Source organism: Pseudoalteromonas sp. S2893, assembly GCF_005887105.1.
Taxonomy (GTDB): domain Bacteria; phylum Pseudomonadota; class Gammaproteobacteria; order Enterobacterales; family Alteromonadaceae; genus Pseudoalteromonas; species Pseudoalteromonas atlantica.
This window is the reverse complement of sequence record NZ_PNCY01000005.1, coordinates 172,344-213,233: the sequence shown is the minus strand read 5'-3', so window position 1 is coordinate 213,233 and position 40,890 is coordinate 172,344. Positions and strand designations below refer to the sequence as shown.

Sequence of the window (40,890 nt, the reverse complement as noted above, 5' to 3'; positions counted from 1 at the left end):
TCGGTTCTATTTACTGTATCGGCGAAAGTGCAGCCATTGTTGTGCGCGGAACAGTTAGCGATGTTGAAGATGGCCAAACAGTTACGGTTACTATTAGCGATGGTGTTAACCCACCGATTGAAGTGCAAGCCATTGTACAAAATGGTGAATACGTCACAGACTTGATTGATGCAAGCGCATTAAATGACGGCACGCTTACAGTTACATCAAGCGTATCAGATATCGCCGGAAATCCGGCCAATGCACAAGATACAGTTGAGCTTGATAATACCGCTTCGATAGATTTATCTTTACTTGATTCAGATCAGGTAATTAATAGTTCAGAGCAAGGCAATGTAGTTTTAACTGGTACAACTATTGATGTAGAGCAAGGGCAGCAAGTAACACTTACGCTTACCGACAGCAGTAATGTTTCCAAAGTAATAACTGTAAGTGTTAGCGAAGATGGAACGTGGGAAGTTACTACAGATCAAATAGCTGATTTAGCCGAAGGTCAAATTAACGCTGCTGTTTCGGTTACTGATTCAGCAGGAAATCCAGCCAATTCAGCCCTTACCTTTACAAAAGATACTCAAAGTAGTGTCACGTTAAACATTGCACAAACAGATGATGGTGTAATAAATGGCAGCACTGAAAACTCACAAATTACAATTACAGGCGACGTAGAAAATATCGAAAACGGCCAAGCTATTAGCGTAATAGTATCTGATGGGGTTAACCCAGATCTAGAGCTAAATGGTACCGTTATTGACGGCCAGTATAGTTTTGAAAATGTAGATATATCTAGTTTAAACAATGGCACGATTACAGCCACAGCCACAGTATCAGATTTAGCGGGTAACACAGCAAGTGCAAATGACAGCGTTATTTTGGACCAGTTGGCAAGTGTAACTGTAGCTATTAACGACACAGCTGATAACGTAATTAATGGTAACGATGAAAATACTGCAGTGAGCATTACCGGTAATGTAGCTAATATCGAAAATGGCCAAATTGTAACGGTTATAGTGAGCGATGCAAACAACAGCGAAACCTTTACTGCAGAGGTTATTGATGGTGCTTATACAATTACTAATGCAGATTTATCAGCACTTAATGATGGGACATTAACTGCTACTGCAAGCGTAACAGATATTGCGGGAAATACCGCAACCAGCAGTGATACTGCAGAGCATGACAAACTAGCAAGTACCACAGTTGCTGTTGCAACATCAGATGAGGTGGTGAATGCCGCAGAGCAAAGCAGTGTAGTAATTAGTGGTACCGTTACTGACGTTGAAGCTACGCGAGAAGTTACCATTACATTTAGTGACGGTATAAATCTAGTTACAACTACGGTTGACGTAGATAGTGATGGTAATTGGCAAATAAACCCAAGCGATATAAGTGCTCTTGCAGATGGTGAAATTGAAGTAAGCGTTAGTGTTTTTGATAATGCAGGAAACGAAGCTGTTAACAGTACGGCTTTTACTAAAGACACTAAAGCAACAACCACACTTGACCTTGCTGATGATGTGATAAATGCAGCCGAAGATGAGGCTGTTGCAATAAGTGGTACGGTAACGGACGTAGAAACAACTAGCAATGTAACGGTTACCTTTACTGATCAAAATGGTAATACAGAAGTAATTGAAAATATTCCGCTTGATAGCAATGGTAACTGGTCTATTTTAGCTGCCGATATTAGTGCATTAGCTGATGGTGAAATAACAGCAAGCGTGAGCGTATTTGATAATGCAGGCAATGAAGCCGTCAATAGTGCTCTATTTACCAAAGATACCCAAGCAACTACCTCGTTTGAGCTTAACGACACACTCATCAATGCGGCTGAAGATGAAACGGTTGCATTAAGTGGCAAAGTTGATGATGTTGAATCTACAAATCGAGTTACGGTTACCTTTACCGATAGTAACGCAAATGTAGTGACTGTTGAAAATATTGAGCTTGATAATGAAGGGAATTGGCAGGTTACAGCCGCGGATATTAGTGAATTAGCTGACGGTGAAGTAACAGCCTGTGTTAGTGTATTTGACAATGCAGGTAACGAAGCACTAAACAGTGCAACACTGGTAAAAGATACCCAAGCAACGATCAGCGTGAATGTAGGCGATGACGCTTTTATTAATGCACAAGAGCAAGCTACAGCAAAAGTTGCAGGCACAATAAGTGGCGTAGAGGCTGGGCAAGACGTTGATGTTGTATTAAGAGATAGTAATGGTGATGAACTGCTATCAGCCACAGTTACAATTGATGAGCAAGGTAACTGGGAGCTAGATAGCCCAATTTTACGCTTTTTATCAGATGGTGATTACACCGTTGATGTAACGACACAAGATATAGCGGGCAACGAGGCAACAAACAGCCTTGATTTCACAAAAGATACGCAAGCCAGTACAACGCTCGTGCTAGAAGACTCAGTAATAAACGCAGCAGAAGATGAAGCGGTAAGCGTAAGTGGTGTGGTTGATGATGTAGAGTCAACCAACAGCATAACGGTTACCTTTACGGATAAAGATGATAAAGAAGTCACTGTTGAAAACGTAACAATTAATGCAGACGGCACGTGGCAAGTGAGCGACGAAGATATAAGCTCACTTGCAGATGGCGACGTTACAGTAAGTGTGAGTGTATTTGATAACGCAGGTAACGAAGCGGTAAATACAGCCACGTTGACAAAAGATACGGTTGCGAATGTAACGGTAGATATTGTTGATACAGACGATGGCGTTATTAATGGCAATGGTGAAAATACCAACGTTACTATAAACGGCACTGCCGTAGGCGTAGAAAATGGGCAAACGGTCACCGTAGTAGTGAGTGATGGCACAAACAGTGAAACCTTCAGCGCAATAGTAACTGATGAAGCCTACACAATCACAGGTGCAGACGTATCAGCACTTAACAACGGCACCTTAACAGCCACAGCCACAGTGAGTGACATTGCAGGTAACATAGCTAGCGATACAGACACCGCAACTCACGATAAAACAGCCGTTACTAGCATAGAAGTAGCGACGGGCGATGACACAGTTATAAATACTGCAGAGCAAGAAAACGTAGTAGTAAGCGGTGTAATAGAAGAAGCAGATACAAGCCAAACTGCCACGGTTGTCTTTACCGATGTGAACGGAGACAAAGTTACTGTTGAAAACGTAGCTATTGATGCAGATGGTGAATGGCAAATAGCGGCTACGGATATTTCAACGCTAGCAGATGGTGAAATTACAGCAAGTGTTAGCGCATTAGATGTTGAAGGCAATTTAGCCACAAACGAAACCAGCTTTACTAAAGACACCACAGTTGCCGTAACGGTAGATATAAACGATACGAGCGACAACGTAATAAACGGCAATGGTGAAAACGTAAGCGTTGAAATTACAGGAACTACAACCGGCGTTGAAGATAACCAAACAGTCACGGTGGTTGTAAAGGATGCAGCGGGTAATGAGCGCAGCTTTGAAGCGACGGTTATTAATAATGCCTACACGATTACCGGTGCTGATTTATCAGGGCTAGATGACGGTACATTAACAGCCACAGCCACCGTAAGTGATGTTGCAGGCAATACCGCAACCGATACAGACACAGCCATTCACGATAAAACCGCAGCAACCACCATTGAAATGGCAGCAGGCGATGACGTTGTTAATACTGATGAGCAGGGTAATGTTGTAGTAAGCGGTGTAATAGAAGAGGCTGATGAAAATCAAACCGCCACGGTGGTCTTTACCGATGTAAATGGTGACAAAGTCACAGTCGAAAATGTAGTTATTAATGCCGCGGGTGAGTGGGTAATTAATGCCACTGATATATCAGAACTTGCTGATGGAGAGATTACCGCAGAAGTGAGCGCACTTGATATTGAGGGCAATTTAGCGACTAATTCAACAACTTTCACTAAAGACACCACCATTAATATTGATATTGATACTGGTGAAAGCGGCATTAACAGTAGATCATTTAAAGACGGTGAAGTAACCACGTTAAATGGTACAACCGATGCTGAACCAGGTTCTATCGTTACACTTACGATTTTTGATGGCACTACTAGTGAAATAGTGACTGCAGCAGTAGCAAATGGTGGAATTTGGACTGTTAACGGTATAGATGTATCTGAGCTTGATGATACACAGTCGTGGACTATTACAGCAACCGTTACCGATTCTGCAGGAAACACAGCGCAAGATATCGCACCCACATTAGATGCGCTTGATAGCCAAACATTAAACGAAAGTAATACTGCAAATGGCGGCACAAGCTCAGCGACTAGTTCAATAGAAATAGATAACGCTGACCTTACATTAAGTACAAACCAATCTGGCCTTGAAGGCTTAACGGTAGACGGCAGCCCTGTTTCGGTTACCTTAGCAAATGATGGTTTATCGTTAGAAGTTAAAGACTCTCAAGGCAACTTAGTGTTAAGTGTGGCGCTTGCTGGCGGTGAGCTTACTACCACGTTACACGCCCCCATTGATCATGAAAGTGAAAGTTTACTAACAGATATTTTTGTCGATGCGTTGCAAACAGATGCCGATGGCACAACCGAACTTGTCGTTGTACCAACATCCGTTACGATTACCGACTCAGCCCCACAAAGCAGTGACGACAGCTTTACAGTCACCGAAGCAGACACTGATGCCGGTAGAGTATCAACAGGTAGCTTAGTCACTAACGACAGTGTAGTAGAGGGCGAGCCAACCGTTACAAGCGTTACATTTAATGGCACTGACTATGTTGACATAACAGCCGATACACCTGCAATAATAGACACCGATGAAGGCACGTTAACGGTTAACAGTGATGGCACTTGGAGCTTTAACGCACTAGATAATCGTGATTCAACCCCTTCACCACAGTTTACTATTGAATACACAATAGCAGATCGCGACGGTGTAGGTAGCTCTACCAGTACAGCTACATTTACAGTACAAGATGGCAGTGCGGGCAGTTTTACTAACCAAGCAACCACCTACACTGAAAGTGACTACGGCGTTATTACCACGAATAACAAAAACTTTGATGTTGTGGCAGGCTCTGATGCATTAGTTGCCGATTCAATCACCTTTGATGACACTATTTCAAGTTTAGATTCGCTTAACTTAACAAGTTCAGGCTCTGCTATTACCTTTGTTTTAAGTGAAGACGGAAAAACAATTACAGGCTCAGCTAATGGCAGCGAAGTTATTCGCTTTAGCGTAAGTGCAACGCAAGATGCAAATGGCAAAGATTTAGATGCTAAGGTTCAAACAACAGTAAGCTTACCCCTTGATAACCCTAATGGAGAGAATATTGATTTTGCGCTTTCTATTAATGGGGAGGACAGTGATGGTACAGCAATCAGTGGTGCGGGTAATGTAACCATAACCGTTCAAGATGGCGGAGGGCCTCAGGTTGAAGATACCTCAGAAACACCTATTAGTATTGACGAAAGTGGTTTAGACCCCGCTAATAACACCACCGTATCTCAGCAAGGTACCGTGAGCACAACAGTTGGCAGTGACACAATAACATCGCTAGCATTCTCTAGTGATTCACAACCAAATTTAACTGCCGGTGGTGTCGCGCTTGTATACACTTTAAGTGATGATGGAAGAACGATAACGGCAAATACTGGCGAAGGTACAGAAACAATTTTTGTAGCGACGTTACCCGACATTAATGGCACGAGTAATCAAAACTTAACATACGAGTTTACGCTTTACCGTCCATTTGACAACACAATAGAAGGTACCGGCGTACCATTGCAAGTCGAAGTGATAGATAATGATGGGGACAGTAATACGACCACATTAAACATTACCGTTAATGATGGCGGGGCAGAGCATACTCAAAATGATATTACTTTAAATGTTTCTGAAACACCTAACAGCGTGGCTGACAATAACGAAGATGGAGATGGCCAAGCAAATACTGATACTGATACCTCATTTACAGTAACAGCAGGTCTTGATGATGTAGTGGACATGCAAGTTAGTATTACTGATGGGGCAGCGGTGCTTGATAGTAATGGTAATCAGCTAACGCAAACTACGCTCGATGAGAACGGTAATGCTGTCACCACAAATATTGTTTGGCAAGTTAATAGCGACGGTACCGCACAAGGTATTTTAGAAGGCACTTCAACCGAGGTCTTTAAAATCACTTTACCAGATGTGAATGTTGATGCACAAACCTCTGCCACCTATGCTATTTCATTCGAAATTTCAGGTGCAATAGATCACACAGGTGATACCACAGATGCACCGCAAATAGTGATTCCAGTGTACACAGAAGATACCGATGGTTCACAAGTTACAAGTAATGTTACGGTAACATTAAACGACGGTACCGACCCTGTAATAGCTAACTCAGCTACAAGTGTTGATGAAGCTAACCTTAGAGGTAATGACTCAATAACGGCAACAGGGCAAATTAGTGTTACCCAAGGCTCTGACGAGATTATTGAGATTAAGCTTGTAGATGACTTTATAACAACCTTTAACAACGAAGGTTACGTTACTGCAGATGGAAATAATGCAATTACATTAAACGATAAAAACGCTGATGGCTGGTATATCGCTACAGCAAATGGCGAAGATGTTTTACGCGTTAAATTTAATCCTGATGGCTCTTACACTTACGAGCAATTTACAGCAATAGAACATCCTGATGCTAACGGAGCCAATACGAAGGATATTAGTTTTGATGTAACAGCCGTTGATGCTGATGGCGATACAAATAACGCGTCAGTAACTATTTCAATAACAGATGATACACCAACAATTGATGCAAACCCTGTTGAAGTCAATTTAGTCGAGGGGCAAAGCACGACTATTGATTTATTAGATACAAACAGCAATGACTTTGTAGGCAATGATAATAACCCAGGCGCTGATGGTGCCAAACTGTCTTCATTTAATTACGGTGGTACTGAATATACTGCGTTTGATTCAGGCAGTGATACCAACGGTAGCTATAAAGAAGTGGCTCTGCAAGATGAAAATGGTAACGATACTCAAGGTACATTGAGAGTATACGAAAGTGGTAAAGTGGTATTTGATACATCTGCATTTGATCAAACAGCAAGTGTTGATTTTAATGAACAAATTACTTACAACGTCATAGATAACGATGGTGATGAAGTGACAGGTTCGATTATCGAACTGACCACTAGTGATGCTGAAGGTTCGATGAGCGTAACAGCACAAAATATCCGTGAAGATGCAACTGATGATAATGGCATTGTAAACTCAGCGCGTAGCCAAATCACAATAAGTATTGACCGGGGAGACATAGATCAAAACGAAACAGTGAGTGAAATTAGAATAGAAGTTGCCTCTTTACAAGGCGGTGAACTTTACCTCAATGACGCTTTAGCAACGGATAACGCTAACGTTTCGATTGTTGATGGCTACTATGTATTCACTGGCGATACGATTACAATTAACGCTGATGATACAGTGACAATAAGTGACTTATTTTTTCAACCTGCGCAAAATAGTTCAGATGAAACCCAATCTGTAACTGTAAATATAGAGGCGACAATTGGAATCGGCAGTGCCTCTAGAGAGTTGTCGGCTAGTGATACTCTTGCCGTTGAGTCAGTGGCCGACACCCCTGACTGGGATGACACAAACGATTACAGTTACACAACAGCAGAAGATACCGAAGCTACTATTAATATTGGCGCTTCACTGCAAGATACAGATGGATCAGAAACACTCACTTATATAATTAATAATATACAAGAGGGCTTAATTGTTAGTGCCGATGGCCGTGAACTATCAAACGGTGATGAAATAACCGCAGCAGAGGCGCAAAGCTTAACTGTAGTTGGCGAAGAGCACGTAGCAGGTACGTTTACATTTGATATTACTGCAGTTGCTACTGAAGCTGAAAATGATGATAGTGCATCATCAAACGCGCAAACGGTAACGGTTGAAATAACTCCTGTTGCTGATGAACCTCGCTTATTTGTGCGAAACCAAACCGTAGATGAAGATGCGCTCACCCCAGCTATCGATTTATTTAGTGGTTTACTTGTAGATGAAGATGGCTCAGAAACACTGCGTTTTGAAGTTGAATTACCAGAAGGTTTTGAGCTCGTAGATGAAAATGGAAATGTATTAACTCAAGATACAGATGGAAATTGGCTAGTAAGTGATACAGAGCTGCAAGCAGGGAACATATTTTTAAAACAAAAAGAAGATGCCAGCCGTGCAACCGATGCTACCTTCGATATTACGGTTACAGCTATTGCAACAGAAACCAGCACCGGTGAAGAAGCACGTACACAGCCAGATACTCTACAATTAACTGTTATAGGTAAAATAGATCCGCCAGAGCTAGATGAAGAAAATAGCAATGATAACTGGGCATTTGCAGAGGTAGATGAAAACAACTTTACGCTGCAAAACACCCAAGGTACGGAAGATACTAACCTACGTTTAGACTTTTTAATTGTGACCTCTGATGTGGATCAGTCAGAAGCAATTAGCTTAGTTATTTCTGATTTACCAGACTCGGTAATGCTAGTTGATGTAAACGGCGACCCAGCAGATTTACCAATTGTTGGTACTGATGCTAACGGCAAGCCAATGTACAGCTTAACGGCTGCAGAGATGGAAAATTACTATTTAGCGCCTGTTGATGACTTTAGTGGTGAAGTTAACTTTAATATTAAAGTAGTTCCAACAGAAGCTGATGGTGATACTAATGATTACAACATTGCTGTAACCACAAACTTTAACCCAACAATCGACAATAATACGCAAAGCCTAGCAACAACGTCTGAGGGTAATGAAGATACACGTATTGCACTTAACTTTAATCCCGATTTAATCGACAGTGATGGATCAGAAACAATAACAGGTGCCGTAATTACAGGCATACCAGCAAACACTACCTTGTATGTTGATGGCGACGAAGTGAGTGTAGGTAGCGGGTATGATTTAGCTGATTTAATTAATGACGAATACCCAACGCTTGAGGATGTTTTAGCCAGCGATAGAGTGCGTTTACTGCCTGATGAGGATTTCTCAGGCACGCTTACTGTTGATGTACTTTATACCGTGACCGATACATCTGATGTAGGCAGTGTGAGCGAAGACATTAGTAGTCAAGTTACAGTAACCGTAAACGGGCAAGTTGATACCCAAAGCAGTGCCGAGCGCGATAACAGTGGTGCTGTTACCCGCCTTGAAGCAACCGATGAAACAATAACGAGCTCAAGCAGAACAATGAGCTTATCAGGTGCTGTTAGCTTTACAGAAGAAGATATTGATGGCTCTGAGGTTATTACTCATATAGAAATAATACTCCCTGATGGCGTAAATATAGAGGTGATTCATCCAAATGGGGCGTACCCAGATGGCTCTGGCCGTTGGATTATACCTATTGATGCAGGTACAAGTGACACAGTACAAGATGTAATTAGTGACTTACTTGCTGATGTGACCTTAGAAGCGCAAAACTCTACGGGTGATATAGATGTTACTGTTAAAGCGCGCGTAGCCGATGGCAGTCACGCCGTATTATTAAGTGACAACTTTACTGTTAACTTTAGTGTAACAGGTGAAGGGAGCAGCTCAGAAGCTTCTGAAGTAGGGCAATTACAAATTTCGGTGGTTGATGCAGTAGAAGATGAGGTTGTTGATTTTACAGGCCATATTAATACCAGCTTGACTGATGATGAAAACGACACCGTGACTGTTTACATAAGCGCAGACAGCTTACCTGAAGGCCTTATTATTGAAGGTGACGGTGTTATCGCAATCCCTGGGGATGATGGTGAAGTTGCTGAGTATATTATTCCTGAAGAGTCGCTTGGCAACTTAAGCTTTACCAGTGCAGGCGATGACTACTCAGGGCAATTAATCATTCCGGTAACCATTATTGCAGTAGATGATGATAGTGGTGATGAGTATATTGATGACACTCAATCTTTAGAAATAGATGTAACCCCTGTCGCCGACGGTGGTGAGTTTAGCGCGGCTATTAACAAAATTAAAGAAGATAACCGCACCACAGCGCTTGGCTTAACGTTAGCATTAACCGATTTAAACCAAGTGGATGATGATTCAAACCCTCAGCAAAATGGGGGAGTTGAAAAGGTCGATTTCAGTCAGCCTATTACTATTACTTTACCGGACGGTGTGGGGCTATATGACCCTAATAATATGTTTACCGACAACGGCGATAACACATACACCTATAACGGGACAGAAGCAGAGTTTGCCGCTGCGCTTGCAGGTATTGGCGTTGAGCCAATTGAGGACCAATCAGGAACTGATATTGATATTCAAATAACGGCAACCATAGTTGATACCGCACAATTAAGTACAGGTACAGCTACAGCTACAACGCAAGTTACTAATACAATTAGTATTGCAGTAGAGGCGGTAACCGATGAAGCCGTATTAACAGTAGCAGATGCACAAGGGAGCGAAGATGCCGATATAGCATTAGCAGGCTTAAGCGCGCTTCTAAAAGATGATGACGGCTCTGAAACTATATCAATTACTATTTCGGGCGTACCAAAAGATGCCGTACTAAAAGACGCTGATGGTAATTTACTTGTTAATAACGGTAAAGACGGTGGCACCTTTAATGGTGAAGACACCACAAGCTGGACCGTAACTGCAGAGCAATTAGCTGGTTTAATTATTGTACCGCCGCTTGATTTTAGTGGTGAGTTTGAATTAACCCTAAATGCGCTAACACAAGACGAATCACCTGGTGAAATTGTACAAACCTCAGCCTCGTTTATGGTTGTAGTAAACCCAGAAGCCGACGCATTGGATTTTTCTAAGCAGCCGTTTGAAAGCTACGACGGGCAAGAAGATGACACTATAACTATTGACCTTGAAGCATTTAGTGAAGAGGCTGATGGCTCAGAGACAATTCAGTTAACGGTTAATATAGCAGCCGATTCGGACAGTAGTGCTCTTGAGTATATTGACGGCGAAGCGTTTATTACTATTGGGAGTGAAACTGTATTCTTTACCAGTGATGGTAATGGCGGCTTTAGCGCAACAATTACAAGCGATAGCAGTTCAATAGAAAACTTTGACTTTAATGCCGGTGGTCTTGCGTTTGGTACATTGAACATGAGTGTCGATGTAGCAACAGTTGATAGCGCAGAAATTAATGGCGAAACAGTAACAAGTGTGGGTGATACACAATCATCAGAGTTTATTATTGAGTTAGAGCCTCAAGCTGATGCGCCTGTATGGACTGCCGCAAATGATGTTACAAGTAATTCAACCAACAATATTGCCCTAAACTTAGATGCAGACTTGCAAAACCCTGCAGCAGATGAAACCGGCTATATTGAAATTACCGGCTTACCTGATGGATACAGCTTTAACTTTGGAGAAAAAGTAGGTGATACGTGGACCGTTGATATTGCTGATATTGAAGCTCTCGAAATTATTGACGCCGATGCAGGTGATAGCTTCACGCTAACGCTCAATGCATTCGCTACACTCGATGGTGAAACGCAACAAGCGGCTACAGAGGAAGTGAATGTAACTATTTCTGAGTCGGCTACAAGTAACTCAGCGCGTACAGCAAGTGCCAGTGGTGCTGATTATAGTGAAATGTCTGGTAGTGGCGACACTGCACATGATGAGACTATTGCGAGTATGACTAGTGGTGATGAAAACGTATGAAGCTAATCCTTAACCGGGAACAAATGTTGGCACTCGGTAAGCATATTGCCGATGCCTTGCATTTGCGTCATCAAAGCGACAACTTGTTACTTGGTTTACCAAGTAATGAGTTTTCGGCGCATCATTTAGAGCAAGCATTAAGTAACATTAACGTAAGTGCTCAACTACAAACTACGCCTAAACATTATGCTTATCCCGCTTTGGTACTCGATAAAGATGGTTTTTTCTGGCTTTTTGAAAACAGCGGTAAAAGTTCGTTTAGCTCACAAGATGATGCAAATCCCAAGCAGTTAACAGACATAGATATAGAGCTTATATGGTACTTATCGCACGATAATGTAACCGATGAGCGCTCTGAAAAACTCCACACCCGTATTCCAAGCTGGCTAAGGCCTGCGTGGGATCAGGTAAAGCCATTTTATAACTCATTATTATTGGCCTCACTAACTGTGAATTTGCTCGCTTTAGTGGTGCCATTGTTTACCATGAATGTGTATGACCGTGTTGTGCCAAATGCAGCTATGGATACGTTATGGGTGTTAGCAACGGGTGCAACAATAGCGATTGTATTTGACTGGCTTTTAAAACAAGCGCGAGGGCATTTGACTGATGCCGCAGGCAGGCAAATAGATTTACGTATTAGCAGTATGTTGTACGCTAAAGTACTCGGTATGAGGCTAGAGCAGCGCCCAGCTTCTTCTGGTGCTTATGCAAAGCAAGTACAAGATTTTGATAGCGTGAGGGAATTTATCACCTCTGCAACCTTGGTCTCTGTTATTGATTTACCCTTTACCTTATTGTTTTTAGCTTTAATTTTTTGGCTTGGGGGATTAATTGTACTTATTCCTGTAGCCGTGCTTAGTATTGTTATTATTACAAGTGTTGTACTCCAAGCTAGATTAAATGAAAGCGTAGAGCAGGCATCTAAGCTATCTACCCAGCGTCAAGCGTATCTAATTGAAAATTTAAACCAACTTGTTGAGCTTAAGCAAATGAATGGCCAAGCAGGGGCACAACAAAAGCTTGAGCAAACACTCGCACAAATGGTTGATTGGCAAAATAAATCACGTCACAGTGCAACAACTCTAACGCATACCGTTTCTAGCCTCAGCCAATTTACCAGTATTGGATTAATCGTTTTAGGTGTGTACTTAATTAGTAATGGCGATATTAGTATGGGCGCACTGATTGCTATTGTTATGTTAAGTGGGCGTGCATCAGGGTCAATATCATCGTTGGCTGGGCTTGTTTTAAAGTACAAGCAAACTCAAACGGCTATTGAGTCCGTCAAAAATATAATGGCGTTAGAGCAAGAGCAGCAAAGCGGCGAAAGTACCATTGATGCAACGTTAAGCGGCAATATTACAGCTCGTTATTTAAGTTTTCAATATCATGAGCAAGAGCTCGAAGCTATTCATAATATTAATTTTGAAATAAAGCCAGGTGAAAAAATAGGCTTATATGGACGAGCAGGGTCAGGTAAGTCAACCTTGTTAGCAATTATTGCTGGCCAGTTCCGAGCAACCTCTGGGCAGCTTTTAATAGACGATATAGATATAAAGCATTGGTCTTTGAGTGCACTGCGCAGACAAAGTGGCTGGGTAGCACAAAGCCCAAGCCTATTTTACGGCACCGTGCTTGAAAATATCACATTAGGTGCTCAAAACATAAACCCGGCTGAACTCACCAAAGCGCTTGTTCAATCTGGCGTAAGCCGCTTTATAGATCGTTTAGAATCGGGGCTTGAAACCCAAGTGGGCGAATTTGGCCGATTTTTATCTGGCGGCCAACGCCAAGCTGTTTGTATTGCACGAGCGCTACTACAAAGTAATAACGCCTTACTTCTGTTAGATGAGCCTTCTTCAGCTATGGATGAAGGGCACGAAAAACTATTAATAAAAACCCTAAAAGAGCGCACCGAAACTGTGGTTATTTCTAGCCACCGTAAAGAAATGCTCTCAATTTGCGACAGAATTTTTGTTATAGACCATGGCCGATTAAAAAGTATAGAAACCCCAAAATCATTATTTAGCGAAAAAGTATCGGGCGGCGTAAAACTGGTGAGTAAAAAAGTAACGCGAGTAAGTAATGCCAATATTGGGAGTGGGTCTAAATAATGGCTGATTTATATATGGGGCAGCTGCAAGCTGCAAAGCAAGCTAAGCGGTTGGTTATTATTGTTTTTATTTTACTGTTTTCAGTCGTTTTGTGGGCCAAGTTTGCTAAGCTAGAAGAAGTGATTATAGGACAAGGCACCGTTATTCCTGTTCAGCGTGTACAAACAATAGAAAACCTCGACGGTGGCATATTAAAAGAGGTGCTCGTACAAGAGGGGCAATTAGTTGAAGTGGGCGATCCTCTGCTTTTAATTGATGAAACCCGCTTTGCCGCAGCATTTGCTGAATCAAGCCAAGAGCGTGAGTCTTTACTTGCTAGGCATAACCGACTCTTTACTGAGCTCAAAAGTGTGACATTAGACGAGCAAAGTAGTTTTGGTGCCACGATTAAACGTTTAGAAATTCCGCGTAAAGGCGTGTCGCCAGAGGTATATAGGCAAGCCTATAACACTTACACATCTCGTTTAACTCAGCTCGAGTCACAATTACAGCAGCGTACGCAAAGCTTATTGCAACAAGAGCAGGCAAGTAATGAACAACTGGCTAATATTTCAGCGTTAAAGCAAAGCTTAAAGCTTACGAGCAGAGAGGTAGAGTTAACGCAAAGTGCAGTAGATGCCGGAGCAGTTGCTGAAATGGAACTGGTTAAATTACAGCGCGATGAAATCGCAATGAAAGGTGAACTAAACCAAGCTACGGCACTGTTACAGCAGCTTAGAGCAGCTAAAAGCCAAGTGCTTGAAGAGCGTAAAGCTATTGTATTTGATTATTTAGCCGATACGCAGAACCAGCTAGATGAAGTGAGTAATGAGCTGGCTAAAATTTTGCAAAGCAGTAAAGCACTCGAAGACAGATTATTAAAAGCACAAGTGAGAGCGCCAGTAAGAGGGACTGTTAAAAATATAGTCTCGCGTTCTATCGGCAGTGTCATCGACCCTGGTGAAGTTATGATGGAAATTGTGCCGCAAAATGATCAGCTTTTAATTGATACCAAAGTACAGCCAAAAGATATTGGCTTTATCAGAGTGGGCATGCCTGCCAAAGTAAAATTTACTGCATATGATTTTGTGATTTATGGCGGATTGGAAGGCGAGGTTACTTATATCAGCGCCGATGCTCAATATTTAGAAGACGGCACCGCTTATTACCAAGCTTTTATAAAAACCACCGTAAGTCAGATTGCTCAGCAGCCTATCATACCGGGTATGCAAACTCAGGTAGATATAATTACTGGGAAAAAAACTGTTTTAGATTACTGGTTAAAACCTTTGCTAAGAGCAAAGGCAAATGCCATGCGTGAACCATAATAGGAATATTAAATGCGAATTATAGGATTACTCTCTGTTTTAGCTTTAACACCAGGGTATGCAAGTGCTCTTACATTAGAGCAGTCGGTAGCAGAAACATTAAATACAAACCCTCGCTTAATGCAAAAGTATGCGAGCTTTGAAGCTAAGTATCGTGATAAACGCAGTGCATTTAGTGAGTACTTACCACAAATACGGTTATATGCGGCCTATGGCTATGAGCATGTGAATTATAAATCGGGCAGCGAATTTGACACAGAATTAGACCGCCGAGAATTGGGCTTAAAAATTACACAAATGCTGTTTGATGGTTTTAGCACTTCTTCTGAGGTGGCTAGATTAGATAACGAAGCACGCGCCGATCAACTCGGTTTGATCTCTGAGGCAGAAAATATCAGCCTTGAAGTTGTTCAAGTCTATTTAGATTTATTAAAAGCAATTGAATTAATTGAATTGTCTGAAAAAAATATCGAAATACATAAAAAGATTTTAAGTGATATTGAGCAGCGCCACCAACGTGGTTTATCAAGTGATGCCGATGTAGCTCAAGTGCAATCACGTTTAGCAACATCGCAGTCTGGTTATCTAGCAGCTAAAAATAATTTATTAGACATACAAGCAAATTATTATGATTTAGTAGGCAAGTATCCTGAGGATCTCGTTATCCCTAAAGCGGATGCACATTACCTACCTGACTCTTTAGAAGAGGCGATGAGAATTGCAAAAAGCGCCCACCCTGAGATTGCTGCCGCTATTTACGATATTCAAGCTGCTGATAAACAAATACAAAGAGAGAAAAGTGGGTATTGGCCTAAAGTGAGTTTAGAGTTAGATGTAGCTGATAACCGAGATATATCAGGATCGCCTGGTCGAGATGACAATGGCAGAATAATGCTAACCATGAGTTACGACTTATACAGTGGCGGTAAAACTAATGCTGATACTGACGCCGCTAAATGGCGCTATCAAGAGGCTGTAGCAGTAAAAGACTCAACACATAGACAAGTAAAAGAAGCAACGAGCTTTGCGTGGAATGCGTATATATTTTTAGATGAGCAAAAAAAGTTTTACCAAGAAAACGTAGGGTATGCAGAAGTTGCACAAAGAGGCTACGAAAGACAATTTGGTTTGGGGCGTCGTTCATTATTAGATGTACTTGATTCGCAAATTGAATTATTCACAGCAAGAAGAAACTATATTGAATCAGCTTATGATCAACGTATTGCCAGCTACAGGTTGATCAATGCAACGGGTCGTTTAGTAAGTGCCTTAAAAGTAGATAAGCCAGACTCTTGGCAGCTTGGAGATAGATAATAATGAAAAAAATAGCTTTATTAAGTGCCGCTTTACTTTTAACAGCCTGTGCTACTGAGCCAGGTCCGTACGAGCAAAAATTACAGTCTAATGATTTGCTTGATCAAGACCAAGATGGGGTTATTAACGAGCGCGATAAATGTGCAGACACGCCCTTTAAAGCGGTAACAGATAACGACGGTTGCCCGCTTGAGGAAAACATAAGCACAACTCGTGGGGTGGTAATTAACTTTGAATTTGATAAGCATGCACTTACTACTGATGCAAAGCAAAAAGTAGCCGAGTTTGCTCGCTCTATTGAAAATTCACCACTACTGAGTGTTATTTTAATAGGCGATACCAGTAAAAAGGGCTCACTTGAATACAACCGAAAGCTAGCGTTAAAACGTATTGAAACGGTTAAATCAGCACTGCTTGCGCTTAATGTGAGCGAAGAGCAAATTTCGCAACAAACGTTTATCGAAACTAAAAAAATTCCGACAGAGCTACAAGGCCGAGAAACGCGTGTTATTGCTTTAGTTGAAGGTGAGCAGTCTAGCGTTATGCAAATGCAGTTTGACGTATATAACTCAACCATTTAAATAGCGCACAACAATGGATAATAGCCCGTTTTATAACGGGCTTTTTTATGCTTAAGCGTACCTTAATACTCTTACTATACACTGTGCTTACAATGGCAAATTATTAAGGGATTTACATGGCTATTCAAAAAAAACTAAAAGAAAAAACACGGCACTTTATAGATTCTAAACATATGCTAACAGGCATTACCGTAGCGTCGTTTTTAGAATCTACGATAGTCCCTATTCCGCTTGAAGCAGTGCTTGTGCCTCTTATGCAAGCACGTCGTGAAAAGCTTTGGTTAATAGCGCTTATGGCTACAGTTGGGTGCGTGATTGGTGCTTTATTTGGCTATGCGCTGGGTTATTACCTATTTGACGCTATAGGTGACTGGGTTATTGAAATGTTTTCAAGCCAAGAGCAATTTGAAAATGTTAAGCAGCAAATGCAAAGCCAAGGTTTTTGGTTTGTAATGACGCTGGGCATAGTGCCAATTCCGTTTCAAATTGCGATGCTTGCCGCTGGGGCTACGAAATACTCTATTGGTTTGTTTTTATTAGCCTCTGGTATTGCTCGTTCAATTCGCTATTTTAGTTTAGCTGTTGTTGTATATTACGCAGGTAATAAAGCCGAGCAAATAATCAGTAAACACAAAACTAAAGCGATGATTGCTATTACTATTTTAATATTAGCTTTATGGGGCCTTAGCACCTTAATATAGTTTTATACTTGGTTGGTATAGGTAAGTAAGCTGCTCAGCGAGACTGAAACTGTGTGGGCACATAATGCAAATATGGGTTTTTAGCTTTGCGTTGTATTTGAGCCTACATTGCTCAAGCTTTTGTATACAAGGTGGTGAAATAACCCAGCAAGTATAGGGTAAGGTAACCTTTTATAACGGTTTTTTCTGGTGTGCTATAGTTTGTTAATAACGCACTAAAAAGCGCCACCCTATGATTGAAACTGTAAAACTTACCGTTAGGCTGTCTAACTTTTATAAAATGAGTTGGATAAACAAGGCGGTAAGTATAGCGTTACTGCTCTACATTATTGTTTTCTCACTTTATGCTTTAAATACTTTCCCCCCTTTAGATGTGCAAAATAACGTGTACGGTTTTACTACCGACTTTTGCAACCTTGTTGTGCTTATATTTTTATTTTGGATAGTGCAGTGCTCTGAGCTTTCAAAACAAGCGTATGTGTTTTCTACATTGGGTTTATTGTTATGGAGTATGGGCACAACGGCCGATGTAATAGATGAATTAGTTGTGCAGCCCTATTGGATGAGTGTTTATTTTGAAGACTTATGCAGAACCATGGGAATGCTTTTTACCGCCTATGGCTTATTTAAAACCATGCGCTTTGTGCAAAGTATTCATAACCGTTTAGCGCGCGAACTAATTACTGATGACTTAACACAAGTACATAATAGGCGTTATTTTTATCGGCATGTTAAAACCGCCTCCGCCACGCCTTATGTGATTTTAATTGTTGATATTGATCATTTTAAGGCAATTAATGATGAGTTTGGACACGACGAAGGTGACTTAGTGCTCCAGCAGCTAGCCACTAAATACAATCATGTATTTGCTAATAACGCTAAATTTGCGCGCCTCGGTGGTGAGGAATTTGGTGGCTATTTACCCACCAGCAATATAAGCCAAGCGGCTGAATTTTGTCAGCAATTAATCAGCATCGCCCACAGTGTTAATGTTAAGCAGGCTAAGCACCTTAGTGTAAGTATTGGCATGGCGCTGCAAACCCCCAACGAGCCCCTTGATAAAGTAATGAAACGCGCAGACATGGCGTTGTATCTTGCTAAAAATAATGGCCGAGACAGATTTGAAATAGCCCCGTAAATCTTTTTTTGTAAAAATACGTCCTTATTATTTGCACATTTAATACACTTTTTTACGTTTTCGTAAAGAACTGTCAGCAAGGGTAATACTTTGTAAACTATGAAATTAAAATGCAGCACAGAAGTCATAATAGTGATTTTAATAATAAGGAAACTTTAATGACCAACTCTCTGTTGAAAGCTGCTTTACCTCTAAGTTTAATGTCTATTCTAGTTGGTTGTGGCGGCAGCGACGGCTCAAGTGATACAGGCTACGTACAATTATATAATGGCTCTTATAACAGCCCATATACGCGTTTATTTGTAGACGAAACTGAGCGCTCAGGCACTGATTTTGCTGATGTAACCACGCGTCATAATTACAGCACCGGCACTTACGATTTAAGCTTTGAATACTTAGATGCAAACGACAGCTACATTACAATTAGCGAACAAGAAGTATCAATCAAAGGTGACAAAACCGAACTAATTGTAATGAGCGGTAACTTTGACGAACCTACGTTCACAGAGCTAAGTGTGCCCATTTCAAGTGATACAGATGAGTTTAACTTAGGTTTTTACAATATCACCAGTGAAGACACTAGCTACGATATTTACCTAGCAACCGATGATGGCGTATTTGAAAGTGCTGAACTATTTACATCAACACAGTATTTGAGTGAGCTAGATTTACAAACCCTTGATGAGGGTTACTACACAATTTATATCACTGAGGCAGGTAGCACTGATGTAGTGTATGAGTCGGAGTCGGTTTATTTTTACGATGAAGAAAGCTACGTAGCCATGATCCGCCCAAGCTATGCAACAGAAGAAAACGGTATCACGCTCGATATTGTGACTGACAATAACTATGTTACAGCACTAAAGCACCAATCAGCGTTAGGCCAATTGCGCTTTATAAATACCGTTGATGATTACTCGCCAGTTAGCTTTAGCACGACCCGTGGTACCACAGTTAACGATACCAATACGGTAGCAAGCGATACCTACACCGATTACATTGAGCTTTCGCCAAATAGTTACAGCGTTGCAATGTACGACGAAGAGGGCACTAAGCTTGCCGATAACTTTTTAATGACCCTAGAGCGCGAGCAAAGTGCGGTAGGCGTTTTTTACAACGATGTCGATAATGGTTTACGCATGATGAGTGTTGAGGAAAACCTAACACCTAGCAGCTACAGCCATACTATTTCGGTTGTTAACCTAATTGAAAGCTACGCAGGGCAAACAGTAAGCGAAGTTGACGTGTACTTTACCTTAAATGGTGAAACTGTTGATGACGCCACCAATGTAATTGATGGCTTAGATAGATACGATCAAGAAGAAATTGATGTAGATGATGAAGCTTACACTGTGTATGCCGTATACGAAGATAACGGCCAACAAATAGTGTTAATTCAACAAAGCGATATAGATTTTACCGAAGAAGGTAACTATATCTTAATTTTAGAGCACGATGAGACAACCAGTTCAGGCTTTAAAATGAGTGTAACGCGCACAATTACAGACAGCGTAGAATAAGTAACATGTAACACGTTCTAGAAAGTAAAAGCCCTAAGCATTATTGTTTGGGGCTTTTTTTTGCCTAGCTGCAGCGTGATTTTGTTTACATTAAATAAACCCATATATAAGCAGATTGCTATAACTTTTAAAAATTTTAGGTACACTCATAACATAATAAATAAAAAGAGCATGCCATGGATGAGTTTTTAGGAATAGTGGGTTTATTTGCATTTGCAATAATAGCCGGTGCTATTTGCGGTATTGTCGCAATTGCACAACTTAGTAATTTAAAGCAAGAAATTACCCAATTAAAAGCAAAAGTACTTAGTTTAGAATTAGCTAACAACGCACAAAGCCACGCTGAAAACGCCGATAAAAGCACCGATAAAAGCACCGCTTGCTCCACAGCTGAACATGCGGACACGGCTCAAGCAAATAGCAATGAGGCGACTTTTAATGAAGTTAGTCCTAATCAATCCAATCAGCTAAGTCAGCCTCGTGACCAGGTAAAAACGCCAGCTTCAGCAATAAAGCCTCCCGCTAATGCTTCTGCCAGTAAACATAAGCAAGGCAGTAAAAATCTCAAACCCACACTTGTTACTTCTTTTTTAGAAAAATTGCGTAGCGACTTTGAACAAAACTGGATGACCTGGATAGGCGCAATCGCATTGGCACTAGGCGGTATATTTTTAGCAAAGTACAGTTTAGAAGCCGGGTTGCTCTCTCCTGCAATGCGATTAACCCTAGGCGGTTTATTTGGTGGTGGCTTAATTGCAGCCGCAGCTTATATGCATTACAAAAATAGTGTATTTGAAGGGTTTAATAACTATATACCTGCAGCGCTTGCCAGTGGGGGTTTTATTACGTGCTTTGCACTGACCTTATTAGCGTATAGCAGCTATAACATCATCAGCCCTTTAACAGCATTTGTTGTCCTTGGGGTTATTGCCATAAGTGCGAGCGCTATGGCAATAATGCTTGGCCCAGTATTAGCCGTACTAGGTATTATTGGTGCTTATTGTGTCCCCGTGCTGATTAATACCGGCAGCAATAATTTATTTGCGCTTTATATGTACATTGGGTTTGTGAGCTTATCTGCTGCGCTGGTCGCGTATAAAGTACAGCGTGCATGGCTGTGGTATTTACTTTGGGCGGGGCATTTGAGCTGGTATGTTGTTGGCTTTACTTTAGCTAACAGCAGCACCATTTGGCTTATGGGCACGTATGGGCTATTAAGTGTTATTGGTTTAATTGCCCAGCCACGCTTGGGGTTAAAACTTGCGGTGGTTGAAACTCGCCCACATAGTTTAAAGCGCCTAATAAACGCACTCCCTAGTAACCCTTTAATGCTTGCCTGTATTGTCCCTTTGTTACTGGCTATGCTTTTTGATAGTAATAACTACTTACAGTGGCAAATAATTAATGCGTTAAGCATATCAACATTGCTGTTTTTAGTGCTTAAAAATAGCCGCTGGGATTTATGGCAAGGGGTGGCGATGCTAATAGCTATACTCTGGCTATTAAGCACACCTTCTTATTATGTTGATTATTCTGACTCGCTATTTATATTTAGGCACCAATATGGTGGCGCTATATTTTTAGGGTTAGCGCTCAGCGTATATGGGCTTTATTTTGGTATAAAGTGGCAACCTAAACGATTGGCTTTTCACATTACTGCCTCGTTTAGCGTATTTATAATGATTGCCACCTTATACGCTATAATCCCAAACCATGCGTTGGCCACAGCCTATCCATTGTGGGCAGTGATACTACTTACAAGTAGCGCCATTTTAATTAAGTGCGCAATAGGTGGCGCAACGCTTTTTCAGCGCTTTACATATTGGGTGGGGGCAAATGCCAACATCACGCTTGTTATCACTATGTTATTAAATGACAGCGGGCTAACCATTGCACTGGCTATTCAAGTTTTACTTATTAGCGTGTTAATAAACCGCTATCGGGTGCCTATGCCACATTGGCCAATTAAAGCGCTGGTGGCTGCATTATTACTTCGCCTTACACTGTCACCGTGGACCCCAAGTTACGAGGCGCTTAGTGTATTGGGTGTACACTGGAGCTTAGTAGTTTATCCTTTGTGTGTGGTGTTATTTTACACTGCAGCCAAATGCTTTAACGCATCACAGTTAAAAGTTTGGCTTGAAGGCGCAGCGCTGCATTGCTTGGCGTTGTTTATTACCACCGAAACCAGCTATCAACTGGTAGGGCACTATCCGCAGTTTGATTCTTTGAGCTTTTACGAACAAGCTTTACTCACCTGTAATTGGCTTGCGCTGGGTTGTGTATATTTACACCGTGCTCGTATTGCCGGTAGCTTAGCTAAATTATACCAAGTGGCAGGCATGGCATTAGCAGGTGCTGCGGGTGTTACTGCACTGAGCACCTTGCTAAACGCCAACCCGTTTTTAAGCTCTATTTATATTGGTGAATATTTTGTATTTAATTGGCTATTTTTGCTTTGGTTAGTGCCTGCGGGTCTCGTGCTTTGGCTTTATACGTTAATTAAACCGCTGTATACAAAAGCTGCGCCATTTATACTCACAGTAGCGGGTGTATTGAGTGTGTTGGCAATTAATGGCTTTATACGCCAATACTGGCAAGGCCCGTATATTTACTTATCAACAGGTGCAAGCAACGCAGAGCTTTATAGCTACTCGGTTATTTGGCTTGTGTTAGGGGCTATTACTGTGGTGCTAGGACATTTAAAAAATCAGCTATTAATCCAAAAAATAGGGTTAGGATTATTGGCAGCCGTTATTTTAAAAGTATTCTTAGTGGACATGGCTAATTTAACGGGGCTTTTAAAAGCGCTGTCGTTTATCGGCTTAGGCTTGTCGTTAGTGGGGCTTAGTTGGTTATTTCAAAAACTACGCAGCCAAGCCAAACCAGCCTAATAATTAAGGGTTCCAACGCTTTGTTAAGCACATAAATAAGCCCAGCTAATGCTGGGCTTATTTTTTGCTGCTAATTGGCTATTACGTGCTGTGATTAAGTAAAGCTTTAAGCTTACCCGGCTTAATAGGCTTACTTAAATAATGAATATTAGCCGCTTTGGTTTCTTGTTTAAGCTCGGTGTCGCGTACAGCGGTTATAAGTATGGCGGGCACTTCGCTTTGCCATGTATCACGCAGTGTTTTTATAAGCGAAATACCATCGCAATCATTACCTAATTGGTAATCCATTAAAATTACATCGGGCGCTGCGTGCTGTTTAGCGTGCGCGAGTACTTTATTTACATCGTCAAACAAGGTGTAATTGGCTTGCCACTTTTTAAGTAAACTGGCCATTGCTGCTAGGTTTTCGGGGTCATCGTCTACCGCGACTATGTTAATCGCGGCGCGGTTTTCAACTAAGCTGCTGGCCGTAGCTTTTTGTTGTACAAACTGCGCATCTCCATAGGGTACTTCAATACTAAAGCGGCTGCCTTTACCGGGCTCTGAGTGCACATCAAGCTCTAAGCTAAGTAAATCGGCCATACGTTTTACAACGCCAAGCCCTAAACCAACGCCTTTGTTATCACCGGCTTCTATACGGTAAAAGTCGTTAAATATTTTAGCTTGTTCTATTTGGCTAATACCTGGGCCGGTGTCCCATACTTCTATACGTAAATTATGTTTACGGTTTCTGCACGCTATTAATACTCGCCCTGTTTCAGTGTATTTAACCGCATTAGACACCAAGTTTTGTATAATTCGGCGCAAGTAGGTAATGTCGCTATGCACAATTTGTGCGTTTGAACGCACGGTTAGTTTTAAGCCTTTATCGCTTGATAAAATAGCGTACTCGCTTTGCAGTGGCATAAGTATATCGTTTATACAAAAGTGCCGTGGAGTTGGGGTCATTGCGCCTTGCTCTAACTTGGCAATTTCTAGTAAGGCCGACATTAAATGCACGGTTGAGTCTAAACTGTGGCCAAGCTTATTAAAGCTATTTTGGTTAGTTGTATCAAGCTGCTTTTCATCAATGGCTGCAAGGTATAAACGCGCCGCGTTAAGGGGCTGTAAAATATCGTGGCTTGCCAGTGCTAAAAATCGCGTTTTACTGTCGTTGGCTTGCTCTGCTTCGCGCTTGGCTAAAGTAAGTGCTTGCTCTGTTTTTACTCGGCTATCTATTTGGGCTTGTAAGTCTTTATTAATGGTTTGCACTTCTTGAGTTCGCGCCTCAATGCGGTTTTCAAGATCCATGTTAATTTCTTCAAGCGCATTTTGCGTACTTATATGGTTTGTAATGTCTGAAAAACTCGTTACAAAGCCGCCATCGGGTAGGGGGTTACCTATCATTTCGTACACTTGGCCATTACGGCGGTGACGAATAAAGTGATGCGAGCTACCATTTTTTAAATGCTGAACGCGTTTTTCTACTTGGCGCTCTATTTCGCCTGGGCCACATTCACCGCGTACTGCGTTGTACCTTATTATATCTTCTATGGGTTGCCCCACTTCTAAAAAGCCGTCGGGGTAGCCAAACATTTGGCTGTAGCGCTTATTCCATGCCACCAGTTTTAAATCTTTATCGACCACCGAAATACCATGGCTTAAGTTTTCGAGCGAGGTATACAAAAGGTTTTGGTTAAACTGCAGTGCTTGTGTGGTTTCGTCAAAAAAGTTAACCACCTCTTCAAAGGCCATACGTTTACCCGATGAAACCGTACGGATTAGCGCCTGCGCCGAAGACGCCCCTAATACCCCAGTTAACGCACGCTCGCAGTAGGCTATAAATTCGGGCTCGGGGTGGGCATTATTGTCACTTAGCTGGTGCGAAAGTGAAAAGTGCGCCAGTACTTGTTGGCTGCGCTGAATACCTAAAAAGGTTTGCAGCAGTATTTTAAAGTCGTAAACCGTGGCTTTAACATTTTTGTTTAAGCGGCGCGATAAAATAGCCTGATCTTTAGGGTTAACAAATGCAGCGGCCTGAATTTTATCTATCAAGCGCTCTTCTGCCCCTAACGAAAAACTAATATAACAACCAATGTTAGCAAATAAGGCTATCAGAGTGCCGCGTGTAATAAGGGTTTGCTGAAGCTCGCTATCAAGGGCACTGCCGGCATCTAAAATTGGCATCATTAAAAATAATACCCAACAAATAAAACCCGCTAATAGCCCCGCATATACACCATAAGCATGGCCTTTTCGCCAGTAAAGTCCGCCCACAATAGCCGGGAGCAGCTGCGTTACTAACGAAAACGCCACCAGCCCCATACTGGCCAGCGCACTACCATGGCCAAACCATTGCTGATAAAAATAAGCCAATATAAGTATGCCGGCTATGGTAAAGCGCCTGACTAATAAAATTTGCGATTTATAACTGCTGGTAATTAAGTTGCGCTTAAATTTACGGCGTAGCAGAAGCGGCAGCACTACATCGTTAGAGATCATGGTGCTAAGCGTAAGTGTGGCCACCACTATCATAGCGGTGGCTGCAGAAAGCCCGCCAATAAATACAAAGGTACTTAAAAAAGCTTGGTCGTGAATAAGCGGTAGCGCTAATACAAAGCTGTCGGGTGAAAAACTGCTACCAATACTTGGGTGAATTGCGGCAGTAGCAATAGGAATTATCATCGCGGCGGTGAGTAATAAATACAGCGGAAAAGCCCAGCGAGCAGTAAATAAATGGCGTTTGTCTTGGTTATCTACCACGGTGACATGAAATTGTCGTGGTAAACAAATTATGGCCGCGGCAGCCATAAGTGACTGGCCAATAAAGTTAAAACTAAAAAAGTTAAAGTTGCCCCAGTGTTGCCAAATCAACTCTGTGACTTTGTCGCCGCTAAGGGTGGGTAAATTAAATAAGGTGTACAAGGCTAAGCCTGCTACGGCAATAAGCGCAATAAGCTTTATCATTGACTCAAAGGCGACTGCTAGCATAAGCCCAGAGCGGTACTCGGTAACATCTACCTTACGGGTACCAAAAAATATTGCAAACAGCGCCATAATTAACGTGGCGGTAAGGGTAAGCATTTCGCCAGATATTTGATTGCTGTTTTGCAAAAGCAAAAAGCTGGTACTGAGTGCTTTTAACTGCAGCGCAATATAGGGAATGGTAGCAAGTAGGGCAATAACAGTGACCAATATTGCACTAGTTTGACGTTTACCGTAGCGGGCAGAAATAAAATCGGCAATGGTGGTAATGTTTTGTTTTTTACTTACTAATACCAGTTTGCGTAAAAAGCCTTGGCCAAAAAAGAACAACAATGAAGGCCCCAATAAAATGGGTAAATAGCTCCAACTACTGGTGGCGGCGGTACCAACCGAACCATAGTACGTCCACGAGGTACAATAAATCCCTAACGATAACGAATACACAAAAGGATGATGGCTAATCCGTTTAGCAAGTGGTGTTGTTTTATCGCCCCAATTAGCAAGCCAAAACAGCACCCCAATATAGCCTAATGCTACAAAAATCAGTACAGCAGTCATGTTGTTATTAAACCTTATTATTTATACCCACACACAATACCAGAGATAACTTTAAGTGTGCGTGCACAATTTTATGCAAAATATTAACGTTGTTTTTATTGTATTGATTTTAAATGATTATTTATATTTCTGGTGATTTATTAGACTAATGTCGCATTTTTACACAAAGCCACTTAAATTTTGCCGTTAACGCACTTAGGTAAAAGCTAACCCACTGAAAATTATGTGTAATTGTATTTTTAAATACAATTGCATTTGCAGTTTACGTAAACGTTAACAGGCTGTTACGACTATGGTCTCACTTCACTCTTCACGCCGCGTTGCTAAATTAATAACCGACTATAAAAAAACCACTCATTGCAATTATGCAATGCTTAAAGGGGAAAATAAAAATGGCTTTTAAAGATGAAGAACAAGCAAAAGCTTATTGGGCAGAAAACATTTCACTACTGTTTAAGTTACTAGCAGTGTGGTTTGTGGTCTCATTTGGCTTTGGCATATTACTGGTAGATGTACTGAATGAAGTACGTTTTTTTGGGTTTAAACTTGGCTTCTGGTTTTCACAACAGGGCGCTATTTACACCTTTGTAGCTTTGATTTTTGTTTACGTTTTCAAAATGAACACGTTAGATAAAAAATACGGCGTAGACGAATAGGAGCTAGGTAATGGATGTTCAAACACTCACATTTATAATTGTTGGTTTAAGTTTTGCGCTTTATATCGGCATTGCAATTTGGGCGCGTGCAGGCTCTACAAATGAGTTTTACGTGGCAGGGGGCGGCGTACCTCCGCTTGCCAATGGTATGGCAACCGCAGCCGATTGGATGAGCGCAGCATCGTTTATTTCAATGGCGGGTATTATTTCGTTTGCAGGTTACGATGGCGGTGTTTACTTAATGGGGTGGACTGGCGGCTATGTATTACTCGCTATGTGTTTAGCGCCTTACTTACGTAAATTTGGCAAATTCACTGTACCTGACTTTATAGGCGACCGTTACTACTCACAAACAGCACGTGTTGTTGCTATTTTGTGTGCCATCTTTATTTGTTTTACTTACATTGCTGGGCAAATGCGTGGCGTAGGCGTGGTATTTTCGCGCTTTTTAGAAGTAGAAATTGAAACCGGTGTTTACATTGGAATGGTGATTGTATTCTTTTATGCGGTACTTGGCGGCATGAAAGGCATTACTTACACGCAAGTAGCGCAGTACTGTGTGCTTGTGTTTGCCTACCTTGTGCCCGCTATCTTTATTTCAATGATGATGACAGGCCACTTCTTCCCGCAAACCGGCTTTGGTGCCACATTGAGTGATGGCTCAGGCATGTATGTACTTGATAAGCTAGACGGGTTAAGCGCAGAGCTGGGCTTTGCACAATACACCGAAGGCTCTAAAAGCATGATTGACGTATTTGCTATTACTGGCGCTTTAATGGTGGGTACTGCTGGTTTACCGCATGTAATTGTTCGCTTTTTCACTGTACCTCGCGTTAAAGATACCCGTATTTCAGCAGCGTGGACACTGGTATTTATTGCCATTGTTTACACTACTGCACCGGCGGTTGCCTCGTTTGCACGCGTAAACATGATTGACACCATTAACGGTAAAGATGGTAGCGGTACAGAGTACGCACAAGCACCAGCGTGGATCAAAAACTGGGAACGCACGGGCTTAATTACCTTTAATGATAAAAACGGCGACGGCAAAATGTTTTACACCGCCGGCAAGGTAGAAGACCCAACTAGCGCAAACGAAGTAAAAGTAGACCGCGATATTATGGTACTGGCTAACCCTGAAATTGCTGATTTACCAGCATGGGTAATCGCATTAGTAGCGGCCGGTGGTATTGCTGCTGCGCTTTCAACCACGGCGGGGTTATTGCTGGTTATTTCAACATCAGTGTCGCACGATTTACTTAAACGAACCCTTAAACCCGACATAAGCGATAAACAAGAGCTACTAGCTGCTCGGTTAGCCGCGATGATTGCCATTGTTATATCGGCTTACTTTGGGATTAACCCGCCTGGGTTTGTTGCATCGGTGGTCGCCTTTGCCTTTGGTTTAGCGGCGGCGAGTTTCTTCCCAGCAATTATTATGGGGATATTCTCTAAAACAATGAATAAAGAAGGCGCAATTGCTGGCATGGTGACCGGTATAGGCTTTACCGCTGCGTATATTATCTTCTTTAAATTTGTAAGCCCTGAGCTTAATAGCCCAGAAAATTGGTTCTTAGGTATTTCGCCCGAAGGAATTGGCTTAGTAGGGATGATCATTAACTTTGTGGTTGCTGCAACCGTACTTAAATTAACAAAATCGACACCGCTTGAAATACAACAAATGGTGGAAGGTATTCGTAATCCTAAAGGGTCAGGTGAAGCACACGCTCATTAATGCGCTAAGCCTACTTAAAAATAAAGCACCAAAAGCCCGACTTTAGTCGGGCTTTTTATTTGTTCAAATAATGAGTACATTAGGTTTTGTGTATACTTTTTAAGAGTACAGCAATGAGTGTAGAGCAGCAGGAAGTTGCCCAGTTTGTGTGTATGCAGGCACCATTTAGCATGCTACACGACAGTGCGTGTGAGTATTTTGTAAGCCATATTGATAGTGTTTATTTAACCCGAGAAAACCAAGCGCAGTGGCTGCAAACGCAAACCCCAAAGCTTTTTTTAATTCGCTCTGGTTTATACGACCTAGTGGATGCAAAAGGTGATGTAGTAAAGCGTTTAGCGCAGGGGGATTACTTTGGCTATCCTTCTTTGTTAACCGGAGAGGCGATTCAAAATAGGTTACAGGTACAAAAAGAGGGCATAGTGTATATGCTTGCGCAAACGCATTTTGACTTTTTACGTCATCAATACAAACCGTTTGAGCAATATTTTGTACGCGCGCACGCCAATCGTTTACTTTCATCACATTATAAAAGTAAAAACGATAGCTGGTCTGAGCGCAGAATATCTGAGCTGATGACCCGCACCGCCATAACCTTAGCCCCCGATGCCAGTATTAGGCAAACCGCTAAAAAAATGAAAAAACACGGTGTATCGTCAATTATGATCACCGAACACGCCATTTTAGTTGGCGTAGTGACCGACCGCGACTTACGTAACCGTGTACTGGCCGATGAAGTCGATCCGCAAGATGCGGTTAGCAGCATAATGAGTGCAAAGCCTAAATTTATATTTGAAAACAATCGGGTGTTTTCTGCTTTGCATTTAATGCTTAAATACAATATTCATCATTTACCTGTGCTTGATGAAAACCATAAGCCTTTGGGTATGCTTACCAGTACAGATTTACTTCGCCAGCAAAAAAGCGACCCTGTGCAGCTTATTGGCCGCATTTATAAAGCCCACAGCATTGCCGATTTAAAACGTTATGCGGGCGAAATCCCTGAGTTACTACGTAGTTTTTCATACAACATAGAAGACATATCGCTAATTGGTAAGTTGCTCAGCGGCTTAACCGATGCACTCACCTCGCGTCTTATTCATTTATTTCAAGAAGAAAATGGCGCAGCGCCCACCAGTTTTTGCTTTATATGTTTTGGCTCGCAAGCACGCGAAGAGCAAACCCTACATTCAGATCAAGACAATGGCTTATTGCTACCAGATGATTTAAGCGAGCAACACCAAGCTTACTTTAAACACATGGGGGAGTTTGTATGTGAGCAGTTAGTAGAATGCGGCATTAGGCGTTGCCCGGGGAATATTATGGCCAGCAGCGATGAGTGCAGAATGAGTGTGAGTAGTTGGTGCGAGCGCTTTTTTAAATGGATAAAAAGCCCAACGCCTAACGCCATGCTTAACTGCAAAATATTTTTTGATTTGCGCTTTATTGAAGGCTCCAATGCTCTATACAGCGGCTTTTGCGAGCAGTTAAACAGAATATCGCGCGATGAGTTATTTTATGCTGCTATGGCAACCGACATAAGAGCCAGCTCAGTGCCTATTGGTTTATTTAATAAACTTAAAACGCAAAAAAATGATAACAACCATAAATACATTGATTTAAAAAAGCGTGGTGTGGTGATCATTAACGACATAGTGCGTTTATATGCGTTAAAAGCAGGCATAAAACGCGCCAATACCCAAGAGCGTTTAGATGCTTTACTTAAGCATTCACTGCTAAATAAAGACGATATTTATAATTTAAAAGATTGCTGGCGATTTTTAACTCAGTTGCGTTTTAGTACGCAAATAAACGAAGAAGGTTTGCCAAGTAACTGCATAAACCCCGATAAATTAAGTTCATTAGAGCGTCATCAGCTTAAAGAGGCTTTTTATTTAGTAAAACAAGCGCAGCAAGCCGCGGCGTTTAAATTTGCCCGTGGCAGTTTGTAACAAGAGGTAAGCGCTGTGGTAAAAAAATGGCTCAGTAAGTATATAAAAAGGCGTAATCTTTTAAGTCAAAATGCGTTAACGCAACGCTATTTAGTGATTGATTTAGAGCTTACTGGGCTTGATGTAAACCAGCATGAAATTGTCTCAGTAGCCTGGGTAAAAATAGATAACCAATGTATAAAAATGAGTGAGTCTCAGCATTTAATTAATAAAAACGTTAAACGCTTAGACCAAAGCCCTGTTTTTCACGGCATTATTGACGACACTGTGGCTAAAGGGCAAAGCCTGCACACTATATTAACGCAGCTAAGCCGTGATTTTAGTGACCATATTTTGGTTTTTCATAACGCCATACTGGATTGGGGGTTTTTAAAAGCAGCCCTTAAAGGTTCCAATATAAACGCACAACCTAAGCTAATACTCGACACCCTCCACATAGAAAAAAAGCGCCTTATTTGCCAAGGCGCAGAAATAAAACAAGATGATTTAACCCTAAGTGCGTGTCGCAAACGTTATGAGTTACCAAGCTATCATTGCCATAACGCACTTACAGACGCACAGGCCACCGCCGAATTACTACTAGCCCAGTGCTACCAAATAAACCGTGGTAAAGAGCTAAAAGTGGGTGAGTTAACCTAGGTTGGCTGTAGGCGCGGCTTTATGCAGCGCGAGGTATACTCTTGCCTACAATAAAGGGCAGTTTACTTTTATTTTCAACTGTATGATTATAGGTACGGTTACGTAATCATTATTTAACTAACTACTTTAAGGAACGACGTGAAACTCATTACCGCTATTGCTCTACTCTTTTTGCCACTCATCGCTTTTGCTAATTCGAGCTTACCTGCCAATCGTCATATCTCAGTACAAGGCACTGCTGAGGTATTAGTTGAGCCTGACATGGCTAAAATACTATTTAAGGTGAATAGTGTTAAAAATGAGCCGAAAGCCGCCAATAACGCGCTTGAGAATAAAGTGAAGTTATTAATAGATGGGCTCAATCAATTTGAAATAAGCGCCGATGACGTAGTTGCCTCAAACGTTAAAATTGAAAAAACAGGAATGGATTATATTGAAACAGGGCATCAGGCCCTTAGCGAATATGCAGCGATAAGAACGTTTGAAGTAACGCTAAACAGTATTGAGCGTGTGAGCGATTTAACAGATTTTTTATTGAACCAAGAAGTAAATGCCATTCAAAATATTGAGCTTTTATCTTCAAAATTTGAGCAATTACAAGCGCAAGCCACACAGTTAGCAATTGAAGATGCAAAAATAAAAGCGGATTTACTTGCTGATTCATTCAATGCAAAAGTAGGTGAAGTACGCACTATTCGCTCAACTAAAAACAACTATGACAGTGGTTTTAGTACAGCCATAACCAAGATGCACAGGGCGCAGCAAGATGATAATTCTTTTCCTCAAATACGTAGTAACGATTTACAGGCAACAATAAGCTTTAAATCATCCATAAACGTGGTGTTTGATTTAGATATAACTGATTAAATTAATAATTTCATTTCAAATACATGTTCGTACTGTAAGCTAGTTTTATGTTTTTGATTAATTTGAAGGTAGCAATACTATGAGCGATGAAAGCAACACATTAAAAGCACAAACCGAGGCAAAAGTAGCAGCAGGGCGAAAAGGTAACCCTGATTTTATGAAAGGCGTTGATGAAACCATTGCTCAGGCAAAAGCGTTTCAAGAAGGGGCAAATGCACTTAATTTAGATCAAAATGCCCCACGCTTTGAACTGCCGAACCAGCACGGTGAGCAAGTTTTATTAGATGAGCTACTTGCAAAAGGGCCTGTGGTTATAACTTTTTATCGTGGTAGTTGGTGCCCTTATTGTAATTTACAGCTAAAAGCATTGCAGTCACGCCTACCTGAAATTCACGCATTAGGCGCACAGCTGGTGGCTATTAGCCCACAAGCGCCCGATGGCTCAATGAGCGAAAACGACATACGTAATATGGATTTTGTCGTGCTGAGTGACCAAAATGCAGATGTAGCAGAAAGCTATGGCGTTGCGTGGCAAGTACCTGCATTTTTATTAGATCATATGCGCGAAGACCGCGGCCTTGATTTAGAGTCGCTTAATAACGGCAACGGCAGTATTTTACCTATCCCTGCCACGTTTGTTTTAGATAGCGAAGGTAAAGTGACGTGGCGCTATGTCGATGTTGATTACCGCACCCGCTCAGAGCCGCAAGATATAATTAATGCTTTAAAAGCACTACAGTAAGCAATAAAGCAAGCTCGCTTTATGCCTAAAAGTAGCCAAGTAAATTAGCTACTTTTGGGTTAATTTAAAGTTTCTAATCGCTCCCTCTTATAATAATGTTCAAGGTCGATTACAATACAGCCATCTAAAAGGCATCGATGCCTTTGTCTGCACGTAAAGAGAGTGGATTTTATATTTCATGGCAATCAAACTTGCAATTAATGGTTTTGGTCGTATTGGTCGAAATATTGTCCGCGCGTTGTACGAGTCAGGTTTGAGCAACGAGATAAAAATTGTTGCGATTAACGAACTTGCTGACCCTGAAGCTATTGCTCATTTATTAAAATACGACACGTCCCACGGTCGTTTTTCTTTTCCTGTAAAACTTGGTGAAGACACCATTAGCGTTGCAGGCGATACCATTGCACTATTTTGTGAAGAAAACCCAGTAGAATTGCCTTGGCAAACCCTAGATGTAGATGTTGTGCTTGAATGTACCGGTGTTTATCACTCGCGCGAGCATGCACAATTACACATTACTGCGGGTGCTAAAAAGGTGTTGTTTTCGCACCCAGCTGATAACGATGTAGATGCCACCATTGTGTATGGCATTAACGACGATGAGCTCAAACACGAGCACACTATTGTATCTAACGGCTCGTGTACTACAAACTGTGTGGTGCCTGTTATTAAAGTGCTAGATGATGCGTTTGGCATTGAATCGGGTGCTATTACCACTATTCACGCGTCGATGAACGATCAACAAGTGATTGATGCGTACCATCATGATTTACGTCGTACCCGCGCTGCGAGTCAGTCTATTATTCCGGTTGATACAAAATTAGCACGAGGAATAGACCGCATTTTACCCAAATTTGAAGGGCGCTTTGAAGCCATTGCGGTTCGCGTGCCGACAATTAACGTAACGGCAATGGATTTAAGTGTTACAGTAAATGCCGATGTAGATTTAAAGGCGGTAAATACGGCACTTAAAGCCCAAGCAAAAGACCGCTTAGAAGGTATATTAAGTTACACCGAAGAGCCATTGGTATCGGTTGATTTTAATCACGACCCACATTCTTGTATTATTGATGGCACGCAGACACGTGTTAGTCACAAACGCCTGATAAAGTTACTTGTTTGGTGTGATAACGAATGGGGTTTTGCCAATCGCATGCTAGATACAGCACGTGCGATGATGGCTAAGTAAACATTTTATAATAATTTTAAAATTTATTTTTCAGGTTCAAGTATCGTTAACTAAGGAGATGTTATGTCGGTCATAAAAATGGCAGATTTAGATTTAAACGGCAAGCGCGTATTAATTCGTGAAGATTTAAATGTACCAGTTAAAGCAGGTAAAGTGACCTCAGATGCACGTATTCGTGCTGCACTACCTACTATTAAGCTAGCTCTTGAAAAAGGCGCTAAAGTAATGGTTATGTCGCACCTTGGCCGCCCTACGGAAGGCGAGTACGATGACGAATTTTCACTTGCCCCTGTAGCCGATTACCTAAACGACGCACTTGAGCAAAATGTCCGCCTTGAAAAAGATTACTTAAACGGCGTTGAAGTTGCCGATAACGAAGTAGTTGTATTTGAAAACGTACGATTTAATAAAGGCGAGAAGAAAAACGACGAAGCCTTATCAAAACAACTTGCTGCCCTGTGTGATGTGTATGTAATGGATGCATTTGGCACCGCTCACCGCGCACAAGCGTCTACTCATGGCGTTGGCTTATTTGCAGATGTTGCCTGTGCTGGCCCGTTATTATCAGCAGAACTTGAAGCACTAGGTAAAGCACTAGATAACCCAGCACGCCCATTAGTGGCTATTGTAGGTGGTTCTAAAGTATCAACTAAATTAACTGTTTTAGACTCGCTTTCAACGATTGTAGATCAGCTTGTAACAGGTGGCGGTATTGCTAATACCTTTATTGCAGCTGCGGGTCATCCGGTTGGTAAATCACTTTATGAAGCTGATTTAATGGATGAAGCAAATCGTTTATGTGCAGCAGCTAAAGCAAACGATGGTGAAATTCCGGTACCGACCGATGTTGTAGTAGGTAATGAATTTTCAGACTCTGCAGTCGCTACGCTTAAAGATGTAAGCGAAGTAACAAGCGATGACATGATTTTTGATATTGGCCCTGATACAGCCAGCCAGCTTGCAAAAATTATTGCAAACGCCGGTACTGTTGTATGGAATGGCCCAGTTGGCGTATTTGAGTTTGATCAGTTTGGTAATGGTACACGTGCTATTGCCCAGGCAATTGCTAACTCTAATGCGTTTTCGATTGCAGGCGGTGGTGACACTTTAGCGGCAATTGATAAATACGGCATTGCCGATAAAGTATCTTACATTTCTACCGGTGGTGGTGCGTTCTTAGAGTTTTTAGAAGGCAAAAAACTTCCAGCAGTAGAAATGCTAGAGTCGCGCGCTAAATAATAAATTTTAGCCGCATTTGGTGAGGGGAAACCCTCACCAACGATTAATTATTAAATACCTCTCACCCTTATTTAATAGTTAATTAAGACAAAACTAAGCAGTGTAAATTGCTTTATTTTGTGGCGCAGTGATTGCGTCAAACTAACATATCCGTTCAAACTAGATGGCAGGAGACTGCTGTCGATAAATTGGAGAATACCCAATGGCTTTAATCAGTATGCGACAACTTTTAGATCATGCAGCTGAACACGGTTACGGCGTTCCAGCCTTTAACGTGAATAACCAAGAGCAAATGCGCGCAATAATGGAAGCGGCTGATAAAACAAACAGCCCAGTAATTGTTCAAGGATCAGCAGGCGCACGTGCTTATGCTGGTGCTCCATTTATCCGCCACATGATTTTAGCAGCCGTTGAAGAATGGCCGCACATTCCAGTAGTAATGCACCAAGATCACGGTACCTCACCCGGTGTTTGCCAACGCTCAATTCAACTTGGTTTTTCATCAGTTATGATGGATGGCTCATTAATGACTGACGGAAAAACCCCATCAAGCTACGAATATAATGTAGAAGTAACACGCGAAACCGTGGCTATGGCACATGCTTGTGGCGTATCGGTAGAGGGCGAGCTAGGTGTACTTGGCTCACTTGAAACCGGTGAAGCGGGCGAAGAAGATGGTGTAGGCGCAGAAGGTAAACTAACTACTGATCAAATGCTTACCGACCCAGAAGAAGCCGCTGATTTTGTAAATAAAACCCATGTTGATGCCTTGGCAATTGCTTGTGGAACATCGCACGGTGCGTACAAATTTACGCGCCCACCCACAGATGACATTTTAGCGATTGATCGTATTAAAGAAATTCACGCACGTATCCCGAACACGCACTTAGTAATGCACGGATCGTCGTCTGTACCACAAGAGTGGTTAGAGATCATAAATCAATACGGTGGCGAAATTCCTGAAACGTACGGTGTACCTGTTGAGCAAATTGTAGAAGGGATCAAATACGGTGTACGTAAAGTAAATATTGATACCGATTTACGCTTGGCCTCTACCGGTGCTATTCGCCGTCATATGGCGCTTAACCCATCTAACTTCGATCCGCGTAAATACCTAGCAGAAGCAACTAAAGCAATGACAGAGATTTGTGTTGCGCGTTACAACGCGTTTGGTACGGCTGGTCAAGCAGGTAAAATTAAGCCAATTTCACTTGATGACATGCACCTTAAGTATTTGAGTGGTGAGTTAGACCCACAAATTAAATAATGATCTTTGATTAATAAATAGCGTTATAAAAACCAGCTGGCGTAATCCAGCTGGTTTTTTATACCATAAAGTACTGGGATCACTGTTGTACCAACTTAATAAAATGGGATCACTGATTTACTAACCGCCCCGCATTCGGATCATTTATTTACCAACTAGCGCATAAATTTACGCCACGTTAGGCGCTCAATCAATCAGATCGTTTTTTATTTGTACAATAGATCAGGTGCTTAGTTGTTTGACTAAGTATAACCGTGATCCCAAACCCGATCGGCTTAGTAAAAATCTGATCTTTTTATAGGCTGCTTAGTAAAAAACAGATCTATTTTTAACCACGTAATGACATCTTCCAGTGCAAACTCAGTTTCGTACCTGGTTTTTTACTGTGTTAGTAAAGTAATGATCCCGCCATGAATATCTACTTAGAAATAAAACTGTCATCTTTTTGTAAATATGTTTTGATTAACCGTAATTTGCAAAATAGTTTTAAAAATATGACGTTAATGAGGTTTTTTGTCACTATTTTGTGTTTTTTTTATCAGGATTTTAATTTACACGTTACACTTTCATAAAAATGTCATACTTAGTCATAATAATGAAAACTAATTCGATAGCGTAAGAGATAATTTGGAATGTCACGTAAAGTACTAGTCGTAGATGATGAAGCTCCTATCAGAGAGATGTTAGTTTTTGTTTTAGAGCAAAATGGATTTCAAGCAATTGAAGCAGAAGATTACGATTCTGCAATTGCAGCTATGGTTGAACCATACCCAGATATGGTTTTACTCGATTGGATGTTACCAGGCGGTAGCGGTATTCAAATTGCTAAGCAATTTAAGCAAAGTGAATACACACGCCAAATTCCAATCATTATGCTTACAGCCCGCGGCGAAGAAGAAGACAAAGTACGCGGCCTAGAAGTAGGGGCAGATGACTACGTCACTAAACCTTTTTCACCTAAAGAGTTAATGGCTCGTATTAAAGCGGTTATTCGCCGTGTATCGCCTACCTCATTAGAAGAAGCTATAGAAGTACATGGCTTGCGTTTAGACCCAATATCGCACCGCGTTACCTCAGAGGGAAGCGAGCTTGATATGGGCCCAACCGAATTTAGATTATTACATTTTTTTATGACTCACCCAGAGCGTGTTTATAGCCGTGAGCAACTGCTTGACCATGTTTGGGGAACTAATGTGTACGTAGAAGACCGTACAGTTGATGTGCACATACGTCGTTTACGCAAAGCGATTGCACCGCTGGGGCATGATCGCTTAGTACAAACAGTACGTGGTGCAGGTTATCGTTTTTCTAGTAAATTATAAGGTACCGCAGCTAGGGTGTGAGTACGCATAAATTACTACTCAAAGGTAAAGTGAGTGTATGTATCGAGTTATTAATAAACAGGCGTTAGTAAAACGTCTGTTTATCTATTTTTTACCCCTGTTATTAGTTGGTGTGCTTATTGGTGCGCCATTTTTGCTTTTATTTTTAGGCACTTCTTCTCTTTTAGTCTGGCATTATCATCAACTTTATCGCTTAAGCGATTGGCTTTTAAATCAACGTAGCTTTAACCCACCAGAAGGCGAGGGTGCGTGGGAACAAGTATTTGAAGGCATTTATCATTTACAGCACCGTAATCGTAAAAAACGCAATGAACTGGCCGATTTAATTCGTCGCTTTCGCGATGGAGCTGAAGCCGTACCCGATGCCGTAGTGGTGTTGCAAAGTGATTTAAGCATTGTCTGGTGTAACCAACTTGCACTTAAAGTATTGGGGCTACAATGGCCGACCGATCATGGCCAGCGCCTAGATAACCTAATACGCGAACCTAAATTTGCCAAGTACATGCTGCGCGGTGAATTTGAAGAGCCATTAGAGCTTGATAACGGGCATATTGTTGACCAAGTGCTTGAATTTAGGGTAATGCCGTATGCCAACACGCAGCTTATGGTGGTGGTACGTGATGTAACACGCCTAAAGCAGCTAGAGCAAATGCGCAAAGACTTTGTTGCCAATGTATCGCATGAGCTGCGTACGCCGCTTACGGTTGTTACTGGCTACCTTGAAATGATGGATGGCGATATGATGCCACCGCCTGCAATGTGGAATAAAGCGCAAAATACCATGCTTGAGCAATGTAAGCGTATGGACAGCTTAGTTAATCAGCTTTTATCTCTTTCGCGTATTGAAGGGGCGCGTAGGCAAGACAACGACAAAGCCATTAATGTGCCGCAAATGCTCAACTACATTAAAACCGAAGCGCAGTCTATAAATCAAGATAAAGGCCATGAGCTTATTTTTGATATAGATAACGAGCTTGATATTAAAGGCTCTGAAGATGAGCTACGCAGTGCGTTTTCTAATTTAGTGTTTAACGCTATACATTACACTAAAGCGGGCGGAAAAATTGTTGTTACCTGGCAGCGCAAAGAGGGGCTTGCGCACTTTAGTGTAAATGACAATGGCGATGGTATTGCACCAGAGCATATAAATCGTTTAACTGAGCGCTTTTACCGCGTAGATAAAGCAAGGAGTCGCACAACCGGTGGCTCAGGTTTAGGCTTAGCAATTACTAAACATGTGCTTACACGCCACGATAGTAAATTAAATATAAGCAGTGAGCTTGGTAAAGGCTCGTGTTTTTCTTTCGACTTTTCAAAGGATAAGCTTGTTAACTTAGCAAGTTAAAGGCAATAAAAACCAAAGTCATAAAAGTGTCATTTAAGAGTAATGTAACTGTCATCTACTCACTTTACAGTAGACGACAGTTAGGAAATGGGACGAACAAATCGGAGAACCCCGCATGAAATTTAAAAACTTAGTTGCCGCAATGGGTGTGGCTGTTACAACATTAGTATCTGCACAGGCTGTTGCTCTTGACGATGCAATTCCTGAATATCAAAAAATTAACGGCGTTTCAGGTAACTTTTCATCTGTAGGCTCTGATACTTTAGCTAACATGATGACTTTTTGGGCTGAAGAGTACAAACGTATTTACCCAAATGTAAATATTCAAATTCAAGCGGCAGGTTCGTCTACTGCTCCACCAGCGCTTACCGAAGGCACCTCTAACATGGGTCCTATGAGCCGTAAAATGAAATCAAAAGAAATCGAAGCGTTCGAAAAACGCTACGGTTACAAGCCTACAGAAGTGCGTGTAGCGATTGATGCATTAGCGGTATTTGTACACAAAGATAACCCAATTGAAGGCTTACGTATTGACCAAGTAGATGCTATTTTTTCATCTACTCGTAAATGTGGTGCGTCTGAGCAAGTTAACCGCTGGAGCGATGTTGGCCTAACGGGCGACTGGGCTGCAAAAGACATTCAATTATACGGACGTAACTCTGTATCAGGTACTTACGGTTACTTTAAAAAGAAAGCGCTGTGTAAAGGTGACTTCCGTAACAACGTAAATGAGCAACCAGGTTCAGCCTCTGTTGTACAGTCAATCTCATCTTCATTAAACGCGATTGGTTACTCAGGCATTGGTTACAAAACGTCGGGTGTACGTACGGTTCCTTTATCTAAAAAAGGCACTAACTACGTAGATGCAACGCTTGATAATGTTGCTAAAGGTAAATACCCACTTTCTCGTTTCTTATACGTTTACGTGAACAAGCACCCTAATAAGCCGCTTTCACCAATTGAAGCTGAGTTCTTAAAAATGGTACTTTCTAAAGACGGTCAAAAAATCGTTGAAAAAGATGGTTACGTACCACTATCTGCTAAGTTAGTAGAAGCAGAGCTTAAAAAGTTAGGTTTATAATTTAAACCCAACCAATAAAAAAACCGCTCAATGAGCGGTTTTTTTTGTGTGTAAAATTTTAAAGCGTAAAACAGACTAACTTACTAAAAA

At 41.5% G+C, this 40,890-nt stretch carries 22 protein-coding genes; 21 read left to right on the top strand and 1 reads right to left on the bottom strand.

What is annotated here, in order from left to right; translation table 11 throughout:
• The first annotated feature begins 8 nt into the window (after positions 1 to 8).
• The 9 genes from CWC04_RS02280 (at position 9) to CWC04_RS02240 (ending at position 23,223) form a co-directional block, all read left to right on the top strand.
• A complete protein-coding gene (locus CWC04_RS02280; protein WP_349304517.1) occupies positions 9 to 11,651 on the top strand; it encodes an Ig-like domain-containing protein in 11,643 nt (3,880 codons plus the stop codon).
• Entirely contained in the window at positions 11,648 to 13,768 is a 2,121-nt protein-coding gene (locus tag CWC04_RS02275; RefSeq protein ID WP_138684502.1) for an ATP-binding cassette domain-containing protein, read from the top strand. Before CWC04_RS02280 ends, CWC04_RS02275 begins: the two co-directional genes overlap by 4 nt.
• The gene (locus CWC04_RS02270) at positions 13,768 to 15,075 is read left to right on the top strand and encodes an HlyD family type I secretion periplasmic adaptor subunit (protein ID WP_138684501.1); all 1,308 of its coding nucleotides are present in this window, start codon (positions 13,768 to 13,770) and stop codon (positions 15,073 to 15,075) included. The genes CWC04_RS02275 and CWC04_RS02270 overlap by 1 nt, the downstream gene beginning before the upstream one ends.
• A gap of 12 nt (positions 15,076 to 15,087) precedes the next feature.
• Positions 15,088 to 16,389: a TolC family outer membrane protein gene (locus CWC04_RS02265; protein ID WP_138684500.1), complete on the top strand. Its 1,302-nt coding sequence runs from the start codon at positions 15,088 to 15,090 to the stop codon at positions 16,387 to 16,389.
• Positions 16,390 to 16,391: 2 nt separating this feature from the next.
• Positions 16,392 to 16,970, top strand: a complete 579-nt coding sequence (locus CWC04_RS02260) for an OmpA family protein (RefSeq protein ID WP_138684499.1) — start codon at positions 16,392 to 16,394, stop codon at positions 16,968 to 16,970.
• 116 nt (positions 16,971 to 17,086) lie between these two features.
• A complete protein-coding gene (locus tag CWC04_RS02255) occupies positions 17,087 to 17,671 on the top strand; it encodes a YqaA family protein (RefSeq protein ID WP_029772950.1) in 585 nt (194 codons plus the stop codon).
• A gap of 232 nt (positions 17,672 to 17,903) precedes the next feature.
• Positions 17,904 to 18,809, top strand: coding sequence for a GGDEF domain-containing protein (locus tag CWC04_RS02250; RefSeq protein ID WP_138684498.1), 906 nt, complete (start codon positions 17,904 to 17,906; stop codon positions 18,807 to 18,809).
• A 158-nt stretch (positions 18,810 to 18,967) separates the two neighbouring features.
• Positions 18,968 to 20,329 carry a DUF4397 domain-containing protein gene (locus CWC04_RS02245; RefSeq protein ID WP_121637898.1) on the top strand — a complete coding sequence of 454 codons (1,362 nt, stop codon included), beginning with the start codon at positions 18,968 to 18,970 and terminating at the stop codon, positions 20,327 to 20,329.
• Between the two features lie 176 nt (positions 20,330 to 20,505).
• Positions 20,506 to 23,223, top strand: a complete 2,718-nt coding sequence (locus tag CWC04_RS02240) for a DUF2339 domain-containing protein (protein WP_138684497.1) — start codon at positions 20,506 to 20,508, stop codon at positions 23,221 to 23,223.
• 81 nt (positions 23,224 to 23,304) lie between these two features.
• Here the strand turns inward: CWC04_RS02240 and CWC04_RS02235 are convergent, their stop codons facing one another.
• Positions 23,305 to 26,745 (bottom strand): PAS domain-containing hybrid sensor histidine kinase/response regulator, encoded by a 3,441-nt coding sequence (locus CWC04_RS02235; RefSeq protein WP_138684496.1) that lies wholly within the window; start codon positions 26,743 to 26,745, stop codon positions 23,305 to 23,307.
• A 392-nt stretch (positions 26,746 to 27,137) separates the two neighbouring features.
• Between CWC04_RS02235 and CWC04_RS02230 the strand changes: the two genes are divergently transcribed.
• The 12 genes from CWC04_RS02230 to CWC04_RS02175 all read left to right on the top strand — a co-directional run bounded on the left by CWC04_RS02230 (position 27,138) and on the right by CWC04_RS02175 (position 40,800).
• On the top strand, positions 27,138 to 27,401 hold the full coding sequence (locus CWC04_RS02230; RefSeq protein ID WP_004586074.1) for a DUF4212 domain-containing protein: 264 nt from the start codon (positions 27,138 to 27,140) through the stop codon (positions 27,399 to 27,401).
• A 10-nt stretch (positions 27,402 to 27,411) separates the two neighbouring features.
• Entirely contained in the window at positions 27,412 to 29,136 is a 1,725-nt protein-coding gene (locus tag CWC04_RS02225) for a sodium:solute symporter family protein (protein ID WP_004586075.1), read from the top strand.
• A 113-nt stretch (positions 29,137 to 29,249) separates the two neighbouring features.
• The gene (locus CWC04_RS02220) at positions 29,250 to 31,088 is read left to right on the top strand and encodes a DUF294 nucleotidyltransferase-like domain-containing protein (RefSeq protein ID WP_138684495.1); all 1,839 of its coding nucleotides are present in this window, start codon (positions 29,250 to 29,252) and stop codon (positions 31,086 to 31,088) included.
• Between the two features lie 15 nt (positions 31,089 to 31,103).
• Positions 31,104 to 31,727 carry a 3'-5' exonuclease gene (locus tag CWC04_RS02215; protein WP_138684494.1) on the top strand — a complete coding sequence of 208 codons (624 nt, stop codon included), beginning with the start codon at positions 31,104 to 31,106 and terminating at the stop codon, positions 31,725 to 31,727.
• Positions 31,728 to 31,865: 138 nt separating this feature from the next.
• Entirely contained in the window at positions 31,866 to 32,594 is a 729-nt protein-coding gene (locus CWC04_RS02210; protein WP_138684493.1) for an SIMPL domain-containing protein, read from the top strand.
• A gap of 79 nt (positions 32,595 to 32,673) precedes the next feature.
• A complete protein-coding gene (locus CWC04_RS02205) occupies positions 32,674 to 33,336 on the top strand; it encodes a peroxiredoxin-like family protein (protein WP_126008041.1) in 663 nt (220 codons plus the stop codon).
• Between the two features lie 178 nt (positions 33,337 to 33,514).
• Positions 33,515 to 34,525, top strand: a complete 1,011-nt coding sequence (epd, locus tag CWC04_RS02200; protein ID WP_126008039.1) for an erythrose-4-phosphate dehydrogenase — start codon at positions 33,515 to 33,517, stop codon at positions 34,523 to 34,525.
• A gap of 63 nt (positions 34,526 to 34,588) precedes the next feature.
• A complete protein-coding gene (locus CWC04_RS02195; RefSeq protein WP_004586081.1) occupies positions 34,589 to 35,764 on the top strand; it encodes a phosphoglycerate kinase in 1,176 nt (391 codons plus the stop codon).
• A 202-nt stretch (positions 35,765 to 35,966) separates the two neighbouring features.
• A complete protein-coding gene (gene fba / locus CWC04_RS02190; protein WP_004586082.1) occupies positions 35,967 to 37,031 on the top strand; it encodes a class II fructose-bisphosphate aldolase in 1,065 nt (354 codons plus the stop codon).
• Between the two features lie 632 nt (positions 37,032 to 37,663).
• A complete protein-coding gene (gene phoB, locus CWC04_RS02185) occupies positions 37,664 to 38,353 on the top strand; it encodes a phosphate regulon transcriptional regulator PhoB (protein WP_004586083.1) in 690 nt (229 codons plus the stop codon).
• 58 nt (positions 38,354 to 38,411) lie between these two features.
• Complete coding sequence (gene phoR / locus CWC04_RS02180) at positions 38,412 to 39,719, top strand: phosphate regulon sensor histidine kinase PhoR (protein WP_004586084.1); 1,308 nt, start codon at positions 38,412 to 38,414, stop codon at positions 39,717 to 39,719.
• A gap of 115 nt (positions 39,720 to 39,834) precedes the next feature.
• Positions 39,835 to 40,800: a PstS family phosphate ABC transporter substrate-binding protein gene (locus CWC04_RS02175; RefSeq protein ID WP_004586085.1), complete on the top strand. Its 966-nt coding sequence runs from the start codon at positions 39,835 to 39,837 to the stop codon at positions 40,798 to 40,800.
• The last annotated feature ends 90 nt before the right edge of the window (positions 40,801 to 40,890 follow it).

Coding starts and splice junctions, on each gene's coding strand:
- CWC04_RS02220 (WP_138684495.1), top strand. CDS start 29,250: ATGAGTGTAGAGCAGCAGGAAGTTGCCCAGTTTGTGTGTATGCAGGCA.
- CWC04_RS02260 (WP_138684499.1), top strand. CDS start 16,392: ATGAAAAAAATAGCTTTATTAAGTGCCGCTTTACTTTTAACAGCCTGT.
- CWC04_RS02205 (WP_126008041.1), top strand. CDS start 32,674: ATGAGCGATGAAAGCAACACATTAAAAGCACAAACCGAGGCAAAAGTA.
- CWC04_RS02255 (WP_029772950.1), top strand. CDS start 17,087: ATGGCTATTCAAAAAAAACTAAAAGAAAAAACACGGCACTTTATAGAT.
- CWC04_RS02250 (WP_138684498.1), top strand. CDS start 17,904: ATGATTGAAACTGTAAAACTTACCGTTAGGCTGTCTAACTTTTATAAA.
- fba (WP_004586082.1), top strand. CDS start 35,967: ATGGCTTTAATCAGTATGCGACAACTTTTAGATCATGCAGCTGAACAC.
- CWC04_RS02230 (WP_004586074.1), top strand. CDS start 27,138: ATGGCTTTTAAAGATGAAGAACAAGCAAAAGCTTATTGGGCAGAAAAC.
- CWC04_RS02195 (WP_004586081.1), top strand. CDS start 34,589: ATGTCGGTCATAAAAATGGCAGATTTAGATTTAAACGGCAAGCGCGTA.
- phoR (WP_004586084.1), top strand. CDS start 38,412: ATGTATCGAGTTATTAATAAACAGGCGTTAGTAAAACGTCTGTTTATC.
- CWC04_RS02235 (WP_138684496.1), bottom strand. CDS start 26,745: ATGACTGCTGTACTGATTTTTGTAGCATTAGGCTATATTGGGGTGCTG.
- phoB (WP_004586083.1), top strand. CDS start 37,664: ATGTCACGTAAAGTACTAGTCGTAGATGATGAAGCTCCTATCAGAGAG.
- CWC04_RS02265 (WP_138684500.1), top strand. CDS start 15,088: ATGCGAATTATAGGATTACTCTCTGTTTTAGCTTTAACACCAGGGTAT.
- CWC04_RS02225 (WP_004586075.1), top strand. CDS start 27,412: ATGGATGTTCAAACACTCACATTTATAATTGTTGGTTTAAGTTTTGCG.
- CWC04_RS02275 (WP_138684502.1), top strand. CDS start 11,648: ATGAAGCTAATCCTTAACCGGGAACAAATGTTGGCACTCGGTAAGCAT.
- CWC04_RS02270 (WP_138684501.1), top strand. CDS start 13,768: ATGGCTGATTTATATATGGGGCAGCTGCAAGCTGCAAAGCAAGCTAAG.
- CWC04_RS02175 (WP_004586085.1), top strand. CDS start 39,835: ATGAAATTTAAAAACTTAGTTGCCGCAATGGGTGTGGCTGTTACAACA.
- epd (WP_126008039.1), top strand. CDS start 33,515: ATGGCAATCAAACTTGCAATTAATGGTTTTGGTCGTATTGGTCGAAAT.
- CWC04_RS02240 (WP_138684497.1), top strand. CDS start 20,506: ATGGATGAGTTTTTAGGAATAGTGGGTTTATTTGCATTTGCAATAATA.
- CWC04_RS02245 (WP_121637898.1), top strand. CDS start 18,968: ATGACCAACTCTCTGTTGAAAGCTGCTTTACCTCTAAGTTTAATGTCT.